Consider the following 55555-nt stretch of genomic DNA (forward strand, 5'->3'; position numbering starts at 1 on the left):
CGGGCTGTTCATGGCCGGCACGCTCGGGGTCCCGACGCTTGAATACGCACCGTACTACTTCTTTGGCTTCCTCTCGCCGCTCGTACTGCTGTTCATGGGGGTCACCGGCTGGCAGATTGTCTCTGCGGACCGAGCTGACGCCGACGAGACGGCCATGCAGTCCGGTGGCACTGGGTCGGTGACGGCTGGCGAGGACTAACGGCCCTGACCACCGACAGTAAGGGCAGGCTTCGGCGGCTCCGCGTGCGCGTGCGCGCGAAGCCCTGATAAGTGCACAGCCCTTACACGACATGATGACACCACAGAAGCCATCCGCTGACGGCGAGCAGGCTGCCGACGGTCGGGCGAGCGACGCAGGCCCGGCAGTCGACTACGAGACGGTGTCGGTTCCAGTGCTGGTCATCGGCGCTGGCGCTGCCGGGGCGCGGGTTGCCATCGGACTTGCCGAGAACGGTGTCGAGCCGCTGGTCATCGGCAAGCGGGACCACGGCGACGCCCACACGACGTGGGCGGCCGGCGGTATCAACGCCTCGCTGGGGTCGCTGGACCCCGAAGACGACTGGACCATCCATGCGGCGGATACGCTGGACGAAGGGCATTTCATCAACGATCCGAAAGCGGTCGAGCTAACCGCCAAGCACATGCCCGACCGCATCCGGGAACTCGACGACTGGGGGATGCCGTTCGACCGCACCGAAGACGGCAAGATAAATCAGCGGTACTTCGGCGCGCAGTCGTTCCGGCGGACCTGCTTCGTCGGCGACCGCACGGGCGAGGCGATGCTGGACACGCTCGTCGACAGGGCCCAGTCGCTCGAAATTCCCTACCGCGACAACGTGATGGTTACGCGCCTGCTCTCGGACGGCGACCGCGTCTACGGCGCGGCCGGCTACGACATGGAGAGCGGCGAGTTCATTCTCTTCGAATCGAACCACGTCGTCCTGGCGGCGGGTGGCTCCTCCGCACTGTACAACCGCCACTCCTCGCGCGACGAGGAGAACAACGGCGACGGCCCGGCGCTGGCGCTCGACGCCGGTGCGTCGCTGATGGACATGGAGTTCGTCCAGTTCCACCCGACGGGGATGGTCGGCGACCGCTACGGCGAGGACTGGGACGGCCGACTCGTCACCGAAGCGGTCCGCGGCGAGGGCGGTCGGTTGCTCAACGCCAAGGGCGAGCGGTTCATGGAGGAGTACTCCCCGGACCAGATGGAACTCGACGCGCGGGACGTGGTGGCCCGCGCCATCGCACAGGAACTCCGCGAAGGCCGTGGAACGGAGAACGGCGGCGTCTATCTGGATATCTCCCATCGTGACGACGAGTACATCAAATCGCGGCTCCCGCGGATGTACGAGCGGTTCATGGACCTCGGCGTCGACATCACAGAGAAGCCAATGGAAGTCGCGCCAACAGCCCACTATTCGATGGGTGGCGTCGATATCGACTTCGAGACCGGGGAAACCGGCGTTGGTGGACTCTACGCTGTCGGTGAGACAGTCGCAGGCGTTCACGGTGCGAACCGCCTCGGCGGGAACTCACTTGCGGAGACGGTCGCCATCGGAGCGCTCGTCGGCGACCACGTCGCGGCGCAGGTAACAGATGACGACCGCGACGACGCCCTGCCGGACGGACAGCGTGCCGTCGCCGAGCGCGAGTTCCGGTCGCTGCGGGAACTGGCAGCCTCGGACGGCGATGAGACTCCCGAACAACTCCTCGCGGACCTCGGCGACTTGCTGTGGGAGCATGCCGGCATCCTCCGCACCGAGGACTCGCTGTCGGCCGGGCTGGAGAAACTTCGGAACCTGCGCGAGCGGACGGGGGACATCGGCGTCGACGGCGACCGAACCAGCCTGTCGTTCGAACTCGCTGTCGACCTTTCGTTCAGCCTCACGGTCGCTGAGGCGTTGCTGTTGAGCGCGCGCGAGCGCGACGAGTCACGCGGCGCACACTACCGCACCGACGCCTCCGACGTGGACCCCGACTGGCGGAGAAACATCCTCGTGAACCGCGGCGACACCGGGCTCGAACTGACGACTCGCGGCGTCGGCGAGCCGAGCGACGAAGTCAGCGAGGCAGTCGATGTCGGCTACGAACTCGACTACCACCACCTCGAATAGGCCGGTCCGTTACGCAGTCTGTTCGCGATTGTTTTGTTAATCCCGGTAGGCGCAGTGGAAGCCGGCGACCTGCTGGTAGAACGTCGGAATCACGTCTGTTCTAAGGTCCGCATCAGGGTCGTCCGCGAACTCTTGACGCGTGAACTCGCGCGCGTCTTCGATGGCCGCGTCGACGTGCGGCGGAACTCCGGGTTCGTCAATCGTACCGATGTAGGCCCAAATGAACGCCGCCTCCAGCGTGTCGAAGAACTCCGGGGTCGGTTCGAACGTGGGTTCGCCGTCCGCCGCGATTCGGTTGTACGTCCGGCTGATGAGGACGCTGCCGTCCTTGAGGCCGTGATCGGCAAACGACTCCGTGGTCGTACACTCCTCGTCCTTGTCGTGGTCGCGTGCAGTATCGCTTGACATACGTTAACAGAGTGTCGGTAACTGAAAGTAATCAGCTGGAGTGTGTCCCGACACGGCACACTCCAGGTGGCTTTTTATGTCACCGAGATTCAAGACGGTCCCCGCCGACGCTCTATTCACTGTGGCACCGACTCGCCGGACCGTCCTCGCCAGCGGTGGTCCCGCACTCGGGAGTCTCACCGCCGTTTCAGGCTGTCTGGGTGCCGGCGACGCGGACGTGTCGTGTCCGCCCTCAGTCCCGACCGACGCGTCGCTGCGCATCGGCTTCGTCGGCGATGTCATGCTGGGCCGGAGCGTCGACGAACGCTGGCGCGATGCCCCCGACGGACCGACCGCCGTCTGGGGGTCGATGCTCGACCGGCTCCAGTCGCTCGATGGGCTGGTGGCGAACCTCGAATGCTGTCTCTCGGACCGTGGCGAACCGCGGCCCGGCCGTAGGTTCCACTTCCGAGCGAGCCCGGGATGGGCCGTACCCGCGCTAGACCGCGTCGGCGTCTCGTGTGTCGGACTGGCGAACAACCACCTGCTCGATTTCGGCCCGGCAGCGCTCGTGGACACGCCGACCCACCTCGCCGACGCTGGCATCGCCTCAGCCGGGGCTGGGGCCGGTAGAAAGACGGCATTCGAGCCAGCAACCGTCGAAATCGGCGGTCTCTCTGTCGCCGTCGTGGCCGTCACTGACCAGTCGCCCAGCTACGCCGCCGGACGGGACAGCCCCGGCACGGCCTACGCACCGCTTGACCCGAGCCACCCGCTGACTCGCCGCCGCGTCGGGAGCGCGCTGGCGGCGGCTCGCGACGCCGACCCGGACCTGCTCGTCGCCACTACCCACTGGGGACCAAACTGGGTGACAGAGCCAGCCGAAACACAGCAGGCGTTCGCCCGCTGGCTGATTGACAACGGGGCCGACGTGGTCCACGGCCACAGCGCCCACGTTATTCAGGGGATCGAGGTGTATCGCGGTCGCCCCATCATGTACGACACCGGCAACTTCGTCGACGACTACGCGGTCAAGGACGGCTATCGCAACGACCGGAGCTTCCTGTTCGAACTGCACATCGAGGCCGGGCAGCTGGCCGCGCTCGAACTCACGCCGGTCGAGAACGCGTACACGCAGGTCAGACGCGCCGACAGCGCGGTAGCGGCGTGGCTTCGTGAGACAGTACGAGAGCGCTCTCGGCCCTTCGGAACAGCTATCGACCGTATCGACCGTGCCGGCCGTAGACTCCGGATTCCGCTGTCGTGTCCGGCATAACATCTGTTGTGTGTTTCCGACTTGGTGCGGGTTCGGCTGCTACCTATCAACAGCCACAACCGCGGCCATTATTTCGTCGACGAGCCGTGGGCTGTACGTCCAGAGGCCCCGGAACGGGCCATCATCCGTTTCTTCGGCGACAAGCGCACACTTGTTCTGGTTGTCACCGGCAGCGTCGAATGCCAGCAACCACACCTGTTCGAGGGCGGTGCCTGTGAGCGGATGGAAGGTAATGCCGCAACTCGGCGGCTCCCAGTCGTCCTGTCCGTAGACGTGGATATCGAGGGTCGTGTCGCTGGCAAGCGTCTCATACCGGGCGCGCTGAGAGCGGAAGATCGACAGCGACTGGAAGCTCACTCGAAGGGTACCTTCCCCGACACGGTAGGCTCTGTCCTCGAACTCGTGGGACGTTTCAAGCAACTGTGCCGGCGTGAGCGATGATAGGAGTGTGTTCGCAAGCGCCGAGTAGAGAAGCTGTCTGCCCGGGTCACTGTCAGGCGGTCCGCTATCGCCGGAGCGGACCGTCGGCTTGCACAGAAATGCCTGCAGCGCGGTGAGGGGGATTGCCTCGGCGAACACGCCGTCCCGACGGATGACGGCAAACGCATCTTGCTGGCCGGTCGGGAGCCTCCGCCAAGTGGCGGTGAGACCCTGGCTTTCGAGACGCTCAACCACAGCGGTCGCTTCGGACGGGCCATACACAGTCACCGCTACGTCCGAGCGCTCGAACCGTCGAAGAAGCGTGCTGACTGTCATCGCCTCTCGTCAGTCTCCGCGGTCTGTCCCACCATCCAGATCGATTATCGTTGCAAGAATCTCGGTCGCTGAGGGCGGCAGCGACACCAGCGTCGCGGTCTGCTGGTCAGCATCGTAGCTAACAATGCCAGCGTCATCGAGAACCGAGAGGTGGCGGTGGTGGAGCGACGTGCGGGTATCGTCCCAGTTGCAGGCGTCGGTGGCTCGCCCACGCGCTTTCGTCCAGCCTATGACCACATCAGTGAGTTCCGCGAGCGAGGCCGAGTCGTGTTCGGTGAGGTAAGTGTATATCATCCGCCGGGGCTCGGCTGCCAGCGCCCGTAATAGCGTATCGAGTCGCTCGGACGTGAGTCCCGGCGTCTCCGCAGGCTGTTCGTGCTGATCCATGTCAAACAATCATCCACTCTCAGTATTAACGTCATTGGCCGCTGGGTAATCGCAGATGTGACGGAATCCATTTACGTGTCAGTGCCGTCTAAAACGTATGAACTACGAGTCCGCCCTACAGCGTGCGTATGACGTGCTACCAGACCAGCCCCGGGAAGCCGGTGAACGGCTCTCGATTCCGGACCCCGAAGGCCAAACTGACGGTGCGTTCACACGCCTGACAAACTTGGAGGCAGTCGCTGACGCCGTCTCGCGGGACGCCCAGCACCTCCACCGAGCCATCCAGCGCGAGTTCGGGACCAACGGCCAGTTCGACGGCGGCGAAGCCCGCTACAACGGTTCGTTCGACACTGCTGACTTCGAGGCCGCTATCGACGCGTACGTCGCCGAGTACGTCACCTGTTCCGAGTGTGGCCTGCCCGACACAGTCCTCAAGAACGAGGACGGCGTGGACATGCTGCGTTGTCAGGCATGTGGTGCGTTCCGCCCGGTCGCCAAGGGCGCGAGTTCGAACACCCAGCAGGACCGACCCACGCTCGAAGAGGGCGAGACCTACGAGGTCAAGATTACCGGCACGGGCCGCGAGGGCGACGGCGTCGCCGAGAAAGGGAAGTACACCATCTTCGTCTCCGGAGCGCGAGAAGGGCAGGTCGTCGACGCCTACATCGAGAGCATCAGCGGCACGCTGGCGTTCGGTCGCGTTCAGTAGACCGTTCACCGGACGGGAGACACCACAGAAAGCATTTATTTCGCCTGCTCAGTGCCGTAGTATGCTCGATAACCACGGCGAGGCGGGCCTGTACGCCGTCGCAGTACTAGCGCTCGCGCTCCGGAAACCCTGGAGCCGCTGGGTCGGCGTCGTCGCGTTCGGCGGTATCGCCGTCGTCCAGTTGCTCCCCCTCGTGACGGGCGCCACGTTCGCGATGCCACTCGCGGGCGTCCTCCTCGCTACCGGGTGTGCGCTGTACCTTCTGCTGGCGGGTGAAGCGTTCGAGACGGCTGACGACGCCCGGGCGCTGACCGAGGACACGAACCCCCACGAGTTCGTCCGGTGAAGCCCACTCAGTCGCCGTTCCAGAGATCCGTCGAGAGGTAGCGTTCGCCGGTGTCCGGCAGAACGACGACCACCGTCTCGTCGGGATTCTCGGTGGCGTACTCCGCGGCCGCGTGTAGCGCCGCGCCCGAGGAGATGCCGACCATGAGTCCCTCCTCGCTGGCGAGTCGGTGGGTCGCCTCGACGGATTCCACCTTGCTCGCGGTCCGCACCTCGTCGATGAGGTCACGCCGGAGAACGTCCGGAACAAACCCGGGCCCGATGCCCTGGATGTCGTGGCTGTCCGGGTCATCTGCCGAGAGCAGTTGCGACTGTTCCGGCTCGACGGCGACCGAGGTGAGGTCCGTACCGACCTCCTCCTCGATGTACTCCGAGATGCCGGTGATCGTCCCGCCGGTCCCGACACCGGCGACGACGGCGTCCACGTCACCGCCCGTATCCGACCAGATCTCCGGCCCCGTCGTCTCGCGGTGGGCGCGCGGGTTCGCCTCGTTCTCAAACTGCCGGGCGCGGACGGTGCCAGGGGCGTCTGCGAGTTCGTTCGCCCGCTCGATAGCGCCGCTCATTCCGTCGTCGGCCGGCGTGAGTTCGAGGTCTGCGCCCAGCCCCGACAGCAACTGCCGGCGCTCCTCGCTCATCGACTCTGGCATCGTCAGCACGCAGTCGTACCCCCGTGCAGCGCAGACAGCGGCCAGTCCGATACCGGTGTTACCGCTGGTCGCCTCGACGACCGTCCCGTCGTCGGCGAGAGCCCCGGACTCCGCGGCCGCCTCGACCATGTACAGCGCGATGCGGTCCTTCACCGAGTAGGGGTTTGCCGCTTCGACCTTCCCGAGTAGGTTGTCTGCGAAGCCGTCGAGACAGACCAGCGGCGTATCGCCGATAAGGTCGGTCACGCTGGCCGCGACAGTGCCGTCGTCATCTCGCTGGGCGTACGACTGCATACATCGGGAGAAGGCCAGTGGCCCCCGTAACGGAGTACCCAGAATACTGTGGGTTGAAGACATTCACTCGATTCCGAGTCTCCAGAAGCTTATGTCGGCCCCGTCCGATGTGTCCAGTAATGCCCGAGATTACCGTCTCAGAAGGCCTGTACCGACAGCTATCCGCCGCGGAAAATCAGGTCGACGAAGAGACGCTCTGGAAAATGCTGCACCAGTTCAAGCGCCAGAACACGCCGAGCGAGTAACGCCGTCATCACCCGGCCGGTTCGATGAGTTCCGGCGAGTCGTTGGCCGGACTGTTGACCGCTGACGAAACCGGATAGGTCTGCATGGGGGCGTCGTACGGGTCAAGCAGTGCCGATACGTCACCGGCGCTACCCCGGAGCCACGTCGACTCCTCATCGGGGTCGAGGATGACGGCCATCCGGTGATGGAGGTCAGCGACTGTTTCATTCGGTTCGGTCGTCACGATGGTAAACGACTCGACGATATCGTCTTCGCCGCCCGAATCGTCGCCGCTTGCACCAAACTCACATAGTCCGGCCTGGCGCTGTGGCGGCTCCCACCGCTCGTACAGCCCCGCCATCGCGAACAGGTCGTCGTCCGGCAGCGCCACGCGATACGGTTGCTTGCCGTCGCTCGTCTCGACCCACTCGTAGAACCCATCAGCGGGAACCAGACAGCGCCGGGACTCGTAGGCCTCAGCGAACGAGCGTTTTTTCGACAGGGTCTCGGCGCGGGCGTTGATGTGCCCGTGGTCCGTTCGGCTGTCTGCCCAGTTCGGAATCAGTCCCCACTCTAGCCGCTGGATGGTGCTGGGCGACTCGCCGGTGATGACTGGCAGGTCCTGACTCGGAGCGGCGTTGTATCGCGGCTCGTAGTCGAAGGAAAACTCGGCGTCGAACCGCGTCTCAATTTCCTCGCGGGGAGAGAACAAACTGTAGCGGCCACACATGACCTGCTTTTGGCGTTCCCACTGGATAAATCCACTACTCGCTCATCCACTCGCTCGCCTGTGGCTCCGTCGGGTCGGTCCTGACCTCGACGAGCGTCGGCGCGTCCGTCTGCACCGCTTCGCGAACCGCCGTGTGGATTTCGGACGGCGTGTCGGCCTGCATGGCTTCCATCCCCATTCCGGCAGCGACAGTTCCGAAGTCAATCGGCGTCGTGTCCCATCCGTATGCCTGCTGGTCGAGGTCGTAGCTGCGCCCGGCCTCCTCGCTGATAATCGCGTAGTCGTCGTTGTTGAGGACGACGACGGTGATCGGGAGGTCCTCTGCGACCGCAGTATGGAGTTCGTGTACGCACATCATGAGACCGCCATCACCAGTCAGCGCAACGACGGGCGTGTCCGGGTTCGCTAGCTGTGCTCCAATCGCCGACGGCAGTCCCGTCCCCATCGTCGCCCACGACCCGGGGTTGACGTAGCTGCGTGGCCCGTGCGCCTCAAACGTATTCAGCGCCCAGACGCGGAACCCCCCGGCATCGACGGCCGTGATAGCATCAGAAGGAAGTGCGTCTCGAAGGATTTGCAACACGTGGACGGAGGTCAACGGCGGTTCCGAATCCACGAGTGGGTCGATTCGACGTGCAGTGGCAGCACGGACAGCCTGTGCGCGTTCAGTGCCGTCCGCCTTCGAGGCGGGAGCGGTGTCAGCCGCCGCAATTTTGTCCTCAATCGCCGCCATCGTCTCTGCGGCATCCGCGAGGATACCGACGGTCGGATTATAGCCCGTTCCGAGGTCGTCAGCGTCCATGGTGACGTGAACGAGCGTCTCAGGCAGTTCGACGGACCACCCGCGTGTCCCGTGTGCGTCAAGGTCGGACCCGACGGCGAGCACGGCATCGGCGTCGGCGAGGCAGTCCAGTAGCTCTGGGCTCGCGCTTCCGGCCAACACGCCGGCGCTGAGGGCGTGGTCCTCGGGGAGCACGCCTTTACCCTTGTACGTCGTCACGACGGGTGCAGCAAGCCGCTCGGCGAGGCTTCGGAGCGCCGACGAGCCGTCCGCCACTCGCACACCGCCGCCGGCCAGAATAAGCGGCCGCTCGGCCGCGAGCAGGTGCTCGGCGGCTGTCGAAACTTCCTGTTCCGGAACGGTGCTTGCGGACGGAGCCGAAGGTGTGCCTGCACCAGCGAGCGGCACGTCCATCTGCAGATAATTCTTGGGGATTCCGACCCTGACTGGCCCCTTTGGGGGTGTTTGAGCGACCTGCACCGCCCGGTCAATCGTCGCCGCTGTCGTTTCGGGGTTTTTCAGCAGTATGTTCTCTTTAACGACGTTGTCGTAGGTGTCCGGTGGGGTTTCGTGAATCGCATCACCGCCCCGGAGCGTCGGCTCCGTTTCGATAGCGAAATGCACCAGTGGCGTGCAGTCGTTCAGCGCGTTTTTCAGGCCGTTCATCGCGTTCATATCGCCGGGGCCGGGGACGACGACAGTACTCGCTATCTCTCCGCTCGTCTCTGCATAGCCCCAGGCCTGGTGTGAGACCGCAGTTTCGTGTCGTGCCACGACAAAGCGGATATCGTCTCGCTTGCCGATGGCTTCGTTCAGCGGGAGGGACTGCTTTCCGGGGATTCCAAAGACGGTATCGATACCGTTCGCGACGAGACGGTCTACCACCGCCAGACTAACGCGCATACTGATTCCTCACGCGTACCTCAAGTCACGCTCATGACTTTAGTTCGCCGCCGGCCATGCTAGACCGCGTGGGGGTACCACAGCCACGAGGCGGGCAGAGACAACCGAGGGCTGCACGGCCCGCGAATTTAAATCCGACAGCGCCCAATTACGTGACAGATGACCACGGGCCCCTCGTTCAGCATCCCCGCACACCCACAGCGGCGCTTTCCACACGGGAACGGGGTCGAATACGAGGGCGGGACGGAGTTCCGACTTATCCCGGAACAGGAGCGGGCAACGCCAGCCCTCGCCGAGACGGTCGCCAATATGCTTGAGGCTGGGCCCTACCGCTTCGGTGATTTCCACGACCTGCCGATGCCGCTGTGGCTGGTCCGCGACGAGGAGACGACCGATGTGTTCCGCGTCGCAGTCCGAGACGGGACGGTGCGACTGCACGTCCTGCCCACCACGGAGTCTGCCGGGCTACAGCGCTTCTTCGAGCGCCTGTGTGAAACCTGCACAGAGGGGTCGTGGACGGTGCAGCGACACGTCGACGGGCAGTAGCCGGACGGCCGAGAGAGTGCAGACCCAAAACCGTCTTACACACCTGCCTCCATGTGTTCGCCATGACCGTCTCTCGCGAAGTCGAGCTAGAGGGCCACATCATCGACTCCGGGATGATGCAGTCCTGTTTCGGCATCATCATGGACCTGGGCGGCTCTTTCTCCGTTCAGGAGTTCGATATCGGCCGTCACAAAGACGAGGAGTCATACGCCCGGATGCTCGTCGAGGCCGACGACGAAGACCAGCTCCAGTCGATTGTCCACGAACTCCACCAGCACGGCGTCAACCCCTCGGACCCGAAAGACGCCACGCTCGTCCCCGCGCCCGACGACCAGGTCGTCCCGCATGGCTTCTACTCGACGACGAACCACCCCACATACATCCGTCACGACGGCGAGTGGGTCGAAGTCGAGGACATGGAGATGGACTGCGCCGTCGTTGTCGAGGACGGCGACTCCACTCGGGCCTACACCAAGGTCCTCAACGCTATCGAAGAGGGCGATCTGGTCGTCACCGACGAAACCGGCATCAAGGTCCAGCCGCCGGAGCGGCCCCGTGACGCCGGTGGCGCGTTCGGCTTCATGCAGGGCGGCGTCTCCTCGGAGCGGCCCTCGGAGTCGACGATCCGAAAGATAGCCAACGCCATCCGCGAGACGAAAAAGGAGGGCGGCAAAGTGCTTGCCGTCTGTGGCCCGGCGCTCATCCACTCCGGCGCGCGAGAGGACCTCGCGCGGCTCGTCCGCGAGGGCTACGTCGACATGCTGTCTGCCGGCAACGGCTTCGCCGTCCACGACATCGAACGAGACATCTACGGCACGTCGCTCGGGATGGACACCGAGAGCTTGGACCACCCCCGCCACGGCCACAAGCACCACATCTACACCATCAGCGAGGTCATCCGCGAGGGCGGCATCGAGGCGGCCGTCGAGTCGGGGACCATCGAGTCCGGCGTCATGTACGAGTGCGTCGACAACGACCGCCCGTTCGTGCTGGCCGGGTCCATCCGCGACGACGGCCCGCTGCCAGACACCATCACCGACGCCGTCGAGGCCCAGAACGCCATCCGCGAGCAGGCCCACGAGGCCGACATGGTGCTGATGCTCTCGACGCTGTTGCACTCCGTCGCCGTCGGGAACTGCCTCCCGTCGACGACGCGGGTCGTCTGCGTCGACATCAACCCCGCGACGGTCACGCAACTGCTCGACCGCGGGTCCGCGCAGGCCGTCGGGATGGTGACGGACATCGGTACGTTCGTCCCGATTCTGGCCGAGCAGTTGCTCGACGAGGAGTAGCGCGACCACGAGCAGAGCGAGTGGTCGACTTTTTCGCCCACGTTTTTCAAGGAGCGGTCGCGGCCGGCGGGCGCGACCCGACGCCGAAAAAGGTAGATTGCGGACGTTCGTCCCGATTCTGGCCGAGCAGTTGCTCGGCGAGGACTAACGTAGCCGCGGCGTCCGCCGTTATCACGCGTCGGTTTCTCGCGAGATGCTTATTACTCCCCGTCCGATACTCCTTCTATGTCCTCTTCCGAGCGGCAGTTCACGCAGCTTTCTAGCGGTATCTCTGGCCTTGATTCGCTTCTCAGGGGTGGACTGGTCGAAGGGCGACTCTATCTCGTTATCGGGCCGCCCGGAACCGGTAAAACACTGCTGGGCACGCAGTTTCTCGAAGCAGGGCTTGAGGCCGGCGACGACGTGCTGTTCATCCACGCCGAGGAGTCGGCCACGGACCTGCTTGCCAACACCGCCGAACTCGGCATCGACATCAGCGAGGCGACGTTTCTCGACGTCGGCCCCGACTCGGAGTTCTTCGAGGAGGCCGAGTCGTACGACGTGGTCAAGCCGCGGGATGTCGAAGACGGCCACCTGATTTCCGACATCCGCGAGGCCATCGAGACGGTCGACCCGGACCGCGTTCTCATCGACCCGATAACGCACTTCCAGTACCTCGAACCGACCGAGTACCAGTTCCGCAAGCGCGTCATCTCCTTCGCACGCTTTCTGCAGGACAGGGAGACGACCGTGCTGGCGACCAAGACGCCAAGCAATCAGATGGACAGCCAGCTCAGGTCACTCAGCGACGGCATCATTTCGCTCAGCTACGGCGACGAGAAGGCAGGGCGGCGGATTCGACTGCGAAAACATCGCGGTATCGGCCAGCAGGACGGCTCACACGGGATGGAAATCCGCGAGTCCGGCGTCGAGGTCTACCCGGCGCTCGAACCGGAACAGCGGACGCGGTCGTTCGACCCAACGCAGTTTTCCGCCGGGATACCGGAACTGGACTCGCTGCTCGACGGCGGACTCGAACGCGGGACGGTGACGATTCTCAGCGGCCCCTCCGGCGTCGGCAAGTCGACGACGGCGACGGAGTTCCTCGCCTCCGCAGCGGCGGACGGGTCCCCGGCGCTCGCTTACCTGTTCGACGAATCAATCGACACGTTCACGCACCGCTGTGAGACGTTCGGGATGCCGCTCTCGCGATTGCGTGAGGAGGGAACACTGCTCGTCGAGGAGGTCGAGTCGCTGGCGCTGTCACCCGAGGAGTTCGCCAACCGCGTCAAGACCCAGGCCGAGGAGCGTGGAGCCGAACTCGTCGTAATCGACGGCATCGCGGGCTACAAGAACGCGATAAAGCACGGACATGACGACGTGGAACTGCGCCGGCGGCTCCACGCCCTGACACAGCATCTCACGCGCAGGAACACCGCAGTAATTCTGATCGACCAGCGCAGGGATGTGACGGGCCTGCGCGAACCGACGAGCGAGAACGTCAGCTACCTCGCTGACAACATCCTCTTTGAGAACTACATCGAGGTCGAGGGCGAACTCCAGCGCGTCGTCGGCGCGCTGAAAAAGCGCGTCGGCGGGTTCGAGGCGGTCCCGCGCCGCTTCGAGATAACTGCCGACGGCCTGCAGGTCGGTGACCCCGTCTCAGGGATGCACGGCGTGTTCGAGGGCGTTCCTGAACAGCACGGAGACAGCGACGGACGCTCGCCCACTCGCTAACTACTGATGGCTGACATCCAGTTACTACTAGCTGGCGACGGCAATCGGGAGGCACTCGCCTCCGTCGTCGCCGAACACCACACGCCGCTCACGGACGACGAATTCCAGGAGGCCGACCTCCACATTGTCGACGAGTCATCGTTTCCAAAGTACAGAGCGGCGATAGAGGCGTACAAACACCGGGCAGATCCGGTGTTCTGTCCCGTGATTCTGGTCCGCCGCGAGAGGTCCCGAGCAAGGGTTGACCTCCCAGACATCGACGCTGCCGAGCAGCCACTCGTCGTGAACGACATCGTGACAGCACCGATTGACACGCAGGCGCTCTTTCGAACCATCGTGAACCTCCTCGCGCGCCGGCGTCGCACTGAGGACCTCGTCGAGGACCTCAGAGAGCAGAACAACGAACTCCGGCGGTTCAGAAACGCCGTCGAACACGCGGGCCACGCGATTCTGATAACGAACACGAACGGTATTATCGAGTACGTTAATCCCGCGTTCGAAGAACTCACCGGGTTTAGCGCGGACGAGGCAATCGGCCGAACGCCGCGGATACTCAAATCCGGCGAACAGGGCGAACAGTTCTACGAACGGCTCTGGGACACGATCTGTCGCGGCGAGGTCTGGACGAGCGAGATCGTAAACGAGCGAAAGTCCGGTGAGCGGTTCATCATCAACCAGACCATCGCCCCGATTCAGGATGCGGATGGAACGATTCAGGGATTTGTCGGGATGCAGGACGAAATCACTGGTCGTCGGCTGCGCGAGCAACAACTCACCGTCTTTCATCGGATTCTCAGGCACAATCTCCGGAACAACGGCACGACGATCAGCGGGCGCGCAGATATCCTGTCAGAGTTAGTCGAGGACGACGACGCTCTTGGCCATCTTGAGACGATCAAAGCGAACGTACAGTCCCTGCTCGATATCAGCGAGAAAGCCCACCATGTCCAGGAACTGCTCGCGGACTCGCTGACCAACGATGTCGAACGGGAACTCGAAGACGTGCTCAGTGACATCACGGACGGGCTGGCCGCAGCGTACCCCGACGCCGAGTTCGTCGTCGAAAGCGGCTCCGAGCCGCCGACGATAGACGCAAAGGTCGTCCCGGCGTTGCAGGAACTCATCGAGAACGGTATCAAGCACTCGGACGCCTCGGCACCGCGGGTCGACGTCCGGACGGAGCGCAACGGCTCGACAGCAACGGTGACAATTGCGGACAACGGACCGGGGATCCCAGATCAAGAGCGGCGGGTCATCGAAGCCGCAGACGAAAAGCCGCTCGAACACGGGTCCGGGCTCGGACTGTGGTTCGCGTACTGGCTTATCAGCTACGTCGGTGGCGATATCGACATCCAGACCGATGGTGACGGGACCAGAATCGCCGTGACTATCCCCGTTCGGTGACCGCGGGCGTCAGATAGCGACCCATGCCAGCACAATGATAGCAGCCCCGACCGCCGTTGAGCCGACAGCGTGCGTCCGGAGTTCGTCGAGGAGGTCGTGGGAGTGGTCGTGGAGTTCACAGACTTCGTCAATTTCGCTGCCGGCTTCGCAGTTCGGAAGGAAATCCATCGCGACGTGGAGGAAGATGCCGGCGGCGAACCCGAAGATGACTGCGTTGAGGAGCGCAGACTCCGGAACCGGAAGCAGCGCGGACGGGATCGCCGTCAGACCGACGCCGGCCGCGGGAAGCAACAGTGCCGTGGCGGACTTGTCGCTACGTCCGAGTCGCCGGGCGGCGGCGTAGCCGGCCGGCCCTTTGTGCGAGACGATAGCAAGCCCGAGCAGGATACCCAGCTCCGGCATTGAGGCGTAGACCAGCCCGATGACCAGCCCGGCCGAAAGCGCGTGGGCCGCGATAGCCAGTGTCGTCATGTCGAAGGACGTTTCGACGTGGGTGAGCCGGTGACCGATGGTGTGGGTGCCGTAGCCGACGACCAGTCCGGCGGCGATACCGACGCCGCCGATTCGCGCAGCACCGGCTTGCCCGCCAAGCCCCATCGCCTGCGGGACCAGGAACATGGCTGCCGACGTGACCATTGCCCCGCTCGCGAGCCCGTAGCCCCAGACCAGTCGGTAGGGATTCGTTTCGTCGGCCCGCGCACCGAGCCACGCGCCCAATGCCATTGCAACGAACGCAACCCAGGAGATAACGAGTACTTTGCTCGCTCCGCCAGTGACTGCGACAGCCGACAGGATCAGCAGGCCGACGACGCTCGCGAGCCCAGTCGCGGACACAGCTCCAGTGTTATTAAAAATCGAGTTTGAGTTAATAGACATTATCTACAATCACCGGCCTATTGCTAATAAACCCATCGATGGCGGTTATCGGGTCGCTGACCGATAGTCGCCCCAGTCAAGGACACTGGAGTCCAGCGCGGTCGGGTCCGCTTCGCGGAGTGCCCAGAGAACCATTTCGGCGACTGATTCCGGGTCACGACCGCCGTCACCGGAGAGGTCCGTCGCGACCTGTCCGGGGTCGACTGCACCGACCGGCGTATCGAGGTCAGCCGCGAACCCGCGGGCGACAGCCTCCGCAGCAGCCTTCGAAACGGCGTAGGAGCCGTACCCGGGCATCCCCTCGCGGGCGACGACGCCCGTGGGGACGACAATGCGGGCGTCGGGACCGAGGTGCGGAACGGCTTCGCGAATCGTCGAGAACACGCCGCGGGCGTTCGTCCGGAGGTGGTCGTCGAAGGCGGCGTAGGACTCCTCGGTAAGCGGTGTCTCGCCGGCGGTGCCGTGGTAGACGCCGGCGTTGGCGACGACATACTGTATTGCACTGTTGCCAGCGCGTGTGGCAGTTTCGACCAGCCGTTCCACGTCGTACTCATCGCGCACGTCTGTCCGAATCGCAGTCACGGAGCCGCCAGCGTCCCGGATGTCGGTTGCGACCGCGTCGAGCGCCTCGGCGTCACGAGCGCAGATGACCGTCTGTGCGCCCGCATCCGCTACCGCGTGGGCTATCTGCTCGCCGATGCCTCTACTCGCACCCGTGACGACAGCGGTTGCGCTGTCCATCGCTGGGACCATAGCGGGGGTACCGCCGCCAGCCACAAGGTCGTTGCTCTCACCCTCGGTTGGGTGGGAGCGGTAGTCTCTTGTCGAACGCCCGCTACCGACCGGGCATGGACATCACCATTGCCGAGTCGACGGTCGAGGGGACGGCGCAAGCGCCGCCGTCGAAGAGCTACACGCACCGGGCGGTACTGGCCGCGGGCTACGCCGACGGCGCGGTCGTCCGCGACCCGCTCGTGAGCGCGGACACGCGGGCGACGATGCGGGCCGTCGAGGCCTACGGCGGCAGCGTCTCGCTCTCCGAGGACGGGTCGACGGTCGAGGTGACGGGCTTCGACGGCCGGCCGGAGACGCCGGCCGACGTCATCGACTGTGCCAACAGCGGGACGACGATGCGACTGATCACCGCAACAGCCGCGCTACAGGACAAGCTCGCGGTGCTGACCGGCGACGAGTCCCTCCGGTCGCGCCCGCAGGGGCCGCTGCTCGACGCCATCGAACAGCTGGGCGGCGACGCCGAGTCGACCCGCCGGAACGGGCAGGCCCCGCTGGTGGTCGGGGGCGGCGTCGACGGCGGCGCGGTCGAAATCCCTGGCGACGTCTCCTCCCAGTACATCACGGCCCTGCTGATGGCCGGGGCCGTTTCGCCGGAGGGCATCGACGTGGACCTGACGACCGAGCTGAAGTCGTCGCCGTACGTCGATATCACGCTTGAGGTGCTCGCCGACTTCGGCGTCGACGCCGCGAAGACCGACGCCGGGTTCACCGTCGAAGGCGGCCAGTCCTACGCGCCGACCGGCGGCGAGTACAGCGTCCCCGGCGACTTCTCGTCGATGAGCTACCTGCTCGCGGCCGGCGCGCTCGCCGCCGAGGACGGCCTGCGCGTCACGTCGGCGTTCCCCAGCGCCCAGGGGGACGCCGCCATCGTCGACATCCTCGACCGGATGGGAGCCGACCTCGACTGGGACAAGGAACGCGGCGAAATCACCGCCTCGGAATCCGAACTGACCGGCATCGAGGTCGGCGTCGAGGACACGCCGGACCTCCTGCCGACCATCGCGACGCTGGGGGCCGCCGCCGACGGCGTCACCCGGATTACCGACGCCGAGCACGTCCGGTACAAGGAGACCGACCGCGTGAGCGCGATGGCCGAGGAACTGACGAAGATGGGTGCCGAGGTCGAAGAGAAACAGGACGAACTGTTCGTCTACGGCGGGGACAGCGACCTCGTCGGCACGACCGTCGAGGGCCGGGCGGACCACCGCATCATCATGTCACTCGCCGTCGCCGGCCTCGTCGCCGACGGCGAGACGACGGTGACCGGCGCGGAACACGTCGACGTGTCCTTCCCGGACTTCTTCGACGTGCTCGAATCGCTGGGCGCGGCCGTCGGGCGGTAAATCACAGGGCTGAGGACGCACAGAGTTTTGCCATGAAAAATTGGTAGGTAGCTAACAGATAAGTGCCCTTATCACCCGCGAAGAATATTTACAACGAACGTTGTGAACGAATTAGACGACGGTGCGCACTCCCCCACGGACACCACGAGAGTTCTCTACCTCGACGACGACCAGTTGCTGCTCGACCTGCAGGCCGACATCGCCGCCGAACGCGAGGGAATCGAACTAGCGACGACGCCGGATACCGACCGGGCGAAGGCGCTGCTGGACGACAGCGAGTTCGAGTACGTCGTCGTCGGTGGCAAGCGCACCATCACGTCAGCGCACGGATTCGCCCGCGAGGTTCAGGCGACATATCCCGACACGTCGCTGGTACGGTACGCCTGGGAGACCGGAGAAGACGGCGCGGGCGAGGTGTTCGATTCGGTCCTCGAAAAGCAGGTCGAGCCGACAGGGACGATACAGCTACTCGACCGCGTCAGGTGGCTCGACGACTGAGGGGCGCATCTACAAGGTTCAAATGCCCTGAACCCCGACACCACTGTAATGAACGGCAACGAGTTCGGTCGTCTGTTCCGCATGACGACCTACGGCGAGTCTCACGGGGATGCGATGGGCTGTACCGTCTCCGGCATCCCGGCGGGCGTCGAACTCTCCGAGGAGGAGATACAGAAGGACCTCGACCGGCGCAAGCCCGGCCAGTCGATGATTACCACCTCGCGGGGAGAGCCCGACAAGGTGAGCATCCAGTCCGGGATTCAGGACGGCTACACCACGGGCACGCCAATCGGGATGGTCATCCAGAACAAGGACGCCCGCTCGGGCAAGTACGAGCCGTTCATCACGGCTCCGCGACCCTCGCATGGCGACTACACCTACTCCGCGAAGTTCGGGACTCGGAACTGGGGCGGGGGCGGCCGCTCCTCGGCCCGCGAGACGGTCAACTGGGTCGCCGCCGGTGGCGTCGCAAAGCAGGTGCTCGAACAGTCCGACTACGACGTGACGATCAAGGCCCACGTCTGCCAGATCGGCGACGTAGAGGCCGACGACGTGACCTTCGAGGAGATGCTCGAACACAGCGAGGAAAACGAGGTCCGCTGTGGCGACCCCGAGGCCGCCGAGGAGATGCGGGAACTGGCCGACAAGTACCAGAAGGAGGGCGACTCCATCGGCGGGGCCATCTACTTCGAGTGTCGCGGCGTCCCCCGAGGGCTTGGCGCGCCCCGCTTCGACTCGATTCCCTCGCGGCTCGGCCAGGCGATGTACTCCATCCCGGCGGTCACCGACTTCGAACTCGGCATCGGCCGCGAGGCCCGCACCGCCACCGGGTCGGAGTACACCGAGGACTGGGAGTTCTCGGCCGACGGCGACCCGGTCCCCGTGGGCAACGACCACGGCGGGCTCCAGGGCGGTATCACGACGGGCGACCCCATCTACGGCGAGGTCACCTGGCACGCGCCCGTCTCCTTCCCGAAGACCCAGAAGACCGTCGACTGGGAGACCGGCGAGGAAAAGGAGATAACGGTCACGGGCCGCCACGACCCAGTTCTGCCGCCGCGGGCGGTCCCGGTCGTGGAGGCCATGCTCGCCTGTACGATACTGGACTTCATGCTGCTCGGCGGGCGCATCAACCCCGACCGACTCGACGACCGGCCGGGCGAGTACGACACCGACTACCATCCGTCCAGCCCGCAGAACGACCCCGAGGACGCGGACACCCACGCGAAAACCATCGACGACGACTAACATGGACGCACATCAGGAGTCCAAGTCGAACCCGTTCGGGATGGACGAGGAGTGCCAGAACTGCCCCGCACTCTGTGAGACGCGCGAGAACGTCGTCCACGGCTACGGCGACGTGGGTGCCGAGTTCATCGTCCTCGGTGACTCGCCCTCGGTCGGCACGGACGAGTCTGGCATCCCCTTCACCGACGAGCGCGAGCGCGAACTGCTCGACATTCTCGCGGCGGTCGACATGTGCTCGGACCCGGACGCCGACAGGCCGCAACTGGAGAACACGTTCCTGACGTACGTGACCCGCTGTCGCCATCCAGACAGAGCGGCAACCGACGAGGAGGTCGTCAACTGCGAACCCTATCTCAACAGCGAGATACGGATGATAAACCCCGAGATTCTGCTGCCAGTTGGGCAGCGACCCCTCGAAGAGCTAGCCTTCGAGTACACGACGATGAGTGAAGACGAACTCGACATTGAAGACCGGCATGCGACGACGATCCGCGGTCGCGGGTTCGAAATCCTGCCGATGCTCCCGCCCGCCGAACAGACCGACGCGGAACGGACGGCATTTCTGGACCACTTCAGCGAGACGCTCGGACAGGACTACCGGCAGACGAAAGGCCGACGCGGGCGGTAGTCAGGTGTCAGACCGGACTTCGGTGTCAACGTCTTGAAGCAACTCGTCCGGGCTCGACACTGTCCCGTACTCTGTTGCTGCCTGTAGCCGGTTTTCGGCGTCGTGGCGGTACTGGCTCGCCTGTGTCGACTCACCCTGTTCGCTGGCGTAGGTCATCCCGCTGAGCCACTCGGCGGCCTGCCAGAGACAGGTCGCCTTCTTACGCGCGCGTTCCGACAACTCGGCCAGCCCGTTATCGTCTGCTTCACGGACAGCCGTTGTGAACTCCTCGACGCTTTCCTCGAAGTCCGCTGCGGCACTGTCGAACCCGCCCCGAGCGAGCGCCATCTCTCCGTTTTCGACGGTCTCCAGTGCGTCGGATAGCTGGCGGCGCGCCTCACGATACCGGATGTAGCCGACATGGTACGCCCGCTGTGCCGCTGCGGTCCCGGACAGCGTGGCTTCGCGTTCGCAGTCGCGGCACACAATCTTCGGTTGCGACTCCCCAAGAACACGGTACTCCGACCCACATCCATCACATTTGTAGGTCTGGGATTGCTCCATATAGTTTCTCTTAGTTATCAAATACTGCTCACATGTTATAATTGTTCTGTCGCTGCACGGGAACACAAGGGACTAATCACAGTCGGGCCGAGAAGACAGTATGACTACGGTAACTGTGCTGGCTGACCCGCCAGTTGAAGGGTTCGTGTTACAGGAGTTGGCTGGCGGCATTGTAGACGACGCCGAGGCTGCTGAGCTATACGAGGCCATGTTGCTCGACGTCTGTCGTGCAGTGGAGATCAGCGGTGCCGAGTTGTTGGTGAACTACCGACCCTCGGAACAGGTCCCGGACGGCGTCGACCCCGAGGCCGCGGTGCGAGAGCCGGTGACGGAGGCGCTCGAATCACCGGGCAACGCTCGGTTCGAGGTACAGGTCGGTTCGACGTTCGCGGGTCGGGTCGGCAACACAGTGACGCACCTCCTTGACCGGGAAGACGTCGCAACTGTCGCCGCCGTCGAACCGACAGCGGCGCTGTTGACACGCCAACTTATCGACAGTGCGGCGATGAAACTTCGGTCCAGCGGCGTGGTTCTCGGCCCTGCTTCGAGCGGCCGCGTTTACTACGCCGGCTTCGGCGAACCGATAGATTTCGAGGACAGTTACGCTACCCCGGCAATCGAAACTATCGGTGAGCGTGCTGCCGACGCCGGTCTCGATGTAGACTTTCTCCCATCGGCACCCACTCTCGAAACACGAGCCGATCTCAAGACCATCGTGCCGCTGCTACGCGCCCGAAACCGGGCTGGTCGGGTCGTACCGCAACGGACGATGGCATTTCTCGACGACCTCGGAATACGCGTTATCGACGACGATGACGAGCCGAGTGTGGTCCGAGAGACCGACAGGCCTTAGAAGGCCCACCGAATATGCTTGACTGCGGTGGGATGGCAGAGCGGCCTATTGCGCCTGCCTTGAAAGCAGGTATCCTCACGGATTCCTGGGTTCAAATCCCAGTCCCACCGTATTTTGCCACGAACAAACCGTGAGTGGCAAGTACGCCAGCTGTGATTTGAACCCTGCAAGTCCCGTCGCCCGAACGCAGTGAGTGTGATCGCTTTGCTCTGGAGTGCGTCGGGCCTGAATCGACAGACGGCGCGAGCAACAACACCGCAACGGGGAACCACAGAATTCGCATCTTTCTGAGTCGTAAGGACAGTTTACTGAACCGAGGCAATCGGGCGGTTTTATGTCGATGGTCCGGATTATATCCGTATAATGGTACGTGAGGATAGGTCCACAAGACGGCACTTTTCGGGCCTCTTGACGGTGTGTATCATCGCTCTCCTTCTCGCAGTGTCGGCGGCAGGGCCCGCTGTTGCTGAACCGAGTCTATTTGTGTCCGGGGCGTCAAAAGGTACAAATACGATACTTGCCGGTGACTCGGTGAACGTCACCGCGACAGTCCAAAACACCGGCAGCTCGGGCGGTGCAATGAACATTGAGTATGTAGTAAACGGTACAACTAGAGTGACTGAGCGAGTCGTCGTCGACGCCGGTTCTTCAGTTGAGCGAACACAGGCATTGAAGTTGGATAGTCCTGGAACGTACAGGATTAAGGTCCAGAGCCCGGGGAAGTCCGCCGGACGAGTCAAAGTCAAGCCCGCAATTGTGGAGCCAACTCGGATGGACCCGGCTACACGGCAACTCAAAATACGCGGTGGGATGGTCCCGACGAACGAACCATACGTGATGAACGTCTCGGGGCCAGCGAATCGCTCATTCACGCTTCAGTCTTGGACGGTCAACGCGTCACAAGAGGCTTTCACGCAGGACGTGACGGAGTACACCGATCCCAGCTCGGCAAACATCCCAGTGCCATCCGGTGACGACGCATCAGTGTTCGGCGTGGTTACCGTCGGATCGTCGGCGGGGGTCCAGCCGTCGTCAATGCAGTTCGTGTTGAACCGCTCGAATCTCCAGTCGGCTGGCATCGACGCTTCGGCGGTCCGCGTGTATCACCGTGTGAACGGGTCATGGCGAGCCGCCGAAACGAGCGTTGTCGAGGAGCGAACCGAGCAAGTCGTCTACGAGGCGGACACGGCGGGGGCATCGGCCTACGCGATTGGGAAGATCGAGCCTGCATTCAGTATCACGCGAACCGCGGTTGTCAGCGAGCAAGTTTCTGAGAGGCAGCAGGTCGTCGTTGAAGCAACGGTCTCCAACAGCGGCGGTATCGAAGGAACCTACGACGCACGGATGCAGGTGGACGGTGACGTCGTCAATCGGACATCGGTAACTGTGCCAGCAGACGGCGAGCGGACAGTCACGCTGTCGACGGTCGTGACGACACCGGGACAGTTCCAGATCAAGTTCAACGACGTCAACGCCGGCGACATTCGGGTGACTGAGAGTGAGGTCCAGACCGACGGAAACGGCGGTGCCGAGCCAGAGGCGGAACCGACAGGCACGGAGCCAGCAGTCCAGACTGAACCCGCAGTCGGTAGTGGCGGCGGACTCGGCCCGCTCCCGGCGACAGTCATGGGTATCAGTACGATGCTGATCATCGGCGGGCTGCTCGGTGCGTTACTCCTGTTCGGCGTCGTCATCGCGATTCTCCGACGGGGCGGCAGCCGGAACGACAGCGGCTTCGAACTGTAGACGGGGAGAGAAACCCTTTTTATGCCAGTGTCCAGAGAACCGCGTATGGATTGGCCACACGATCCGGACGGTGAGGAAGGAAGCGAGGGCCGGCGCAAGTACGGTCACGCTGTGCTGGCGAAGAAAGTCGATGAGGACGAGGACTTCCCACTGACCGCCGAGGAATACGTCGAACAGTACGGCGACCACCCGGTTCGGATCGACTACGAGACAGTCGTTAGCGTGGCGGACATCTTCGAATATGTCGACCAAGAGGAGTTCGAGGACTTCCCGGACTTTCATAAATCGCTCGGGCGCGCGCTGCGCGGGGCGGACTGGTGGCCGTACAGACTCGAACAGGCCTGACTGTGTAGTGTGTGGGCACGACACATACTTGTGGGTGGCCGGTGTAGCATCGCGTATGGCGACGACATCTTCAAACGGTGGCCGCACCGGACAGGGGCTTCCCGAAGACGTTATTGCTGACCTGTTGTCGAACGACACTCGCCGTCGCGCGCTGTCGATACTGGCTGACCGCGATGAGCCGGTCGTCGTGTCGGACCTCGCCGCGGCGGTTCTGGCGGCCGAGCGTGACATCGAGCCGGCAGCAGTCCCGGACACTGCAAAAGCCGAACTCACCGAGGAACTGTTCACCGAACACCTTCCAAAGCTGACGGCGACAGACATCGTTGCGTACAACTCAATGGTCGGGACTGTCGAGATACAGCAACGCGACGTAGTACCGACTGACCACTGTTGATACTGGGTCGCGCGTCCGGACTCCGACACCGATCGGACCGGGTCACAGTCCCCGCTGCCAGTGCATTTCGATAGAGCAATACCCGTTGCTTCCAAACTGTCGATGGACAGTGACTAACACCCAGATAACCCATATACAGATAGACAATTACGGCCCGTGGACCGTGACGCCGGAACCCCGCCGTGAAGTCGATCTTCAAACACTCCAATCTCGGCTGTACGCTGACCTCGCACAACTGTTCGGGAACCGCGACGGCTACATCTTCTTCTCGCGGTTCGACAACATGATTGCCGTGACGAACGGACTGGACGAGGCGGCACACGCACTCATTCAGGAGTCTGTCGGTAACCGCTACCCGGTGACGATGAGTCTCTCTGTCGCGACGGGAACGACACCCGTCTCGGCGCTGGGGACGGCAACGGAACAACTTCAGGAGGCCGGGAGTGCGCAGGACAAGGGGCGGCGAGAAGTGCTACGCGGCCAGACGATCGACGATGAGTTCCGGAAGCCCACAGACGTACAACTCGCGCATTTCGATGTCGACGACGCCACCGAGAAGTACACAGACCAGCTCAATGAGTTCGACACCTTCATCCAGATAGAGCAGGGGTACGCGGCACTCATGAAGTATATGCGTGAGGCCCACGACTCGCTATCGTTTTTCGTCGGCGGTGATAACGTCATCGCAGTCTGCCCGGACTTGGACGAGGCGGACTACCACGATGCAATCAACCACGTCCGCGACGCCGTCGATGTGGAGCTGAAAGTCGGCGTCGGACGCGGACGGACGGCAGCTACGGCCGGGATGGACGCCAAGCACGCGTTAGAGACCTGTCGAGCGACCGGCGAGGCCGTCACCATCGAAACCGAAACAACCGAATAATTTGTGAGTCACACGATATAAACGTAGTGGAGGTATCTTTTAGACCGGTCGTGTGGTAACCACACACATGAACGGTGAGGTCACTGTGCGGGAGGTTATGAACCGAGAGTACGTCGGTGCGAGCGAGTCCGACGACCTCCTCGAAACGACGGAGTTGCTGATCCGTGAGGACCAGCACCCGATTCTCGTATTGCGGGGGAACGAACCGGTCGGCGTCGCGACGGACAGGGACGTGCTGGCATACATCGTCGATGGGGGCGACCCGGACACCGCCACAGTCGGCGACGTGATGCGCGAGTCCATTCCAACGATTGACCCTGACGCCGGGCTTCCGGAGGCCCGCGACCGAATGGCGACGCGGTCCGCCGAGTTCCTCTTGGTCACAGCGGACAGTGAACCGCTCGGAACGCTGACTGAGCATGACATCCTCTCGACCGCGAGACTAGAGAGCGAGTCGACGAGCGTTGTCGAGCAGCCCTCGCCGGTTGCAACGACCGGTCAAGAAGCCACCACCGATGGGATGCAGTCCGCCGCCGAGGATTCGTTCGATAATCAGGGTATCTGTTCTGCCTGCAGCACGTTTACACGGGATCTAGCGTCGTTCAACGGGCAACTCCTCTGTTCGGACTGTCGTGATGTCTGAGCCGCGCTAGCGGGCCTCTGCGCTCACAGCAGACAGAGACGGCGGCGTGGCCGAACTGTTTTGACCGTACGCCACGGAGTACTACCGTGGAGATTGCCACCGCCTCGATGGATGACGTGGACACCATCGTCGACCTGTGGGTCCGACTGGCGGAGAGCCAGCGTGCACACGGGTCACATCTGTTCGGGGACCGGAACCGGACCGCGGTCCGGGAGACTGTCGTACAGCGAATCGTCGCCGAAAACGTCTGTATCGCCCGTATAGACCGACACGTCGTCGGGTTCGTCATGGTGACTATCGACAGCGGCCGGTACGAACAAGATAAGACACGGGGCATCATCGAGAACATCTTCGTCGAACCGGTCCACAGAAACCGGGGGATCGGCAGCGAACTGCTCGATACGGCGGAAGAACTACTCCGCCAGGCTGGTGCGGACATCCTCGCGCTGGAAGCAATGGCGGACAACGAGTCCGCCCGACAGTTATATCGCGCACACGGCTACACACCACATCGAATCGAGCTCGAAAAGCCGACCGAAAACGATACTCTCTAAATGGTCCCCACACAACGCTGGTATGCAACCGCGCCAGGGGAGCTTGGGTGGTCCAAGCACTCGACTTGTAATCGAGAGTTCGTGGGTTCAAATCCCACCCCTGGCTTCGCCAGTTCGGTTCGGAACCGGACACGGGACCCCGCGACGAGAAGTTGTGACTGCCACACTGGCAACCACTGTGCGCCTTCACTGACGGCCCAGATATGTCGCATCGCTGGACCCCCAGCGTGGGTGAGACTGCCAGATGGGTCTACGTTTTTACCGCTGGAGGGCGTACGGTAGGGTATGAGTGAATCCGAAGAAGAACTGCCGGGCACCGACGAGGAGTGGCGCGAGATACTCTCTGACGAGGAGTACCGAATCCTCCGCGAGTCCGGAACGGAGCCGCGGTTTAGCAGCGACCTCATCGACGTAGAAGGCGAGGGTGTGTTCACCTGTGCCGGCTGTGGGACGGAACTGTTCGATAGCGACCGAAAATTCGAATCAGAGACCGGCTGGCCGAGCTTCTGGGACGTGTATCAGGAAGGCAACGTCGAGACACGGGCGGACAACAGCCACGGGATGCAGCGAACAGAAGTCGTTTGTGCCGAGTGTGGCGGTCATCTGGGTCACGTGTTTGATGACGGACCGGAGCCGACCGGGAAGCGGTACTGCATCAACGGTGCGGCGCTTGACTTCGAGTCGGAGTAGCGACCACCGGAACCTTTTTTCCGTCATTGAAGTTGATACGGCTAGACGTGACTGAACACGGGACCGACGAGGCCGGCGACGAGGGGGCCGGACCACCGGTCGACGAGTCGCTGGTCGACGAGCCGCCGACTGCCACCGCCGAACAGCCACAGCCGGAGAGCCACTTGCTAGCTGAGAGCCTCCGGACGTTTCCGTGGCTCCGCGCGGCCGGTGTCGCAATCGGGACGCTCGCTGTCGAGTATTTGCTCGTCGCACTGCTCTTTCTCGTCGGTCCGTCGTCGGTCGACTTCCCGGAGCTGTCGGACCGGCTAATCCAGTACGGGTTCGTGCTGTACAACGCCCACCACGTGCCGACGCTGGTGACGGCGTCGGACGCAGAGGTGTACGGCTCGGCCGCCCGGAACGTCTTGTACGGCGCACAGGGTGCGAGCGTCCCGCCGCTCGTCTATTCCTTGATTCCGATTGTCGCCTTGCTCGTCGTCGGCGCGCTGTTCGAACGCTATCGCGGCGATACCCGGTCGGACAGCATGCTCGAAGAGGCGGCGCTCGTCGGTACCAGCATCGGCTTCGGTTATGTCGCAACGGGGTTCGCGGGGAGCTTCGTGTTCGTCTGGACGCTCATGTTCGACAGCGGGGCCGAGGGACAGGCCGCACCGGCAGTGCTGTGGCTCCTCATCCTGCTGTTTTTCTTCCCGCTCGTATTTGCGAGTCTCGGCGCGGCCGCTCGGTATCTCTACGCCGACTGGACCTCTGGCGCGTAGGTCGTGTCGATAAATTCGAGGATGCGCCCGGATTCGGCCATTGTGACACCACGGTCGTCGTCGACCAGCACCGGGACGCCGCGCTGGCCGGAGACCCGTTTTACCTCGTCGCGCTTCGAGTGCAGCGCCTCGACCCAGACACTGTCGTAATCGATACCGAGTTCGTCCAGTCGGTCCGCGACCGTCTCACAGTACGGACAGCCATCGAGCTGGTAGAGCGTCAGCCTCATACCGGCGTTACGGACGCTGTCCTCAAGGTGGTTGTGCTCGAAAAAACGCGGCAGTCGACCTTGGGTTACTCGTACAGCCAGGACGCGTCGATCTGGTCCCAGCCGACGAGTTCGTCCTCGTCGAAGAACAGCTCGATTTCTCGCTCGTTTGCGCCCTCGTCCTCGTGGTCGGAGCCGTGGATGACGTTCCGACCGAGGTCGAGCCCGTAGTCGCCGCGGATGGTGCCGGGCGCGGACTCGGCTGGGTCAGTCTCGCCCATCATGTTTCGGACCTGCCGGGTCGCGTCCTGGCCTTCCCAGACCATCGCGAACACGGGGCCGGACGTGATGAAGTCCACGAGACCGTCGAAGAACGGCTTGTCCTCGTGCTCGCCGTAGTGTTCCTCGGCGAGGTCCTGGTCTATCTGCATGAACTTGCCGCCGACCATCTTCAGGCCGCGGTCCTCGAAGCGGGAGACGATGTCCCCGATGAGACCACGCTGGACGCCGTCAGGCTTGACCATCACGAAGGTGCGTTCGTGCTCGGACATCAGGCCTCAGCCTCCTCAGCTTCTTCGTCAGCCTCGTCCTCAGCCTCCGCGTCGGCCTCGTCGGCAGCGGCGTCTTCGTCAGCCTCGTCCGCAGCCGCCTCGGCCTCAGCTTCTACCTCGTCGGCGTCAGCTTCGACTTCTTCGGCTTCGGCTTCGTCCTCACCGGCCTCGCCGCGGGCGGTGTCGGTCCATTCGAGGTTGCGGGCCTCGCGGCCCAGGTCGGCGTTGTTCTCACACTTCGAGGAGCAGAAGTGCGTCGTCGCGCCGTCCTTGTGGACGAACATCGTGCCCGTGCCGGGCTCGATGTCCGCGCCGCAGTAGTCACATTCGCGTGTCCGGGGCATGGTTACTGCCCTCCGATGGTGTCGGCCTCGCGGGCCGTCTCGCGGAGCTGGAGCACGTCACCTTCGCGGACCGGGCCGAGAACGTTGCGCGTGATGATGCGCCCCTGGTTCTCGCCTTCGCGGATGCGGCACTTGACCTGCATGGCCTCGCCGTGCATCCCCGTCCGGCCCACGACTTCGATGACCTCGGCGGGCGTGGAACCGCTGCTTTCGGATTCCTCAGCGCTCATCCGAGGTCACCTCACCGAAGCTCCTCGACCTTGTCGGCGATGTCCTCGACATCGGCGTCAGCCTCACCGGCGTCGGTGACGGCTGCGGCGGCCGAGCCGACTTCGAGCCCGGCGGCGTGACCGAGGTCGTCCTGCTGCTCGACGAAGATGAAGGGGACGCCCTTCTCGTCGGCGAGCTCCGGGATGTGCATGACGATCTCCTCGGGCTGGACATCTTCAGCGACAAAGACGAGCTCGGCGGAGCCGCGCTCGATAGCTTTGGTCGTCTCGTTTGTACCCTTCTTTACCGAGCCTGTGTCCCGGGCGACCTCGAGCGCCTCGAGGGCGTCGTCTTCGAGGTCCGCGGGAACGTCGAAATCTACGTATACTGGCATTTGTATGTTCACCTCCTGCGCGCGAGCTCAGGCTCCCCCGCCGTGTCCGGGCCGCGAGGCCCGTCACACCGTGGTGGTGTGTATCCTGAAAAGGCTGGGAGCATCATCAACTCGGCGCAGGCTGTACCCCATTCTGTGCTACCGGCCCTAAAAGCGCTTTCGAAGCCGAAATCGCGTGCCAGCCCGCCACACAGGTGCTGTCGGGGGTCTGCCTGTTCTGCGGCCACTGACGCGTCGGCCAGCACGGCCCGCACGTCTGCGACTGCTGCGGTCAGGGCCGTCGTCGAGACGCGCCCAATCGCTGTCTGGACGACTGGATAATCGATATCCGCTCGGAGCAGAGCGGGGTCTGGCGGGGAGACACACCGGCGACTGTGTCCGGTCCAGTGAAAAGCGCACTTGGGGAGCGCTGTGACCGTCAGGCCCATGTCGGCGCACCGTCCACCACCGGTATGGACATCGCGCGGTCGCTCCGAGCGGAGGCCCGCCGCGCAAACGAGCGGCGGCTCCTCGTTCTGGCGGGCGACCCTGAAAACACGCGGGAGCGAGCGAGAGCAGCGCTCGACGCGGCGGACGTTCCCGGCGCGGAGACGACAGTAGTCGGTCCGGAGCCGTTCCTCGCGTGTGAGCAGCACGAACAGTCCCGCGCCGAGGAGCTTCTGGGCCGGACTCGGACAGCTGTGGTCCTCGATGCACACGAGGAACTGCGACCCGACGCGCTCGGGCGGACCGTCGGTGCCGTCGACGGCGGCGGCCTCTACGTCCTCCTCGCGCCGCCGCTGGAGACGTGGCCCGAGGTGCGAGATGGGTTCGACGCCTCGCTCGCAGTCCCGCCGTTCGAGGTCGAGGACGTGACCGGTCACTTCCGCCGTCGGTTTGTCGAGACGCTCCGGGTACACCGGGGTATCGCCATCGTCGACGCCGACACGGGCACTGTCGAGCAAGACGGGCTGACGGACCCGCCACCGAGCCGTCCGGTTCAGAGCTCGACCCCGCCCGCCGACGCGCAGTTCCGCCCCGAGACCTACGCTCAGTGTCTCACCGACGACCAGCGGGACGCGGTCCGGGCGTTCGAGTCGCTACGAACCGCCAGCGAGGCACTCGTGGTCGAGGCTGACCGGGGCCGGGGAAAGTCAAGCGCTGCCGGGCTGGCCGCTGGAACCCTCGCTGTCGAAGGGCGGGACGTGCTGGTGACCGCACCACAGTACCGGAGCGCCGGCGAGGTGTTTACGCGGGCGGCACACCTGCTGGAGGTACTCGGCAGTAACTTCGCGCGAGACCGGGCGTCGAACCCCCAGCGGCTCGACGTTTCCGGGGCGGGCTGTGTGCGGTATGCGCCGCCGGAGCAAGCTGCATTGCTTCCGGATGGCTCAGACGTAGTCATCGTCGATGAGGCTGCGGCCCTGCCGGTCAGACGGCTCGAACAGTTCCTCGACGCCCCGGCAGTCGCCTTCACGACCACCGTCCACGGATACGAGGGTGCAGGACGGGGCTTCTCCGTCCGGTTCCGCGACCGGCTCGAAGAAAGCGACCACGCCGTCACCGACGTGTCGATGACGACACCGATTCGGTACGGCGACGCCGACCCCGTGGAGGTGTGGGCGTTCCGGGCGCTGTTGCTGGATGCCCGCCCGCCGGTCGACCAGCTCATCGACGGTTCGACGCCGGAAACCGTCGAGTACCGCCGGCTCTCGGCGGCAGACCTGCTCGCCGACGAACACCTGCTCCGAGAGGTGTTTGGCCTGCTCGTGCTGGCGCACTACCGGACGGAACCCTCGGACCTGGCCCGACTGCTCGACGCACCCAATCTCACCGTCCGGGCGCTGACCCACGAGGGCCACGTCGTTGCTGTGGCGTTGCTGGCACAGGAGGGCGGGCTCTCGGCTGACACGCGAGCTGCGATGTACGAGGGTGGACGGGTGCGGGGAAATATGCTCCCGGACGTGCTGTCGACGCAGCTCCGGGACGAAGCCGCCGGGATTCCGGTCGGCCAGCGGGTCCTCCGCATCGCGACCCACGCCGCGGTCCGGTCCCGCGGGCTCGGCTCTCAACTCCTTTCGGAAATCAGAGCGGAGTTCGCCGACCACGTGGACTGGCTGGGCGTCGGGTACGGCGCGACGCCGGAACTCGTCCGCTTCTGGGCTGATAACGGATATCAGACGGTACACCTCGCCACCTCGCGGAACGCGACGAGCGGCGAGTACTCTGTCGTGATGGTGGACCCGTGTTCCGATGACGGGGCGGCGCTCGCGGCGCGGCACGGGACGTGGTTTCAGGACCGCATCGCCGCAGTGCTGTCAGACCCGCTCGACGACTGCGACCCTGACGTGGTTCGAACAGTGCTTCGAGCGACCCACGGAGAGCCGTCCCTCTCCCTCTCCGAGTGGGAGTGGCGACTGGTTGCCGGCGTCCCCGGCGGCGCGTCGGTTCTCGACACGAATCCGAAGCCGTTCCGTGAACTCGCCCGCCGGCACCTGTCGGCCCCCGCCGACGCGACCGCGCTCGCGCCGCGGGAGGAACGCCTGCTGGTCAAGAAGGTGTTGCAAGCACAGCCGTGGCCGACAGTCGCCGAGGAACTGGGATTCGTCTCTGAGCGTGAGTGCATGCGGACACTCGGTGGAATAGTCGAAAGGTTGACGCGTCTGTACGGCGACCTTTGGGTACAGGAGGAACTCGACAGACACCAATGAGCCTGCTTGGCCTCGAAACGCTGTTGTTCGTACTCGCGTTCGCCCTGCTGGTCGGGGGCGTCGTCGGCAGTCTCACGCCCCAGGTCCCCGGCGCGCTCGTCTCGCTCGCCGGCGTCTATCTCTACTGGATTGCAAGCGGAATGTCCGACCCCGGGGCGCTCTTGCTGGCCCTGCTGACGCTGGTCGGGCTGCTGACGTGGGCTGTCGATGTCGCGGGTGGGGCCGTCGCTGCACGCGTCGGCGGGGCGTCGAACTGGACAGCGGCCCTCGCTGGCGTCGTCGCACTCGTTCTCTTCTTTGTTACCGGCCCGCTCGGCATCCTGCTGGGCGTCGCCGGCACGGTGTTCGTCGTCGAGTTCTACCGGCAAGAGGACGCTCGCGGGAGCGCGAAGGCTGCCCTCGTGACGACCGCTGGGATGCTGGCCTCAAGCGTTGTGCAGGCCCTGCTGACGGCATCGATACTGGTCACCATGGTCGCTGTCGCGCTCCTATGACACAGTGCGCGGTGGACGGTTGCGAAACCGAGGCCGCGGTCGAACTCCACATCCCATGGGACGCGAACCGAGCGGTGTGTCCGGACCATGCCCGCGTCTGGGCGCAAAAAGACGGCGTCGTCCCAGCGCCGATGGACGGCCACGAGGACGAGTGGCCGTAGACTGTTGTTCTCCCGATAGCCGTATTAGTTCACACGAAGGTATTTAATCAGCACGCTGTCAACTGTTCTCGAAGAAAATATAATAATAATTGGGTTTGAATACGACAAGTGAGGCGTGTTATCATGAAACGCGAGATGCTCACCACCGACTTCATCGACCGTGCAGCGGACATCTATGACGACGTGACCGGTATCGTCGCACATGACGGCACCGAGTACACGTACGCGGAGGTAAACGAGCGGGTCAACCAGTTGGCACACGCGCTGTCGGACCGCGGTGTCTCGAAGGGAAGTCGCGTCGCTCTCCTCGCCCCGAACACGCACTACTTCATCGAGACGCTGTACGCAGCAAACAAACTCGGCGCGGTGTTCGTCCCACTGAACTACCGGCTCGACCCTGCGAAAATCGAGTATATTCTGAACGACTGCGAAGCCGCAACAGTCATCGCCGACTACGATTTCGCGGAGAAAGTCCAGCCGGTACGAGACGACATCCTAGCGGAGACGTTCATCGGCTACGAGCCGGACCGTATCGACGGGGAATGGGAGGGCTACAGCGGTGTTCTCGACGGGCAACCGACAGCCGAACCGGACCGACCAGACCTGACAGAGGACGACGACGCCAGCATCAACTACACGTCCGGAACGACGGGGGACCCGAAGGGCGTGGTCAGGACCCATCGGACCGAGAGCTGGCACGCGCTGGTGCTCAACCAACACATGGAGATACGCGACGACGACACGTATCTCTGGACGCTGCCGATGTTCCACTGCAACGGCTGGGGCCACACCTACGCCATCACCGGGACCGGCGGGACCCACGTCTGTCAGCGTACCTTCGACGCCGCGGACACCTTCCGCCGGGTCCGTGAGTACGACGTGTCGTTCATGTGCGGCGCGCCGACGGTGCTGAACAAACTCATCCAGCACTACCGGGCCAGCGACGGCGACGTAGTGACACAGGGCGACCGCGACGTGCGAATCGCGACGGCCGGCAGCGCCCCGGCAACGGCGACCATCGAGCGCGTCGAAGACGAGTTCGGCTGGCGCATCATCCACATTTACGGCCTGACCGAGACAGCCCCTATCATCACGACCAGCAATTCCCCGCGGCGCATCGCCGAGCGGGGCCGTGAACTCAAGGTGAAGCAAGGCTCGGAGACGCTGTGTACCGACATCCGGGTCGTCAACGAGGACGGCACCGACGTGCCACGCGACGGGGCGACTATCGGCGAGATCGTGGTGCAGGGCAATCAGGTGATGGACCGCTATCTCAACAAACCCGAAATCACCGAGGAGGCGTTCAACGACCGTGTCGAGGGGTACTTCCACACCGGCGACCTCGCGACGTGGGACGACGACGGGATGATACAGATCATGGACCGCCGGAAAGACATCATCATCTCCGGCGGCGAGAACATCTCCTCGATAGAACTGGAAGACGAGCTGTACGACCACCCCGATGTGCTGAAAGCCGCGGTCATTCCGGCCCCGAGCGAGGACTGGGGCGAGACCCCGATGGCAATCGTCGTTCCGACGGCCGACAGCGATGCAACCGAACAGGATATTCTAGAGTTCCTCAGAGAGCGCGTCGCGAGCTACAAGGTCCCTTCAGGCATCGACTTCCGGGACTCGCTCCCCGAAACGGCGACCGGAAAAATCCAGAAATACGAGCTCCGCGAGGAGTACTGGCAGGAACAAGAGCGGATGATCGGCCAGGAGTAAGCGCGGCGGTGGCTGTGGAGCGCCGGGACAGTATTAGCACGATTCTTTATTAGCGTTCCAACAGTCGGTCACACCATGCATCTGGGAGTCGTCGTGCCACGCGTCGAGGACCACAGCACAATCGACCTGGCCGTCGAAGCCGAAGACCACGGCTACGACTCGGTCTGGCTGAACGAACTGTGGGGCGCTAGCTCCGTCGTCGAACTCACGGACATCGCGACCCGAACCGACGACATCGAAATCGGCAGCGCGATACTCAACGTCTTCTCGCGGTCGCCGGCCGTACTGGCGATGACAGCGACGACCCTCGACAGGGTCTCGGACGGGCGGGCAGTGCTGGGTCTGGGAACGAGTACAGCCCGGTCCATTGAGAACATGCACAGCATGGAGTTCGAGCGGCCAGTCCGTCGCGCCCACGAGACCATCGACATCATGAAACGCCTCATGACCAGCGACGAGCGCGTGACATACGACGGCGAAGTGGTCTCGGTCAGGGGCGTGCCCCCGCTAGACCGTGACGTGCCGGTGTACCACGCTGCCCTCGGGCCAGCGAACAGGCGGGTCGTCGCCAGACTCGCCGACGGTTGGCTCCCGCACATGATTCCGTTCTCCGAGCTGGAGTCGGCGTTCGACTACATCGCCGGGACCGCACGCGATGCCGACCGCGACCCGAGCGAGATTACGGTCGCGCCGTACGTGCCGGCAGTGGTCCACGAGGAGTCCGAGCGAGCGCGCGAGGAACTCCGGCAGCACATCGCCTACTACGTCGGCAGCGGCGAGGGCTACCGCCGGGCGGTCGCAGAGACGTATCCGGACCGGGCGGAACGCATCGCCGACGCCTGGCAGGCGGGTGACCGGGGCGAAGCAACAGAACTCGTCACCGACGAAATGACGACTGACCTCGGCATCGCAGGGACGCCAGCACAGGCGCGGGAGAAACGAGATAGCATTGCGGACAGAGATGTCATCGACCGCCTTCTGCTAACTGTGCCACAGCAGGTCGACGGGGAACTGGCTCGGACGACGATTCGCGCGCTGGGACCGAGCTAGAGATCGATCTCCATCATCACTTCGTCGGCGTACTCGTCGCCGAACTTGTAATGGTCCTCGCGGACGGCTTCAGTGTCCCAGCCGTGGCCTTCGAGGAAATCGATTGCGTCACCGTTCGTCGATGGGACAGAATTGTACAGTTTCTCGTAGCCGTTCGACGCCGCCCACTCGGTCCCGCGGGCGAGCAACTGCGAGCCGATGCCGTGGCCCCGATACCGTTCGAGCACACCCAGCGTTAGCTCTGCCGTGTGACTGAGCTTCTCGACCTCCGGGTGCTTGAGATGGACCCACCCGACCACGTCGTCGTTGATGCAGGCGACAAAGAAGATGCGCGACTCCAGTTCATTGTGCCGGAGCAGCACACCCTCGCTGTCCACCACGTCGGCGACGGTCTCCGCGTCGACGTACTCGCCGCCGCCGATAGCGGCCCGGATGGCCCCGACGAGGCCAGTCAGATCCTCCTGTCGCGCCTGGCGGATGGTGAACTCGATGTCGTCGGCCTCGAACTCCTCCTCGACGGTGTCGTTGTAGGCGACGCGGAGTTCGCCGTCGATCTCCTCCAGTACGCCGTCGCGTTTGAGTATCGCGACGTGATGGCCGAACGGTCGTGGGTCCATCTGTAGCGCCGACCGGGCAGCCCTCGGTTCCACCGATCCGTGTGACTCGACGTACTCGTAGATATCCCGTCGGTCCTCGTGGTCGAACTGCAGTGGCTCTGTCAACTCCATGGTATCTGCTACCACGACACAGTACTTAATATTTTATCATAAACAATGTAGGTCTCGGTAAACGGTCGCTACCGCCTTGGAACGCCAGTTAGCACCTGCGCCACGTCGCGGGCGTTGTGGGTGTCGACGAGCAGTTCCGCGGCCTCCCTGATGGCGTAGGAACCGGCTAACTCCACGCCGTAGCAGGCGGCGTAGCAGTCCAGCCAGTCGTTCATCGTCGCCTCCAGGCGCTCGAACTCGGACTCGGTGAACCGGACCCAGGTGCCGCCGGTGCGGGCCTCACAATAGAGCGCGACGGTGGGACCGAAACCCTCCCGGAGCAGGGCCATCGCGCGCTCGTCGTCCGGCGGGTCCGGGTCCAGCGACTCGCGGGCCGTCTCGGCGCGCCGGGCAAGCGCGCGTATCCGGTCGTGATACTGGTGGCTCACGGCTCTCAGCCCTGCTCGAACTCGACGCCCTTGCCCCCGGCGGGGTGTTCCCACTCGGTGTCGGCGACGACCGCGCAGGTCCCACACTCCACGCAGGGCTGGGTGTCGAGGCTCACGAGGTGTTCCTCGTGGCCGTTCGTCTGCACCCGCTCGTCGCGGTAACAGCCCCCGCCGAAGTCCGCGGCACTGACCGGGCAGGCCGTGACAGCGGTCCCCGACGCCTCGAATGACTTGTCTACCAGTTCGATGTGTGGGTCGCCCACGTCGTAGGTCAGGTCACCGATGCGGTCGGCCAGATCAGGCGGCGAGACGGTGTTCTCGTCGTCGACCTCCTCTCCAAGTTCCTCGGCGATGACCGTCGGCAGCGTCACGTAGAGCAGTTTGGTGTCCGGAATCATCGACACCAGCGTCGGCGAGGCGTAGGCCCGTTCGAGCAGACCCGACGCGGCCCGGACGCCGAAGCGACCGACGGCGGATTCGGCGATTGCGTTTGAGAAGTCGTCGACCGGCCCGAGCTCGCCGAGCCGTCCGAACACCTCGTAGCGGGTCGGCCGAAGCTTGTCCATCACGCCCTCGTCGTGCAGTTTCTTCTCGTACAGTTCGCCGGCGCGGTGGGGTTCGTTGCGCGAGCGCGCGTCGGCGAAGGCTTCAGCGGCCAGCGCGCCCGCTGTGACCGCGTGGTTCATCCCCTTGATGATGGGACCCTGAGCCTGCATCTGGCCGGCAGCGTCGCCGACCAAGACGAGGCGGTCCTTGTGGGGCGACGGATGGGCGGCCTTCTTCGAGTCCGGGACCAGTTTGGCGCTGTACTCGCGCTCGTCGTACTCGTCGCCGAGCCACTGGGCCATGAGCGGGTGGGTGAGCAGACTGTCGAGCAGTTCGTGGGGCTCGGCCTCCTCCGCCGCGATGGAGTCGAGGTGGAACACTGTCCCGATAGAAAGCGACGACTCGTTAGTGTAGAGGAAGCCGCCGCCGCGGACCCCGTCGAAGAGGTCGCCCGAGAACAGGTGGGCCGCGCCGTCGTCCGGGTCCACGTCGAAGCGCTCGTTGATGACTGCCGGCGCCACGTCGACGACGGCCTTGACGCCCTGGAACCACTCCTCGGGTTCCTCCCAGTCCATCAGGCCCGCGTCCCGCGCCAGTTCGGAGTTGACGCCGTCGGCGGCTACGACGAGGTCGGCCTTGATCGGGTCGAGTTCCTCCGTCGTTACGCCGACGATTTCCCCCCGCTCGCGCAGCAGGCCGGTGACGTGGACCTCGGTCAGCAGGCCGCCGCCGGTCTCGCGGGTGCGCTCGTGGACCTGCTGGGCGAGCCACGAATCCATCTTCCGGCGCAGCACCGCGTCGGCCCACGCCGTGTCGTGGTGGTGGAGGTCGCCGATGTCGAAGGTCTTGACCTTCTCACCGGCGACGTTGTGGATGTAGTTCTCGGTGACGGGCCGCTCGGTCGCCGCCTCGCGGAAGTCCGGGAACAGCCCGTCGATGGTGTAGGCGGCCGACTCCTCGGCGTAGATGAGGCCGCCGGAGACGTTCTTCGACCCGGCGTCGACGCCGCGTTCGAGGACGGGCGTCTCGACGCCGTTTCGCGCGAGGTTCGCCGCCGCCGCGGCCCCGCCGGGGCCACAGCCGACGACGACCGCCTCGTACTTCTCGGCTGCGTCAGTCATCGCTGACCTCCCCCACGACCGCGCCGAGGTCGCCGGCTTCGACCGCCTCCGTCAGGCGCGGCAGGACCTCGAACAGGTCGCCCTCGATGAGGTAGTCCGAGAAGTCGCGGATGTCGGCGTCCGGGTCGGTGTTGATGGCGATTATCGTGTCCGACTCGTCGCAGCCGACCTTGTGCTGAATCGCGCCGGAGATGCCCGCCGCGATGTACACGTCCGGTTCGACCGCCTGGCCGGACTCGCCGATCTGGCGCTCCTCGGTGACGTACTGCTCGACGTGGCTGTCGAAGGAGTACGACGAGGTGATGACCCCGCGGGACAGCCCAAGGTCGGCGTCCTCGAAGGCGTCGACGAGGTCCAGCGCCTGCTCGATGCCCCGCGTCGGGTCGTCGCCAATGCCCCGACCGACGGCGACGATAACGTCGTGGCCGGTGAGGTCGACACCGCCGGAGAGGCGGTCGTACTCCTCGACTTCGACCTGAAACCACGCATCCTCGAGGTCCATCTCGTAGTCGACGACCTCGCTGTCGCGCTCGTAATCGGGGTCGGGAATCTCGAAGCTCCCCGGGATGACGGACGCCCCCTGCGGGTGGAAATCCCGGTTGGGCTTGTCGATACAGAGGATGGTCGAGTACTCGAAGCCCGAGAAGTCCGGGCGCTTCATGTGCAGGACGCGCTCGAACTCCTTCTTGTCGCCGGCCGTGCCGACCTTCGCGGGGTTGGATATCATCGCGTTCTCGATGTACAGCCCCGAGCAGTCCGACGCTAGTCCGGAGTCGAGTTCGCCCTGGACGAGCGCTGAGAGGTCGCGGCCGTTGTTCGTGGCCGGGAAGACCGTGTAGCGCGGTTCGTGGTAGTCCTTCCAGTCGACTTCCTCGCGGCCCTCGGCGGCCAGGTCGCCGCCCGCGCGGGCCATGTCACAGAAGATTTCGGTGTAGGGCTGGTGGCGGAAGCGTTCGAGGCGGTCGTCCTCGTGATAGAGGACGAGGTCGGCCCCGTAGGCGATGACGTCGTCGACGTGGTCGCTGGCGTCGGCTCCGATGAGCACCGCGACGACGCGCTCGTCGGCATCGTACTCGGAGTTGTAGGTGTCCATCAGGTCGCGGGCCTTCCCGAGCATCTCCTTTGACACGTCCACGAGGTCGCCGGCCTGCGTCTCGCAGTAGACCCACATGTCGCGGTACTCTGCGCCGACGGTCCCCTCGACCCACTGCTTGTCGTTGGTCGGGTGGTCGAGGTCGGGGTACTTCTCCTCCGGCGGGACGTACTCGGCCTCATCGGTCTCTTCCTCGTCGGTTCCCTCGACGGACTCGATGCGGCTCTCTATCTGGGACTTCGCCGTCTTGCGGTCCTCGCCGGCCTGCTCGCGCTCCAGGAGGTCCCGGAGCACCGCGGCGTCGTCGATGTCCCGGACCATGTTCGCCACGTCGGCGACGGTCAGCGTGCCGAGGTCGACGGTCTCCGGGTCTATCTCTCCGTCGCCCTCGTCTTCGACCTTCTCGATGCGGTCCTCGATGAGTGTCTTGACCGGCACACGGTCCTCGCCGCCTTCCTCCAGTTCCAGTATCGCCCGCAGTTCGTCGGCGTCGTCGACGTCCTTTATTTTCGGTCCGAGGTCGGCAATTTCGTACTCTGTGGGGTCGATTTCGACCATTGTCAGTCACCCGCCGCGTACGGCGCGAGTTCGTCCAGCACCGGTCCCAGTGCCTCGCGTTCGTCTGCCTCAATGACCGTGGCCTCCCGCTCCGAGGGGGCCTTCGGAATCGGGTCGACCCCGGCGACGATGGTGGGCGAGCCGTCGAGGCCGATGTAGTCCGGGTCGAGGTTGAGGTCCTCGTGGTCCCAGACCGTCAGATGGTCCTCGTACTCCTCGGCGCGCTCTTTGGTCTCGGCGCGGAGGTCCTTGTGTTTCAGCCGGTGGCTGGCCCGCCGATAGGTCGGTTCGAACTCGGGGTCGGCGACGATGAAACACGGCATCGGCGCTTCGACGGTCTCGATTTCGGAGATGTCGCCGTCGACCAGCCGCTTCGCCCGGACGGTGCCACCATCCTCGTCGATATCGAGCGAGAGAACGTGGGTAATTATCGGCCAGTCCAGACACCAGCAGGTCTGTGGGCCGGTGTGGCCCGTTTCGCCGTCGGCCGTCTTGAATCCAGCAAACACCAGATCGGGCTGCTCGTTGAGGTTCTGCAGGCCGGTAGCGACTGTCATCGCGGTGGCCCAGGTGTCCGCCGCCCCCATCTCCCGGTCCGAGAGGAGATACAGGTCGTCAGCGTACACGTCTGCCATCCCTTCCTGCAACACCTCTTTGTACCCCGGCGGCCCCATGCTCATCAGTGAGACGTGACCGCCGTTACGGACTTTCGTCTGGAACGCGGCCCGTAACGCGTGCTTGTCGTTAGGGTTCATCACCGTCGGTGTCTTGCCCCGTTCGAGATGGCCGTCTTCGTCGAACGATACCTGTCCCTCGCGGAAATCAGGGACGCCTTTGGTCATAACGACTGAGTGCATGGCAGTATGGCCCTCGTAAGTGAATGTCACACAATAATATATAATAAATGTATGTTTACAATTCTCGATGACAGGTCTCAGCGGGCAGAGAGTCCAGCAACCCAAAGGAACCCGCGGACTGACAGCTACGGGCCGTTTATGTTCATGACATGGCTACTGCAAACCCGTGAAAACAGGCGGATTCGGGAACTCAGATACGACCAGCGCGGCCCGGGTCCACGTCGATAGCGTCGACCGGACACACGTCGACACAGAGCATACAGTCGATGCACTGGTCCTCGTGAGCGGGGTCGGCTTTGATTTCGCTCTCCGGGTGATCCGGCGAGTCGACCCACTCGAACACGTCGACGGGGCAGTCTTCCAGACACGCGCCGTCGGCGATGCAGATGTCGAAATCGACGGCGACGTGTGTCCCGTGGATACCCAGTTCCTCGGGTTCGTCGACCGGTCCCCAGACGTCGTGTCCGTCGTGCTGTTCGACAACGTCGCGGTTCTCCTCGAACTCCGGGTCTATGGCCATTGGTATCTTATCTCACTTTTGAAAGCTACTTAACTTTTCGACCTGACCGTCAGAATCCGGGGCCGTCGGAGCGATCCAGACCCCTGCCGCCCGCCGGCCCGGGGTCGCCGATGCGGTCGGTCGGGTCCGGCAGGTCGCCGCCAGGCACTCCGGTGTCGTCGACCGCGTCGGCGGCGTCCGGCCCGGCGACGGCTCCCCGGAGGAACTCGACGGTCCGCTCGTATACGTCGTCGTAGTGAGCGCCGTGGAACGGGAACCCGTGGTCCGCCGACACCGACTCGTGAGCCACGTCGGTCATCGGTCCGAGGGCGTCGGCCAGCAGTTCGGACTGGGACGGCGGGACGGTCTCGTCCTCGGTGCCGTGGAGCAACAGCGTCGGGGGCGCGTCGGTGTCGGCCTGTGCGACCGGCGAGGCCAGGTCGTAGGCCGCGGGCTCGTCGTCGGGCCCGCCGCCGAGGTACTGGCGGTGGAACCGCTGTCCCTCCCCCATCTCGGCGTCGAGCGCGCGGAAATCGTAGACGCCGGCGTAGCCGACGGCGGCCGACAGGCGGGAGGACGCGCCGGGGTACAGCTCGGGTTCAAACCCGGGCTCGTCGGCCGTCAGCGCGGCCAGGACGACGAGGTTCGCGCCGGCAGAGTGGCCGACGCCGACGATTCGGTCGGTGTCAGCGGCGTAGCCCTCGCCCTCCGCCTGAACCCACTCGATAGCGGCCTTCACGTCCACCAGCGCCGCGGGGAAGGTCCACTCGGGTGCGAGGCGGTACTGGGGTTCGATGACGAGGAAGCCGTCCGCCGCGAGGTCGAGCGCGTGCCGGGCGAACTCGCCCTTGTCGCCGAACGCGAACGCGCCGCCGCGGACGAGCACAGCGACCGGCTTCGGGCCGCTGGCCGCCGGCGAGTCGTACAGGTCGAGCGTCAGCGTCTCGCCGTCGACCTCCTGGAACGGGATGTCGCGCTGGACGGTCACCGACTCGGGAGCGGGGTCTGTCACGGGCAACGGTCGGGCCGTCACGGGCTTAAGCCCGACGCTATTCGCTCTCGACCCCCTCTGAGTCGGGGTTGAATGCTGTGTCGACACCGCCAGCGGCCAGCGACGCCTCGGCCCCGCCGGCCCCGACTTCCGCGAGGGCGTCCTCGAAGTGGGCCATCGTCAGAGCGACGTCGTCGAGTTCGCCGTCGGACCCGACGTACTCGCGGACGGCCGCGGCCGCCGCCTCTCGACAGACGGCCTCGATGTCGGCCCCGACGTAACCCTCGGTCCGCTCGGCCAGGTCGTCGAGGTCTACGTCGTCGGCCAGGGGCTTGTCGCGGGTGTGGACCGCGAAGATGTCGCGTCTCGCGTCTTCGTCGGGTTCTTCCACGGCGATGTGGCGGTCGAGTCGCCCGGGGCGCAAGAGCGCGTCGTCGATGAGGTCCGGGCGGTTCGTGGTGGCGATGACCACCACGTCCTCCAGTTCTTCGAGGCCGTCGAGTTCCGTCAAGAGTTGCGAGACGACGCGCTCGCCGACGTTGGAGTCGCCGACGCCGCCGGTCCGCTCGGCCGCGATGGCGTCAATCTCGTCGAAGAACACCACAGTCGGGGCGTTCTCGCGGGCCTTGCTGAACACGTCACGGATCCCCTTTTCGCTCTCGCCGACGTACTTGTTCAGCAGTTCGGGCCCCTTGATGGAGATGAAGTTGGACTGGGCCTCGTTGGCGACGGCCTTGGCAAGCAGCGTCTTCCCAGTGCCGGGCGGGCCATAGAGAAGGACTCCCTTCGCCGGTTCGAGGCCGACGTGGTCGTAGGCGTCGCCGTGTTCCAGGGGCCACTGGACGGTCTCGCGCAGGCGCTCCTTGGCCTCGGCCAGGCCGCCGACGTCGTCCCACGTCACGTCGGGCACTTCGACGAACACCTCGCGCATCGCCGAGGGCTCGATGCTGCGAAGCGCTGCACGGAAGTCATCGTCGGTGATTTCGATAGCGTCGAGCACCGAGGCGTCGATGCGGTCTTCTTCTAAATCCAGTTCGGGACGGACCCGGCGCAGCGCGTGCATCGCGCCCTCCCTGGCGAGGTTCTCGATGTCGGCCCCGACGAAGCCGTGGGTGTTCTCGGCGTAGGTGTCGAGGTCGATTCTCTCTGCCAGCGGCATCCCACGGGTGTGAATCTGTAGGATTTCCTTGCGGCCATCGCGGTCAGGGACGCCGATTTCGATTTCGCGGTCGAAGCGGCCGGGGCGGCGCAGCGCCGGGTCCACGCTGTCGACGCGGTTGGTCGTCCCGATGACGGTAATCTGGCCCCGCTCTTTGAGGCCGTCCATCAGGCTGAGCAACTGGGCGACGACCCGGCGCTCGACGTCGCCGCTGACCTCCTCGCGTTTGGGCGCGATGGAGTCGAGTTCGTCGATGAAGACGATGGCCGGTTCGTTCTCCTCGGCCTCGTCGAAGACCTCGCGGAGCTGCTCCTCGCTCTCGCCGTAGTACTTCGACATGATCTCCGGCCCAGATATCGTCTGGAAGTGTGCGTCGATTTCGTTGGCGACAGCGCGGGCGATGAGCGTCTTGCCGGTGCCGGGCGGGCCGTGCAGCAGGACGCCCTTCGGCGGCTCGATACCGAGCGTCTGGAACAGTTCGGGGTGGCGCATCGGCAATTCGATCATCTCCCGGACCTGTTCGAGCTCGTCGTCGAGACCGCCGACGTCCTCGTAGGTGACGCCGGGCATCTCCGGTTCGGGCGAGTCCGCGCGTTCGACGTCGACGGTGTCGGCGGGCTGGTCCGCGAGGTCGACCGCGGTCGACCCGGTCACGACGACCGGCCCGGACGGCGTGGTGTCGACGACCTGGGCGGGCACCCGTCGGTTAGACTGTCTGGAAAGCAACCCGAATCCGAGCGGGAGCGCGATGGTCTGGCCGACAGTCACGGCCTGGTCGGCCAGCTGCTCCCGGACGTGGGGACCGAGGTCGCCCTGTATCCGGAGCCCCTCGGGCAGGGTGAGGGTGACCCGCTCGGCCTCACTGACAGTGGTCGGTTCGACGGTCACGCGGTCGTCGACGCTGACGCCAGCCGTGTTCCGCAACTGGCCGTCAATACGGACGTACCCGCGGCCGGCGTCGCTGCGGTCACTCGGCCATGCTCTGGCGATGGCCGACCGGTCGCTTGTGCGTCCCTCTATGCGGACGAAGTCACCGCTGCTTAGCGAACTGTCCTCCAGGACCTGCCGGTCGATGACTGCCATCCCACTCCCCGGCTCTCTGTTCTTGAGTGGCTTGACAGTCAGTTGCATCGGTAGTGGAACAAAAAACTCGGTTATCGAGCGGTACGCCTGTGGCCCGACGGTTAGCCTTCGACCTCTATCTGCTTGCCGCGGGCCGTCGCGCCTGCCTCGACAGGCAGACGCACTTCGAGGATACCGTTCGTGTAGTTCGCAGCGATACCCTCGTCGTCAATGCGCTTCGGGAACCGGAAGCGTCGGTGGTACGTCCGACGCTCGCCTCGCTGTTCGTCCTCGCGCTCGGCAGCGATGTTCAGCATGCCGTCGTCCCAGGAGACGTCGATGTCCCCGACGTCGAAACCCGGGAGTTCGACGTTGAGGACGAACTCGTCGTCCTCTTCGTACAGTTCGTAGTCGTCGCTACCTGTTTCGAACAAGCGGGACGGAAGGTCAAAGCTGCGCATCCAGGAACTCGGTGTGGTCGTTGGCAGGGCCATTGGCCATCACCTCGTATCCATTTGACACTAGTGTTGTGGTTCGTAAAAAATCTTACCAATTTTGATAAATGATAACACACAACAGCTAGAACGTAAGCGAACCGTTACGGTACAGAGGCCGGAGTCAGGCCAGCGGGACCGGCGACTCGCGCGTGTCAGGGATGTGCGAAGTACGCGACGGACTCCGCGTCCGGGTCGTCCGCGACCTCGTCGAGGCGGGCGAACCCGATACGTTCGAACTGGACGACCTCGTCGGCGTCGTAATCGAGCAGGCCGGGTTCCGCCACACCTGACACGTCGCCGTCCATTGTCCGGAGGCGGAGGCGTGGGCCGTCGGCCGGTGCCCAGTGAATCACGTCGACGCCCTCCTCGCGGACCGCGTCAATGTCGTCGCCGGTGTACTCGAAGGCGTCACGAGTGTGGCGCACGCAGCCGTATCCCTTGAGCCAGACCCGTTCGCCGTGTCCCGGCAAGTCGTCGCCTTCGACGGCAACACCACTGGTCACCGGAATCTCGCGGCGGCCACGCTCCTCGAAGTCGGGGTGGAGCGGCGGTTCACCGGCCTCGGGACCGCCGACGACCTGGCGCTCAACGAGGCCGCCGTGAGCCTCGTCGTCCCGGACGAAGAACGCCCGGTCCGAGGCGTCGTCGACAAGGTCGCGGTTGTTCGAGTAGATGGAGGACATCGCGAGGTCGACGTTCGAGGTGGACGTGCCCAGTTGAATCATCGCGTCGACGACGGCCTCGCCGCGGATGCCCCGGCGTTCGAGGCTGGCGACGGTCGGCGCGCGGGGGTCGTCCCAGCCCGCGAGGTCGCCGTCCGCGATGAGTTCAGCGATGCTCGACGTGGACAGCGGCACGTCGTAGGCATCGACCTGGACGTGGCCCCAGTGGATGACCTCGGGGTACTCCCAGCCGAAGTAGTCATAGACGAACTGCTGGCGCTTCGCGGAGTCCTGGAGGTCGATGCCGCGGATGATGTGGGTCACGCCGAGCAGGTGGTCGTCCAGCCCGCTCTGGAAGTCCAGCATCGGCCAGCAGCGGTACTCTTCGGCCGCCTCGCGTGGATGTGGTGTGTCGATCATCCGGAAGGCCACGAAATCCCGGAGCGCCGGGTTCTTGTGGGTGATGTCGGTGCGGACCCGCAGGACCATCTCGCCGCTCTCGTACTCGCCGTCGACCATCGCCTCGAACTCCTCGCGGGTGGTCTCGGCGTCCTTCTCGCGGTGAGGACAGGCCTCGCCGCTGTTTTTCAGGTCGGAGAACTCACCCTGGGGACACGAGCAGGTGTAGGCCCCGCCCAACTCGATGAGGTCGCGAGCGTGCTCGTAGTACGTCTCGACGCGGTCGCTGGCGTTCACCACATCGTCGGGCTCGAAGCCCAGATAGTCGATTGCGTCCAGTATCGCGTCGTAGGCGTCCAGATCCGGCCGCTTGGTCTCGGGGTCGGTGTCGTCGAAGCGGCAGATGAACTCCCCGTCGTAGCGCTCCTTGTACGTCCCGACGACGGCGGCCATCCGCGCGTGGCCGATGTGCCACGGGCCGTTAGGGTTGGGCGCGACCCGCATCCGCACGGTGTCGTACTCCTCTGTGTTGGGCAGGTCCGGCAGCGGGTGGTCCTCACCCTCGTCTTCGGCTTCCAGTTCTTCGAGCTTCGCGGGGGCGAGTTCGGCCAGTCGCTCGCGGCGCTCGTCGGCGTCCATGCCGTTGACCCGCTCGACGACCGGAGCGATGACGCCCGGAATCTCGTCGCCGTACTCGCGGAACTCGGGGTTCTCGCCCATGAGCGGGCCCATTATTGCGCCGACCTGTGCCTCGCTATCGTGTTTGACCGCGTTGAGGAGGGCGTTCGTCTCCGCCGCCTCCGTGATTCGGTCTCGCAGCTCGTCGTCCATTACCGGGACCTGCGACTGGGAGGGTCAAAACGCCGTCGGACCACCTTTTTCAGCGTCGGGTTCGCGCTGACCGCGCGAACCGCTCCTCGAAAAACGTGGGCGAAAAAGCGGAGCCCCCACGCTGTTCGGGCCCGTGAACCGACGGCTTCGCCGGCGGATACTCGTCTCCACCCATCGTTTCTTTTACCCAGCTATATGCGCCCCTATCTTCTCCAGCGCCTCAACCCCGGTCACCTCGCCGGACTGGTCGGGAATCGTCCACAGGTCCAGGTCCGGCAGCGACGCCCGCAGTTGTTCGATGGCCTCGTCCTGTACTGCTTGCTTGCCCCGACAGCGCTCGCAGTCGCCGGCGTCCTCGATGACCTTGTTCACCACGAGCGTCGTCACCGGGACCTCGAACTCGCGGAGCCGCTCGACCAGCCGCTCGGACTCGCGGACGGCCATCGTCTCGGGGATGGTGACGACGCGGAACGCGGTCCGGTCGGGGTTCCGCAACACTGTGCCGACCCGCTCCATCCGCTCACGCATCGCCGTGAAGTCGTCCGGGCCGTCGTCGCGGCGACGCGCCATCGGGCCGAACATCATCGTCCGGGCGGTGTTGACCTTCCGGCGGACCTGGTCGCGGAGGTCCATCGCTGTCGCCACGCCGCGGTCGAGCACCGACGGGAGGTCCAGCAGGCGGAGCGTGTGGCCGGTCGGCGCGGTGTCGAACACTACGCGGTCCCAGCGGTCGCTCTCGACGTACGTCGCCATGCCCTCGATGGCCGCCAGTTCGTCGCTGCCGGGCATCACGCCGGAGCTGAACAGCTCCGCGACCTCCTCTTCGTCCATCCGGATGCCGGCGTCGGAGAACTCCGCCGCCAGCGCCTCGAACAGCGAGCGGTAGCGGTCGATGCCGGTCTGTGGGTCCACCTCGACGCCCCACAGCCCCGGCCGGATTTCCGTCGGGTCGCCGCTGACCTCGGCCTCGACGGCGTCGCCAAGCGAGTGTGCGGGGTCCGTCGAAACGACGAGCGTCTCGTGGCCCGCCGCTGCCAACCGGTGGCCGGTCGCCGCGGCCACGGTCGTCTTGCCGACGCCGCCCTTGCCGCCGTAGAGAAGGAACCGAGTCACACGGCTGCCTAGGAACTGATACGTCTTAGTTGCTGACCAGCACCATTCAGGGTCAATAGCTACCCTACTGCCAGACGCGGACGACACCGTCACTGCGACCGACAGCAATGCTCAAGCCGCCGTCGCCAGTTGGTGTCGCCGCAACGTTCGAGGCGAGCGACGCGCCGATGTCACGCTGGGCCGCCTGCCGAACGCCGTCCTGCCGCTGGAGTGCGACGAGCTTCCGGCGCTTCTGGGTCGGGACGACCAGCGTCTGTCGGCCATCGCCGAGCAGATCTCCGGCGAGTCCACCGTCGAGGATACGCGAGCCGAATGCGTGCGAGGAGACGCCGTCGTAGCGGGCCGCGATTGAGAGCCGGTCACCGTCGATACAGTAGAACTCCACCGTCCCGCCGATGTGTGGGGTGCGAACGACGGCGATTTCGGGCGCCCCGTCGGGGGAGAACGGCGCGACACAGAGCTGGTGGCGCCAACGAAAGCCCGTCCCGATTGCGGGCCCAGTCGCGACGCGCTCGCCGTCCAGTCCGTAGGCGGCCACCCGAGCGCCTTCATCGGGCCCGGTGACGGTGACGAGTACTTCGGGGTCACCATCGTCGTCAATGTCCGCAAGGATCGGTGCTACACCTTCGACAACCGTTGGTTCAGGCAGTTGAACTCGGCGGCGGACGGTCCCACTCCCGTCTGCGACAAACAGAACGATAGCGCTGGCCTCAACCTCGTCACCGAGCGCTCCGTGGTCGTATCGCTCCGTCGCACCGGCGAGCACAGCAGCGACATCGTCCTGCCAGACGATTCGGGCGTCGGGCAGAGCATCCTCGATGAGCAGGTCACCGTCCACGTGGACGGCCCCGGACTTGGTCACCATCGCGATGGTACCATCGGGAAACTGGACGGCGTGGGTGTTGGGTCCTGTCTCATCGGCAGTGAGGAACCGAACGCCGTTGTCCTGAACAACCACGGCTGGTGGCTGGCCCGCCGGCAGGTCGGGTTCGATGACAACCGATTCAACTCGGTCCTGACCCACCCGAACCGCCTCTGGGGCCCCTGTCTCTGGAACGACAACCCAGAGACTCCCGCCCTCGACTGGCAGTCCGACGAGCCACTTCGGGTGGCCCTCAATGGCGATGTCTATCGGGTCGACGGCGTCGAACCGGCCCGAACCTGAAATGTGACGATTGCCGGAGGGCTGGAGATGCGTGTAGCGAACCGTCTCCGTGGTGCTGGTCACCGTTGCTGTCGGGCGTGGTGTTGTGGTCCGCTGACTCGTCGTTCCACAGCCAGCGAAAAGTCCGGCGACACCGGCGAGAACGGCTCGCCGGGTCTGGTCCATGCTCAGTAGTCGCGCTCGACGAGGTAGTTGGCGATGCCTTCGAGCAGGGAGCGGGCCTCGTTGTCCGGCAGGACTTCGAGGTTCTGCTTCCCGCTCGCGATGAGGTCCTGCCCGGTCTGGCGGGCGTACTCGATGGAGCCCACCTCCCGCAGGCGCTCGACGGCGGCGTCGATTTCGGCCTCCGAGACCGCCTCGACGGAGTCCGTGTCGATGAGTTCGCCGACGTCGACGCCCTGCTGGCGGGCGTGCAGCGTCACGAGCGTCTGCTTGTTCTCGACGAGGTCAGAGCCCCGCTGCTTGCCGAGCTTCTCCGAGGGGGTCGTCAGGTCCAGCAGGTCGTCCTGAATCTGGAACGCCCGCCCCACGTCGAGCCCGTAGTTGTACAGGGCGTCGACAGTCTCCTCGTCGGCCCCCAGCAGCGTGGCCGGAATCGAGGCGGCCGCGCCGTACAGCACGGCCGTCTTGAGTTCGACCATCTCCAGGTACTCCTCGGGCGTGACCACGTCGCGTTGCTCGAACTCGATGTCGAGCGACTGGCCCTCACAGATCCGGGTACACGTCGTCGCGAGCCGCTTGTTCGCGTCGACGGTCCGCTCGGGGGCCGCGCCCGTATCGAGCAGGAACTCGAACGCCTTCGAGTACAGCGTGTCGCCGGCGAGAATCGCCGTCGAGAGGTCGTACTCCTTGTGGACGGCAGGCACCCCGCGCCGGAGCGCGTCGTCGTCCATGATGTCGTCGTGGATGAGCGTGAACGTCTGGATGACCTCGATAGCGAGGGCGGCCGACATCACGTCGGCCCGCCCGCCTTCGAGCGTCGGGAAGTCACGGTAGGCTGCCGTCAGCGGGTCGACGTCGAGCAGCGACTCCGCGACCAGCAGCAGGACCGTCGGGCGGAGCCGTTTCCCGCCCGCGTCCAGCAGGTACCGCGACGCCTCGTAGAGGTGGTCCGGTTTCTGCACCGGGAGGTCCTCCGGGAGAGCGTCGTTGACCCGGTCTCGTCGGGCGACAATCGCGTCTTCGACCTGCTGATGGCGTTCGGACATCGATTTACTCGGTGAGCTTGATCATGTTGCCGTTGCGGGTGATGTGGAGGTCCCGTCCGGCTTTGTAGCCCATGTCTTCCGCGAGGTCGACGTACGGTGCGAACCCTTCGAGGCTCTGGTGGGCCGGGATGATGTTCTTCGGCTGGAGCGCGTCGATCATCTCGTAGTGGCCTTCCTCGCGGAGGTGGCCCGAGACGTGGATATCGTCGTATATGCGTGCGCCCTGCATGCCCAGGAGCTTCTCGGACTGGTAGCGCTGGCCCTCGTTGGTCGGCTCCGGGATGACCCGGGCCGAGAACAGGACCTTGTCGCCGTCGTCTAGCTCGTAGGGCGTCTCGCCCCGGCCCATGCGTGTGAGCATCGCGCGCGGTTCGCCCTGATGGCCGGTGACGATGGGGAGGAAGTTCTCCTTGCCCTCGTTCATGATGCGCTTGAACGTCCGGTCGACGGACTTGCGGTGGCCGTACATCCCGAGGTCCTCCGGGAAGTCGACGAAGTCCAGTCGCTCCGCTGTCCCGGAGTACTTCTCCATCGAGCGGCCCAGCAGCACCGGCTGGCGTCCGATATCGTCGGCGAACTCGACGAGGCTCTTCACGCGGGCGATGTGCGAGGAGAACGTCGTCGCGACGATGCCGCCGTCGTAGTCGGCGACGCTGTCCATCACGTCCTTGAGGTGGCGACGCGCGACGGACTCGGAGGGCGTGCGGCCCTTTTTGCCCGCGTTCGTACAGTCCTCGATGTAACAGAGGACGCCCTCGCCTTCGCGGCCGATCTCTCGGAACCGCTTCATGTCGATCGGGTCGCCGATGACCGGCGTGTGGTCCATCCGCTTGTCAAGTCCGTAGACGACCGCACCCTCCGGCGTGTGGAGGACTGGGTTGATGGCGTCGATGATGGAGTGAGTGACGTTGACAAACTCAAGCTCGTTGCGCTCGCCGATGGACATCGTCTCGCCGGCGTCCATCTTGATGAGGTCGTTCTGGACGCCGAACTTCTCCTCGCTCTTGATCTGCTGTTTGACGAGTTCGATAGTAAACGGCGTCGCGACGATAGGTGCGTCGTAGCGGTGGGCGAGCTTGGATATCGCGCCGATGTGGTCGAGGTGACCGTGTGTCGGCACGATAGCCTTCACGTCGCCCTCCAGGTCGGACATGACCCGGTCGTCCGGGATGGCACCCATGTCGATGAGGTCCAGCGAGTGCATCCGTTCCGTCTCGACGTTGTCGTGAATCAGTACCTTCGAGAGGTTCAGGCCCATGTCGAAGATGACGACGTCGTCCCCTGCACGGACGGCCGTCATCTGTCGGCCTACAGCCTCGTAACCGCCAATTGTCGCAATTTCGACTTCCATGGTTGTAGCTCCGAGTGGAAAGCCGGCCGCGGGCATCCGGTGGGGCACGGCAACGACGGTATCTGCAATGTAGGCGACTTCGTCCGCGTCGGCGCTCCAGGCCAGTCGGGTACGCCCGTAGCCTGTGCAACCGCAGTGGGAGGGACTTCCGTCCCGCAACTTACATCCGCCGTCTGCCGGCCGCCGAACCGCAGTCCACGGGCGGCCGTGCGCTCGGTTACGTCGGTCTACAACGGCGCTTCTTAAAACGGTGTGGGTTCGTCGCTACTCGTCGTCTAAGGGGTCCGAGAGCGGGTCGTCATCACCGGAGACATCGAAGCCAGTGACACCGTCGTCCGCGAGCGTCGAGTCATCATCAGCGGTCGTCTCTGTGTCCTGTGACTTCGACTCGCCCTGCACGCTCTCGTCAGCGTCGGTTCCAGAGTGTTCGGTATCAGCGCCACCGAACAGGTCGTCCGTCGTCCGTGGGCCACCGGACGTGTCCGTCTCACCAGCTTCATCGAGTAGTCGGGTGTCTCGAGTCACGGCGTCGTGCTGATCCGCTTCGTCAGCACCGGCTGAGTCGACGCCAGTGGGTTCGGTATCGGCTTCGGGTTCAGTTTCCCAGTCGTCGGCCGGTGCTGGCTCGTCCCCTTCCCAGTCGTCAGCCGCCGCGGGGTCCTCGCTCTGCGTGTCGAACTCCGCAGGGTCCGGCGGCGTCCATTCCTGTGGTTCCGTACTCGGCTCGGGTTCTTCGGTGGCGTCCTCAGCGAGCAAATCACGGTCCGACTGCTCGCTGGGTTCGGACTGAGGTGCGACCGGGTCCGAATCGTCGGGGAACTCCGCCGGAGATGGCTCCGCAGTGGTGTCGTCCACTGTCTGAGATTCTGGTCCGGCAACGTTTTCAGCTGGCTGTGGCTCCGATATCTGGTCATCCTGCGCTGCCGGGGCTGTCTCTCCATCTGTCGCCGGGGCCATCGTCTCGTCGGCCGACGGTGGTTCCGGAGTGGCATCGGCATCACGACGGTCCGTATCTGTCGCCGGCACATCGTCTGCCACCGGCTCAGCGGCCGTCGCCGAGTCAGCATCCGCCGGCGGATTCTCGTCGGCCGCCGACACCGCCACGTCGTCAGTCCCGGTCGCCGCAGTCTCGGACGTAGCAGATGGCGCTGCTGTGTCAGACTGGTCGGAGTGGTGCTGTTCGGGCGCGTGGATTCCCGATTCACCGGCTGGGTCGGCGTCTGGCTCGGAGTCAGCGACCGGTTCCGACACTTCTGACTGGTCAGTCGCCGGCTCGACAGCCGTCGGGTCAGCAGCCGGACCGGTGCTCTGTGAAACCGCCGGATCAGACTCAGCCGGCTCCGGCGTGGGCTCGTCGGACTTCGAAGTCGATTCGGTAGCGGGCGCAGCGTTACCTTCGACAGTGCCAGTCGCTGTCTGGTCGCTCGCTGAGGAACTGGCAGCTGGCACATCGCCCGCATCACGCTGTGCTGTCTGTGCCGCGAGCGTACCCGCCATCGTCGCGTCGGCGATGAGCTTGTGAGTCAGGCCAAGCAAGCCGGAGAGCAACAGGAGCCCACCGAGCGCACCGACGACAATGCCGAGTACCGCACGATAGCCCGCGGTCCCCGAAAGTGAGCGGAGCGAGCCGTTCTGTATCAACACGTACCCTGCAGCGATGAGGCCGCCACCGACGCCGGCGACGACAAGCAATGTCCCAAGAAACCTCGTTCCGTATCGATAGACGTCGGTCAGACCTACTGCAGACATAGTCGCATAATTGCTAACAGAGGACAAATATGTTACGACAGTTGCTGAAGTGATATTTAAGCTACCAGTCTGCCGGAGTCAAGCAGTGATACCACTTCAGCAGCAAGTCTTGGGTCGACATCGACTACAGCGTGCTCTGGGACGAGGCTGTTGACCACAAGTCAGTCGGCGTCTCCACCAGCGATGGTCGTCCCCGGACTCTCGCCGGCGAGAAAGGCAGGCAACGCATCGGGACCGAACACGAGGGCAGGGGCGGAGAGCGCAAGCAGCGCACGTACTTTGCCGGCCATCCCACCCGACACGTCCGTCGCCTCGCTCTCGCCCAGTGCCGATGCGACGGCCTCGAACGTCTCGATACGGTCGATGACTGTCCCGTCGTCATCGAGAACGCCGGAAACAGTCGAGCAGACGCCGACACGGTCGGCGTTGACGGCCGGCGCGAGTTCGACGACCAGTTCGTCGCCGCTCAGGACCGTCGCGCCCGCACCGGCGTGTGCGACGAGGTCACCGTGGAGAACCGGGACGAACCCCTCACCGAGAAGCGTCGTGACCTGTGCCGCCGGCAGGGAGAGGCCGCCGTCGGCGTCGCGTGCGGCCGCCGAGAACGGGTGGACCGGAACCGCCGGCACACCCGCGTCAGTGAGTGCTTCAACGACAGCGGCGTTGAGCCGACACATCGCCCCGTGGATAGCCCGGACACCGTCACCGTCGTGGGTCCCTTCGGTCGTGCTGACGCCGTATTCGGCGGCGTGATGGTGACCGAAGCTCCCGCCGCCGTGAACGACGACGATGTCGTCGCCGACCGCCGACTCGGCGACGGCAGACACCGCGTCCGACAGGGCGGCCCGGTCGACCGTCTCGGGCTCGTCTTTTTGTGTGATGACACTCCCCCCGAGTTTGAGGACGACCGTCATTCCTGCCGGACCCCGTCGGTGTCCAGTTCGGCCCGGAAGACATCCTCACACCCCGGCGTGTACTTCAGCGCCGTGAGTGCGTCGTCCGTCTCGTCCAGTGCGACGATACAGCCGCCGCCGCCGGCCCCGGTGAGTTTCGCGCCGTGTGCGTCAGCGTCGCGGGCCGCCCACACCATCGAGTCCAGCGACCGCGAGGAGACGCCCAGCGCCGAAAGCAAGCCGTGGTTGAAATCCATCAGCTCCCCGAGCCGTTCGTAGTCGCCCGTTCCCAGCACCGCCTCGCCCTCGCGGACGATATCGCCGATTGTCGCGACGGTGTCGGCGGCGAAGTCGTACTCCTCGCGGAGGTCTCGGACGCCGGCAACCAGCGCCCCGGTGTCGCCGGCCCCGCCGTCGTAACCGATGACGAAGGGGAGCGTGTCGATGCCGTCCAGCCGCCGGCAGTCGTCGCCCTCCACGCGGACCGCCCCGCCCATGGCTGAGCAGAACGTATCCGCCCGCGAGGCTTGCCCGTCCTGTACCTCATGTTCGACCTGGTAGGCGCGGTCGGCGATTCCGCTCGCCGGCAGTTCGACGCCGAGTTCTCTGGTCGCCGCGTCTATCGCCGCGACGACGAGCGCGGCCGACGACCCCAGCCCCGCGCCGAGCGGGATGTCGCCCTCAACAGAGATCTCGAAGCCCGCATCCGGCGCGTCGGCCGCGTCGCGGGCCTGTGCCACCGCCTCGTTGACGTATCCCATGCCAGCCTCGACAAGCGATTCAGCGACGTCCACGTCTGGATGGCTCTCTCCGTCACCGGAGTATTCGACGGTAAAACCGTCCAGTTGCAAGTCATTTGCGTGGATGCGTAACCCCTCGTCGATTTCAGTTGCCGTCACGTGCACCCGCCGCTCGATGGCGCAGGGCACCGCCGGCTCGCCGTAGACGACTGCGTGCTCCCCGAACAGATACACTTTTCCGGGAGCGCTCGACGTGACCATACCCGCCCGTGTGCACCCAGGGCGTTAGGCGTTTTCGGAGTCGATGGTCAGGACGGCTGTCGGAATACGATGCAGAAACGGTGTCGACATCGGCGAAGTCGAGGCGGATGCCGCCGCCGGACAGTTCGCCGACGGTCACGTAGAGCGCCCACTGCGGGAGGCAACAGCGACGTCGGAGTAGTCCCGTCGGAGTCCGCGCTACCGCTCCTGCACTCGCATCGACATTTCCTGCCGGGGGTGGGCAGTCAGCGACGGTAGCAACTCCAGCGGCGTCTCGCCTTGGAACTCCAGTCGGTACTGGCTGGCCGTCGTTGCGGTGATGAGCTGTGCTTCGAGCATTGCGAGGTGCTTCCCGATGCAGTGACGCGGGCCGCCACCGAACGGGAAGTAGGCGAACCGCGGCCGCTCGCTCGCTCGCTCGGGCTTCCAGCGCTCCGGGTCGAACGACTCGGGGTCGTCGTAGAACCGTTCGGATCGGTGGACGCCCCACTGTGGAAC

The 55555-nt window shown here is 64.8% G+C and carries 60 protein-coding genes and 2 tRNA genes (2 of these 62 only partly in view); 30 read left to right on the forward strand and 32 right to left on the reverse strand.

All coding sequences use genetic code 11. From position 1 onward, the window contains the following. Together nhaC and D3D01_RS01400 are read left to right on the forward strand one after the other, a co-directional pair. Nucleotides 1-199, forward strand: partial view of a Na+/H+ antiporter NhaC gene (gene nhaC, locus D3D01_RS01395; RefSeq protein WP_121511008.1) — the end only. It extends 1277 nt beyond the left edge of the window; only the last 199 of its 1476 coding nucleotides appear in the window; the start codon falls outside the window, past its left edge; its stop codon occupies nucleotides 197-199. Nucleotides 200-293: 94 nt separating this feature from the next. Continuing rightward, nucleotides 294-2117, forward strand: a complete 1824-nt coding sequence (locus D3D01_RS01400; protein WP_121511009.1) for an L-aspartate oxidase — start codon at nucleotides 294-296, stop codon at nucleotides 2115-2117. Between the two features lie 36 nt (nucleotides 2118-2153). Here D3D01_RS01400 and D3D01_RS01405 read toward each other — a convergent pair whose 3' ends face one another. Further along, entirely contained in the window at nucleotides 2154-2525 is a 372-nt protein-coding gene (locus D3D01_RS01405; protein ID WP_101349556.1) for a hypothetical protein, read from the reverse strand. Nucleotides 2526-2601: 76 nt separating this feature from the next. Between D3D01_RS01405 and D3D01_RS01410 the strand changes: the two genes are divergently transcribed. Further along, the gene (locus D3D01_RS01410; protein ID WP_232794522.1) at nucleotides 2602-3780 is read left to right on the forward strand and encodes a CapA family protein; all 1179 of its coding nucleotides are present in this window, start codon (nucleotides 2602-2604) and stop codon (nucleotides 3778-3780) included. A 39-nt stretch (nucleotides 3781-3819) separates the two neighbouring features. Here D3D01_RS01410 and D3D01_RS01415 read toward each other — a convergent pair whose 3' ends face one another. Both D3D01_RS01415 and D3D01_RS01420 read right to left on the reverse strand, forming a co-directional pair. Next, nucleotides 3820-4536, reverse strand: a complete 717-nt coding sequence (locus D3D01_RS01415; RefSeq protein WP_101349555.1) for a DICT sensory domain-containing protein — start codon at nucleotides 4534-4536, stop codon at nucleotides 3820-3822. Between the two features lie 9 nt (nucleotides 4537-4545). Further along, the gene (locus tag D3D01_RS01420) at nucleotides 4546-4923 is read right to left on the reverse strand and encodes a transcriptional regulator (protein ID WP_121511010.1); all 378 of its coding nucleotides are present in this window, start codon (nucleotides 4921-4923) and stop codon (nucleotides 4546-4548) included. 97 nt (nucleotides 4924-5020) lie between these two features. Between D3D01_RS01420 and D3D01_RS01425 the strand changes: the two genes are divergently transcribed. Together D3D01_RS01425 and D3D01_RS01430 are read left to right on the forward strand one after the other, a co-directional pair. Then, the gene (locus D3D01_RS01425; RefSeq protein WP_053968592.1) at nucleotides 5021-5632 is read left to right on the forward strand and encodes a translation initiation factor IF-2 subunit beta; all 612 of its coding nucleotides are present in this window, start codon (nucleotides 5021-5023) and stop codon (nucleotides 5630-5632) included. A 61-nt stretch (nucleotides 5633-5693) separates the two neighbouring features. Beyond that, nucleotides 5694-5978 (forward strand): hypothetical protein, encoded by a 285-nt coding sequence (locus D3D01_RS01430; protein WP_101349553.1) that lies wholly within the window; start codon nucleotides 5694-5696, stop codon nucleotides 5976-5978. Between the two features lie 7 nt (nucleotides 5979-5985). Here the strand turns inward: D3D01_RS01430 and cysK are convergent, their stop codons facing one another. Next, nucleotides 5986-6921 carry a cysteine synthase A gene (gene cysK / locus D3D01_RS01435; RefSeq protein WP_121511011.1) on the reverse strand — a complete coding sequence of 312 codons (936 nt, stop codon included), beginning with the start codon at nucleotides 6919-6921 and terminating at the stop codon, nucleotides 5986-5988. 119 nt (nucleotides 6922-7040) lie between these two features. Between cysK and D3D01_RS24765 the strand changes: the two genes are divergently transcribed. After that, nucleotides 7041-7166: a hypothetical protein gene (locus D3D01_RS24765; RefSeq protein WP_255410214.1), complete on the forward strand. Its 126-nt coding sequence runs from the start codon at nucleotides 7041-7043 to the stop codon at nucleotides 7164-7166. Nucleotides 7167-7174: 8 nt separating this feature from the next. Here the strand turns inward: D3D01_RS24765 and D3D01_RS01440 are convergent, their stop codons facing one another. Next, nucleotides 7175-7876 carry an SOS response-associated peptidase gene (locus tag D3D01_RS01440; protein WP_121511012.1) on the reverse strand — a complete coding sequence of 234 codons (702 nt, stop codon included), beginning with the start codon at nucleotides 7874-7876 and terminating at the stop codon, nucleotides 7175-7177. 34 nt (nucleotides 7877-7910) lie between these two features. Further along, on the reverse strand, nucleotides 7911-9560 hold the full coding sequence (locus D3D01_RS01445) for a thiamine pyrophosphate-binding protein (protein WP_101349550.1): 1650 nt from the start codon (nucleotides 9558-9560) through the stop codon (nucleotides 7911-7913). A 159-nt stretch (nucleotides 9561-9719) separates the two neighbouring features. Here D3D01_RS01445 and D3D01_RS01450 point away from each other — a divergent pair, with 159 nt between their 5' ends. From D3D01_RS01450 to D3D01_RS01465, 4 genes are all read left to right on the forward strand, one after another. Next, the gene (locus tag D3D01_RS01450) at nucleotides 9720-10106 is read left to right on the forward strand and encodes a hypothetical protein (protein WP_121511013.1); all 387 of its coding nucleotides are present in this window, start codon (nucleotides 9720-9722) and stop codon (nucleotides 10104-10106) included. Nucleotides 10107-10168: 62 nt separating this feature from the next. After that, the gene (locus D3D01_RS01455) at nucleotides 10169-11398 is read left to right on the forward strand and encodes a TIGR00300 family protein (protein ID WP_101349548.1); all 1230 of its coding nucleotides are present in this window, start codon (nucleotides 10169-10171) and stop codon (nucleotides 11396-11398) included. A 225-nt stretch (nucleotides 11399-11623) separates the two neighbouring features. Beyond that, nucleotides 11624-13114 carry an ATPase domain-containing protein gene (locus D3D01_RS01460; RefSeq protein ID WP_121511014.1) on the forward strand — a complete coding sequence of 497 codons (1491 nt, stop codon included), beginning with the start codon at nucleotides 11624-11626 and terminating at the stop codon, nucleotides 13112-13114. Between the two features lie 6 nt (nucleotides 13115-13120). Further along, nucleotides 13121-14518 carry a PAS domain S-box protein gene (locus D3D01_RS01465; protein WP_101349546.1) on the forward strand — a complete coding sequence of 466 codons (1398 nt, stop codon included), beginning with the start codon at nucleotides 13121-13123 and terminating at the stop codon, nucleotides 14516-14518. Between the two features lie 9 nt (nucleotides 14519-14527). On the opposite strand, the gene D3D01_RS01470 is transcribed toward D3D01_RS01465, so the two are convergent. Further along, entirely contained in the window at nucleotides 14528-15394 is an 867-nt protein-coding gene (locus D3D01_RS01470; RefSeq protein ID WP_121511015.1) for a ZIP family metal transporter, read from the reverse strand. Between the two features lie 45 nt (nucleotides 15395-15439). Further along, on the reverse strand, nucleotides 15440-16147 hold the full coding sequence (locus D3D01_RS01475; RefSeq protein WP_199725359.1) for an SDR family NAD(P)-dependent oxidoreductase: 708 nt from the start codon (nucleotides 16145-16147) through the stop codon (nucleotides 15440-15442). A 95-nt stretch (nucleotides 16148-16242) separates the two neighbouring features. On the opposite strand from D3D01_RS01475, the gene aroA reads away from it, so the two are divergent. The 4 genes from aroA (at nucleotide 16243) to D3D01_RS01495 (ending at nucleotide 19906) form a co-directional block, all read left to right on the forward strand. Beyond that, nucleotides 16243-17532 carry a 3-phosphoshikimate 1-carboxyvinyltransferase gene (aroA, locus tag D3D01_RS01480; RefSeq protein ID WP_121511017.1) on the forward strand — a complete coding sequence of 430 codons (1290 nt, stop codon included), beginning with the start codon at nucleotides 16243-16245 and terminating at the stop codon, nucleotides 17530-17532. 102 nt (nucleotides 17533-17634) lie between these two features. After that, nucleotides 17635-18030: a hypothetical protein gene (locus D3D01_RS01485; RefSeq protein WP_101349542.1), complete on the forward strand. Its 396-nt coding sequence runs from the start codon at nucleotides 17635-17637 to the stop codon at nucleotides 18028-18030. A 48-nt stretch (nucleotides 18031-18078) separates the two neighbouring features. Beyond that, nucleotides 18079-19278 carry a chorismate synthase gene (gene aroC, locus D3D01_RS01490; RefSeq protein ID WP_101349541.1) on the forward strand — a complete coding sequence of 400 codons (1200 nt, stop codon included), beginning with the start codon at nucleotides 18079-18081 and terminating at the stop codon, nucleotides 19276-19278. A gap of 1 nt (nucleotide 19279) precedes the next feature. After that, nucleotides 19280-19906, forward strand: a complete 627-nt coding sequence (locus tag D3D01_RS01495) for a uracil-DNA glycosylase family protein (protein ID WP_101349540.1) — start codon at nucleotides 19280-19282, stop codon at nucleotides 19904-19906. On the opposite strand, the gene D3D01_RS01500 is transcribed toward D3D01_RS01495, so the two are convergent. Next, nucleotides 19907-20449, reverse strand: a complete 543-nt coding sequence (locus tag D3D01_RS01500; RefSeq protein WP_121511018.1) for a hypothetical protein — start codon at nucleotides 20447-20449, stop codon at nucleotides 19907-19909. A gap of 100 nt (nucleotides 20450-20549) precedes the next feature. Here D3D01_RS01500 and D3D01_RS01505 point away from each other — a divergent pair, with 100 nt between their 5' ends. The 11 genes from D3D01_RS01505 (at nucleotide 20550) to D3D01_RS01555 (ending at nucleotide 27318) form a co-directional block, all read left to right on the forward strand. Continuing rightward, the gene (locus D3D01_RS01505; RefSeq protein WP_121511019.1) at nucleotides 20550-21302 is read left to right on the forward strand and encodes a hypothetical protein; all 753 of its coding nucleotides are present in this window, start codon (nucleotides 20550-20552) and stop codon (nucleotides 21300-21302) included. Between the two features lie 26 nt (nucleotides 21303-21328). Next, a tRNA-Ser gene (locus D3D01_RS01510) sits at nucleotides 21329-21412 on the forward strand. Between the two features lie 373 nt (nucleotides 21413-21785). After that, nucleotides 21786-23048, forward strand: a complete 1263-nt coding sequence (locus D3D01_RS01515) for a PGF-pre-PGF domain-containing protein (RefSeq protein WP_121511020.1) — start codon at nucleotides 21786-21788, stop codon at nucleotides 23046-23048. Nucleotides 23049-23093: 45 nt separating this feature from the next. Continuing rightward, the gene (locus tag D3D01_RS01520) at nucleotides 23094-23393 is read left to right on the forward strand and encodes a DUF5785 family protein (RefSeq protein WP_121511021.1); all 300 of its coding nucleotides are present in this window, start codon (nucleotides 23094-23096) and stop codon (nucleotides 23391-23393) included. A 55-nt stretch (nucleotides 23394-23448) separates the two neighbouring features. Then, complete coding sequence (locus D3D01_RS01525) at nucleotides 23449-23787, forward strand: hypothetical protein (protein WP_121511022.1); 339 nt, start codon at nucleotides 23449-23451, stop codon at nucleotides 23785-23787. A gap of 109 nt (nucleotides 23788-23896) precedes the next feature. Then, nucleotides 23897-24670 carry a GTP cyclohydrolase III gene (locus D3D01_RS01530; RefSeq protein ID WP_121511023.1) on the forward strand — a complete coding sequence of 258 codons (774 nt, stop codon included), beginning with the start codon at nucleotides 23897-23899 and terminating at the stop codon, nucleotides 24668-24670. A gap of 67 nt (nucleotides 24671-24737) precedes the next feature. Further along, nucleotides 24738-25313, forward strand: a complete 576-nt coding sequence (locus D3D01_RS01535) for a CBS domain-containing protein (RefSeq protein WP_101349534.1) — start codon at nucleotides 24738-24740, stop codon at nucleotides 25311-25313. An 86-nt stretch (nucleotides 25314-25399) separates the two neighbouring features. Continuing rightward, nucleotides 25400-25867: an N-acetyltransferase gene (locus D3D01_RS01540; RefSeq protein ID WP_198560222.1), complete on the forward strand. Its 468-nt coding sequence runs from the start codon at nucleotides 25400-25402 to the stop codon at nucleotides 25865-25867. 32 nt (nucleotides 25868-25899) lie between these two features. After that, nucleotides 25900-25973 (forward strand) — tRNA-Thr (locus tag D3D01_RS01545). A gap of 179 nt (nucleotides 25974-26152) precedes the next feature. Continuing rightward, nucleotides 26153-26557, forward strand: a complete 405-nt coding sequence (gene msrB / locus D3D01_RS01550) for a peptide-methionine (R)-S-oxide reductase MsrB (protein WP_053966068.1) — start codon at nucleotides 26153-26155, stop codon at nucleotides 26555-26557. A gap of 47 nt (nucleotides 26558-26604) precedes the next feature. Further along, nucleotides 26605-27318 (forward strand): hypothetical protein, encoded by a 714-nt coding sequence (locus D3D01_RS01555; RefSeq protein ID WP_121511024.1) that lies wholly within the window; start codon nucleotides 26605-26607, stop codon nucleotides 27316-27318. Here D3D01_RS01555 and D3D01_RS01560 read toward each other — a convergent pair. The 5 genes from D3D01_RS01560 to rpl7ae form a co-directional block, all read right to left on the reverse strand. Continuing rightward, nucleotides 27291-27548: a glutaredoxin family protein gene (locus tag D3D01_RS01560; RefSeq protein ID WP_121511025.1), complete on the reverse strand. Its 258-nt coding sequence runs from the start codon at nucleotides 27546-27548 to the stop codon at nucleotides 27291-27293. The genes D3D01_RS01555 and D3D01_RS01560 overlap by 28 nt on opposite strands. 65 nt (nucleotides 27549-27613) lie before the next feature. Beyond that, nucleotides 27614-28078, reverse strand: coding sequence for a nucleoside-diphosphate kinase (ndk, locus tag D3D01_RS01565; protein WP_121511026.1), 465 nt, complete (start codon nucleotides 28076-28078; stop codon nucleotides 27614-27616). Then, nucleotides 28078-28422 (reverse strand): 50S ribosomal protein L24e, encoded by a 345-nt coding sequence (locus D3D01_RS01570; RefSeq protein ID WP_121511027.1) that lies wholly within the window; start codon nucleotides 28420-28422, stop codon nucleotides 28078-28080. Before D3D01_RS01570 ends, ndk begins: the two co-directional genes overlap by 1 nt. A 2-nt stretch (nucleotides 28423-28424) precedes the next feature. Further along, complete coding sequence (locus tag D3D01_RS01575; RefSeq protein WP_004516764.1) at nucleotides 28425-28652, reverse strand: 30S ribosomal protein S28e; 228 nt, start codon at nucleotides 28650-28652, stop codon at nucleotides 28425-28427. Between the two features lie 11 nt (nucleotides 28653-28663). Continuing rightward, complete coding sequence (rpl7ae, locus tag D3D01_RS01580; RefSeq protein ID WP_101349529.1) at nucleotides 28664-29026, reverse strand: 50S ribosomal protein L7Ae; 363 nt, start codon at nucleotides 29024-29026, stop codon at nucleotides 28664-28666. A gap of 452 nt (nucleotides 29027-29478) precedes the next feature. Here rpl7ae and tmcA point away from each other — a divergent pair, with 452 nt between their 5' ends. From tmcA to D3D01_RS01600, 5 genes are all read left to right on the forward strand, one after another. Next, nucleotides 29479-31716: a tRNA(Met) cytidine acetyltransferase TmcA gene (gene tmcA / locus D3D01_RS01585; protein WP_121511028.1), complete on the forward strand. Its 2238-nt coding sequence runs from the start codon at nucleotides 29479-29481 to the stop codon at nucleotides 31714-31716. Then, complete coding sequence (locus D3D01_RS01590; protein ID WP_121511029.1) at nucleotides 31713-32210, forward strand: DUF456 domain-containing protein; 498 nt, start codon at nucleotides 31713-31715, stop codon at nucleotides 32208-32210. Before tmcA ends, D3D01_RS01590 begins: the two co-directional genes overlap by 4 nt. After that, nucleotides 32207-32371, forward strand: a complete 165-nt coding sequence (locus D3D01_RS23930; RefSeq protein ID WP_199722322.1) for a hypothetical protein — start codon at nucleotides 32207-32209, stop codon at nucleotides 32369-32371. The genes D3D01_RS01590 and D3D01_RS23930 overlap by 4 nt, the downstream gene beginning before the upstream one ends. A gap of 123 nt (nucleotides 32372-32494) precedes the next feature. Further along, nucleotides 32495-34096 (forward strand): class I adenylate-forming enzyme family protein, encoded by a 1602-nt coding sequence (locus tag D3D01_RS01595; RefSeq protein ID WP_121511030.1) that lies wholly within the window; start codon nucleotides 32495-32497, stop codon nucleotides 34094-34096. Between the two features lie 75 nt (nucleotides 34097-34171). Next, on the forward strand, nucleotides 34172-35146 hold the full coding sequence (locus tag D3D01_RS01600; protein ID WP_121511031.1) for an LLM class flavin-dependent oxidoreductase: 975 nt from the start codon (nucleotides 34172-34174) through the stop codon (nucleotides 35144-35146). On the opposite strand, the gene D3D01_RS01605 is transcribed toward D3D01_RS01600, so the two are convergent. The 18 genes from D3D01_RS01605 to D3D01_RS01690 all read right to left on the reverse strand — a co-directional run. Beyond that, on the reverse strand, nucleotides 35143-35874 hold the full coding sequence (locus D3D01_RS01605; protein ID WP_101349524.1) for a GNAT family N-acetyltransferase: 732 nt from the start codon (nucleotides 35872-35874) through the stop codon (nucleotides 35143-35145). The two genes, D3D01_RS01600 and D3D01_RS01605, sit on opposite strands and share 4 nt — an antisense overlap. Nucleotides 35875-35942: 68 nt before the next feature. Beyond that, the gene (locus tag D3D01_RS01610; RefSeq protein ID WP_121511032.1) at nucleotides 35943-36302 is read right to left on the reverse strand and encodes a hypothetical protein; all 360 of its coding nucleotides are present in this window, start codon (nucleotides 36300-36302) and stop codon (nucleotides 35943-35945) included. Nucleotides 36303-36307: 5 nt separating this feature from the next. Next, nucleotides 36308-37969: an FAD-dependent monooxygenase gene (locus tag D3D01_RS01615; protein ID WP_121511033.1), complete on the reverse strand. Its 1662-nt coding sequence runs from the start codon at nucleotides 37967-37969 to the stop codon at nucleotides 36308-36310. After that, nucleotides 37962-39620 carry an electron transfer flavoprotein subunit alpha/FixB family protein gene (locus D3D01_RS01620; protein ID WP_121511034.1) on the reverse strand — a complete coding sequence of 553 codons (1659 nt, stop codon included), beginning with the start codon at nucleotides 39618-39620 and terminating at the stop codon, nucleotides 37962-37964. The genes D3D01_RS01615 and D3D01_RS01620 overlap by 8 nt, the downstream gene beginning before the upstream one ends. Nucleotides 39621-39622: 2 nt before the next feature. Then, nucleotides 39623-40477, reverse strand: a complete 855-nt coding sequence (locus tag D3D01_RS01625) for an electron transfer flavoprotein subunit beta/FixA family protein (protein WP_121511035.1) — start codon at nucleotides 40475-40477, stop codon at nucleotides 39623-39625. Between the two features lie 190 nt (nucleotides 40478-40667). Beyond that, nucleotides 40668-40997 (reverse strand): ferredoxin family protein, encoded by a 330-nt coding sequence (locus tag D3D01_RS01630; RefSeq protein WP_101349519.1) that lies wholly within the window; start codon nucleotides 40995-40997, stop codon nucleotides 40668-40670. 49 nt (nucleotides 40998-41046) lie between these two features. Then, nucleotides 41047-41988, reverse strand: coding sequence for an alpha/beta hydrolase (locus D3D01_RS01635; RefSeq protein WP_121511036.1), 942 nt, complete (start codon nucleotides 41986-41988; stop codon nucleotides 41047-41049). A gap of 37 nt (nucleotides 41989-42025) precedes the next feature. After that, on the reverse strand, nucleotides 42026-44257 hold the full coding sequence (locus tag D3D01_RS01640; protein WP_121511037.1) for a CDC48 family AAA ATPase: 2232 nt from the start codon (nucleotides 44255-44257) through the stop codon (nucleotides 42026-42028). Between the two features lie 53 nt (nucleotides 44258-44310). Then, entirely contained in the window at nucleotides 44311-44682 is a 372-nt protein-coding gene (locus D3D01_RS01645) for an Hsp20/alpha crystallin family protein (RefSeq protein ID WP_101349516.1), read from the reverse strand. A 155-nt stretch (nucleotides 44683-44837) separates the two neighbouring features. Next, complete coding sequence (locus D3D01_RS01650; RefSeq protein WP_121511038.1) at nucleotides 44838-46577, reverse strand: glutamate--tRNA ligase; 1740 nt, start codon at nucleotides 46575-46577, stop codon at nucleotides 44838-44840. 183 nt (nucleotides 46578-46760) lie between these two features. Further along, a complete protein-coding gene (locus tag D3D01_RS01655) occupies nucleotides 46761-47690 on the reverse strand; it encodes an ArsA family ATPase (protein WP_121511039.1) in 930 nt (309 codons plus the stop codon). A 64-nt stretch (nucleotides 47691-47754) separates the two neighbouring features. Beyond that, nucleotides 47755-49020, reverse strand: a complete 1266-nt coding sequence (locus D3D01_RS01660; protein WP_121511040.1) for a VCBS repeat-containing protein — start codon at nucleotides 49018-49020, stop codon at nucleotides 47755-47757. A 2-nt stretch (nucleotides 49021-49022) separates the two neighbouring features. Beyond that, nucleotides 49023-50063, reverse strand: a complete 1041-nt coding sequence (gene idsA3 / locus D3D01_RS01665; RefSeq protein ID WP_121511041.1) for a geranylfarnesyl diphosphate synthase — start codon at nucleotides 50061-50063, stop codon at nucleotides 49023-49025. Nucleotides 50064-50067: 4 nt separating this feature from the next. Next, entirely contained in the window at nucleotides 50068-51414 is a 1347-nt protein-coding gene (locus D3D01_RS01670; RefSeq protein WP_121511310.1) for a ribonuclease J, read from the reverse strand. A 264-nt stretch (nucleotides 51415-51678) separates the two neighbouring features. Beyond that, entirely contained in the window at nucleotides 51679-53163 is a 1485-nt protein-coding gene (locus tag D3D01_RS01675; RefSeq protein ID WP_121511042.1) for a hypothetical protein, read from the reverse strand. Nucleotides 53164-53324: 161 nt separating this feature from the next. Next, entirely contained in the window at nucleotides 53325-54077 is a 753-nt protein-coding gene (locus D3D01_RS01680; protein ID WP_121511043.1) for an isopentenyl phosphate kinase, read from the reverse strand. Further along, entirely contained in the window at nucleotides 54074-55057 is a 984-nt protein-coding gene (mvk, locus tag D3D01_RS01685; RefSeq protein ID WP_101349510.1) for a mevalonate kinase, read from the reverse strand. The genes D3D01_RS01680 and mvk overlap by 4 nt, the downstream gene beginning before the upstream one ends. Before the next feature lie 198 nt (nucleotides 55058-55255). Next, nucleotides 55256-55555: the 3' portion of a cytochrome P450 gene (locus D3D01_RS01690; protein ID WP_101349509.1), read on the reverse strand. 1038 nt of this gene lie beyond the right edge of the window; 300 of the gene's 1338 nt are visible here — the last part of the coding sequence; its start codon lies beyond the right edge, outside the window — the gene reads right to left on this strand; its stop codon occupies nucleotides 55256-55258.

The sequence above is a fragment of the Haloarcula sp. Atlit-7R genome (assembly GCF_003666065.1).
GTDB classification, from domain to species: Archaea; Halobacteriota; Halobacteria; order Halobacteriales; family Haloarculaceae; genus Haloarcula; species Haloarcula taiwanensis.

Bases quoted from the DNA above. Each gene is read 5' to 3' on its own strand.
- D3D01_RS01500 (WP_121511018.1), bottom strand. From the start codon at position 20,449: ATGGAGCAATCCCAGACCTACAAATGTGATGGATGTGGGTCGGAGTAC.
- aroA (WP_121511017.1), top strand. From the start codon at position 16,243: ATGGACATCACCATTGCCGAGTCGACGGTCGAGGGGACGGCGCAAGCG.
- D3D01_RS01445 (WP_101349550.1), bottom strand. From the start codon at position 9,560: ATGCGCGTTAGTCTGGCGGTGGTAGACCGTCTCGTCGCGAACGGTATC.
- D3D01_RS01560 (WP_121511025.1), bottom strand. From the start codon at position 27,548: ATGAGGCTGACGCTCTACCAGCTCGATGGCTGTCCGTACTGTGAGACG.
- D3D01_RS24765 (WP_255410214.1), top strand. From the start codon at position 7,041: ATGCCCGAGATTACCGTCTCAGAAGGCCTGTACCGACAGCTATCCGCC.
- D3D01_RS01440 (WP_121511012.1), bottom strand. From the start codon at position 7,876: ATGTGTGGCCGCTACAGTTTGTTCTCTCCCCGCGAGGAAATTGAGACG.
- D3D01_RS01475 (WP_199725359.1), bottom strand. From the start codon at position 16,147: ATGGTCCCAGCGATGGACAGCGCAACCGCTGTCGTCACGGGTGCGAGT.
- idsA3 (WP_121511041.1), bottom strand. From the start codon at position 50,063: ATGTCCGAACGCCATCAGCAGGTCGAAGACGCGATTGTCGCCCGACGA.
- D3D01_RS01520 (WP_121511021.1), top strand. From the start codon at position 23,094: ATGGATTGGCCACACGATCCGGACGGTGAGGAAGGAAGCGAGGGCCGG.
- D3D01_RS01400 (WP_121511009.1), top strand. From the start codon at position 294: ATGACACCACAGAAGCCATCCGCTGACGGCGAGCAGGCTGCCGACGGT.
- D3D01_RS01640 (WP_121511037.1), bottom strand. From the start codon at position 44,257: ATGCAACTGACTGTCAAGCCACTCAAGAACAGAGAGCCGGGGAGTGGG.
- D3D01_RS01660 (WP_121511040.1), bottom strand. From the start codon at position 49,020: ATGGACCAGACCCGGCGAGCCGTTCTCGCCGGTGTCGCCGGACTTTTC.
- D3D01_RS01420 (WP_121511010.1), bottom strand. From the start codon at position 4,923: ATGGATCAGCACGAACAGCCTGCGGAGACGCCGGGACTCACGTCCGAG.
- D3D01_RS01590 (WP_121511029.1), top strand. From the start codon at position 31,713: ATGAGCCTGCTTGGCCTCGAAACGCTGTTGTTCGTACTCGCGTTCGCC.
- D3D01_RS01630 (WP_101349519.1), bottom strand. From the start codon at position 40,997: ATGGCCATAGACCCGGAGTTCGAGGAGAACCGCGACGTTGTCGAACAG.
- D3D01_RS01415 (WP_101349555.1), bottom strand. From the start codon at position 4,536: ATGACAGTCAGCACGCTTCTTCGACGGTTCGAGCGCTCGGACGTAGCG.
- D3D01_RS01620 (WP_121511034.1), bottom strand. From the start codon at position 39,620: ATGGTCGAAATCGACCCCACAGAGTACGAAATTGCCGACCTCGGACCG.
- D3D01_RS01595 (WP_121511030.1), top strand. From the start codon at position 32,495: ATGAAACGCGAGATGCTCACCACCGACTTCATCGACCGTGCAGCGGAC.
- D3D01_RS01570 (WP_121511027.1), bottom strand. From the start codon at position 28,422: ATGCCCCGGACACGCGAATGTGACTACTGCGGCGCGGACATCGAGCCC.
- D3D01_RS01455 (WP_101349548.1), top strand. From the start codon at position 10,169: ATGACCGTCTCTCGCGAAGTCGAGCTAGAGGGCCACATCATCGACTCC.
- cysK (WP_121511011.1), bottom strand. From the start codon at position 6,921: ATGCAGTCGTACGCCCAGCGAGATGACGACGGCACTGTCGCGGCCAGC.
- D3D01_RS01680 (WP_121511043.1), bottom strand. From the start codon at position 54,077: ATGACGGTCGTCCTCAAACTCGGGGGGAGTGTCATCACACAAAAAGAC.
- D3D01_RS01405 (WP_101349556.1), bottom strand. From the start codon at position 2,525: ATGTCAAGCGATACTGCACGCGACCACGACAAGGACGAGGAGTGTACG.
- D3D01_RS01605 (WP_101349524.1), bottom strand. From the start codon at position 35,874: ATGGAGTTGACAGAGCCACTGCAGTTCGACCACGAGGACCGACGGGAT.
- D3D01_RS01645 (WP_101349516.1), bottom strand. From the start codon at position 44,682: ATGGCCCTGCCAACGACCACACCGAGTTCCTGGATGCGCAGCTTTGAC.
- D3D01_RS01450 (WP_121511013.1), top strand. From the start codon at position 9,720: ATGACCACGGGCCCCTCGTTCAGCATCCCCGCACACCCACAGCGGCGC.
- D3D01_RS01505 (WP_121511019.1), top strand. From the start codon at position 20,550: ATGACTACGGTAACTGTGCTGGCTGACCCGCCAGTTGAAGGGTTCGTG.
- D3D01_RS01465 (WP_101349546.1), top strand. From the start codon at position 13,121: ATGGCTGACATCCAGTTACTACTAGCTGGCGACGGCAATCGGGAGGCA.
- D3D01_RS01535 (WP_101349534.1), top strand. From the start codon at position 24,738: ATGAACGGTGAGGTCACTGTGCGGGAGGTTATGAACCGAGAGTACGTC.
- D3D01_RS01460 (WP_121511014.1), top strand. From the start codon at position 11,624: ATGTCCTCTTCCGAGCGGCAGTTCACGCAGCTTTCTAGCGGTATCTCT.
- tmcA (WP_121511028.1), top strand. From the start codon at position 29,479: ATGGACATCGCGCGGTCGCTCCGAGCGGAGGCCCGCCGCGCAAACGAG.
- D3D01_RS01425 (WP_053968592.1), top strand. From the start codon at position 5,021: ATGAACTACGAGTCCGCCCTACAGCGTGCGTATGACGTGCTACCAGAC.
- D3D01_RS01430 (WP_101349553.1), top strand. From the start codon at position 5,694: ATGCTCGATAACCACGGCGAGGCGGGCCTGTACGCCGTCGCAGTACTA.
- D3D01_RS01615 (WP_121511033.1), bottom strand. From the start codon at position 37,969: ATGACTGACGCAGCCGAGAAGTACGAGGCGGTCGTCGTCGGCTGTGGC.
- D3D01_RS23930 (WP_199722322.1), top strand. From the start codon at position 32,207: ATGACACAGTGCGCGGTGGACGGTTGCGAAACCGAGGCCGCGGTCGAA.
- D3D01_RS01525 (WP_121511022.1), top strand. From the start codon at position 23,449: ATGGCGACGACATCTTCAAACGGTGGCCGCACCGGACAGGGGCTTCCC.
- D3D01_RS01600 (WP_121511031.1), top strand. From the start codon at position 34,172: ATGCATCTGGGAGTCGTCGTGCCACGCGTCGAGGACCACAGCACAATC.
- D3D01_RS01575 (WP_004516764.1), bottom strand. From the start codon at position 28,652: ATGAGCGCTGAGGAATCCGAAAGCAGCGGTTCCACGCCCGCCGAGGTC.
- D3D01_RS01625 (WP_121511035.1), bottom strand. From the start codon at position 40,477: ATGCACTCAGTCGTTATGACCAAAGGCGTCCCTGATTTCCGCGAGGGA.
- D3D01_RS01410 (WP_232794522.1), top strand. From the start codon at position 2,602: ATGTCACCGAGATTCAAGACGGTCCCCGCCGACGCTCTATTCACTGTG.
- rpl7ae (WP_101349529.1), bottom strand. From the start codon at position 29,026: ATGCCAGTATACGTAGATTTCGACGTTCCCGCGGACCTCGAAGACGAC.
- D3D01_RS01670 (WP_121511310.1), bottom strand. From the start codon at position 51,414: ATGGAAGTCGAAATTGCGACAATTGGCGGTTACGAGGCTGTAGGCCGA.
- mvk (WP_101349510.1), bottom strand. From the start codon at position 55,057: ATGGTCACGTCGAGCGCTCCCGGAAAAGTGTATCTGTTCGGGGAGCAC.
- aroC (WP_101349541.1), top strand. From the start codon at position 18,079: ATGAACGGCAACGAGTTCGGTCGTCTGTTCCGCATGACGACCTACGGC.
- D3D01_RS01470 (WP_121511015.1), bottom strand. From the start codon at position 15,394: ATGTCTATTAACTCAAACTCGATTTTTAATAACACTGGAGCTGTGTCC.
- D3D01_RS01650 (WP_121511038.1), bottom strand. From the start codon at position 46,577: ATGGACGACGAGCTGCGAGACCGAATCACGGAGGCGGCGGAGACGAAC.
- D3D01_RS01495 (WP_101349540.1), top strand. From the start codon at position 19,280: ATGGACGCACATCAGGAGTCCAAGTCGAACCCGTTCGGGATGGACGAG.
- ndk (WP_121511026.1), bottom strand. From the start codon at position 28,078: ATGTCCGAGCACGAACGCACCTTCGTGATGGTCAAGCCTGACGGCGTC.
- D3D01_RS01675 (WP_121511042.1), bottom strand. From the start codon at position 53,163: ATGTCTGCAGTAGGTCTGACCGACGTCTATCGATACGGAACGAGGTTT.
- msrB (WP_053966068.1), top strand. From the start codon at position 26,153: ATGAGTGAATCCGAAGAAGAACTGCCGGGCACCGACGAGGAGTGGCGC.